This is a genomic window from Vibrio sp. ABH4_348, from assembly GCF_056159765.1.
The window spans coordinates 115343-155819 of sequence record NZ_JBSWVW010000003.1; the positions used below are offsets into that span (position 1 = coordinate 115343).

Sequence of the window (40477 nt, forward strand, 5' to 3'; positions counted from 1 at the left end):
GGCTCAAAGAGGCGTATTTGGCATTGTCGCCAACCCACTCCATCAAGCTTAGTGGCCGATTCCCTGCCGAACTGAAACAGGCAGAGTTAGTGGTTAAATTAGGTAGCCGCCCTAACCCACCGGATGGTGACCACTATGACACAGGCGAATACCCACGCCGTCACGAACCCGTTTTCATCGAAGACTTTTCAGGCAAGCGTGTCAAAAATCTTAATCTGCACGGCAAATCTGATTTTCTGGTTACCGTGGAACTCCCTGACACTCTAGGTACATTTGAAAGTTGTAAGCCCGGAAAGCGCGGCCTTAAGTGGGGCGATTACACCTTTGATGAAATGCAAGACACCTTGTATATCGAAATCAAGGACAAACAAAGTAAAGTAGTGCTTCGCTCCGTGTTGGGCGCGTTGTGCGAGTTAGCGAAATTAGAAGAGACTTTAGCGACGAGTAACAAAAACGGCATCATTGAGATAACTGAACTCGAGCGGCTAAACGTTGGATATGTCAGCACGGCTCACAGTATTCTCTTGTTCCGCAGCACATTAAACCCTGATTACGGCTCTTCTGCATTCGTCATTCCACTTACCTTTGAGCAAATTGGTGAACGGATAAAAGGCCATCCATATAAACAGGTTGAGCTATTAGCTGGTATTACGAGAATGCAACACATTGGCAAACTATTTGGGTTGGACTTCGACTTAATTGAAAGCCGTGACTTCTATGATGATTTAATGAAATTGGCCGGCATTGATTATTTTGCTCAATACAGAATGGTCGCTAAAAACAGCCAACTTCCAACGATCGAAGAGATACAACAAGCCATGTTGTACAGTGCCGGATTCAGCGCGGTATTGAACTATCGATTAGACTCCAACATTTCCCACGTTAGCCTAGAAGCCACAAAATTGCTGGCAGATTCTAACGTAGACAGCTACTACTTCAAAACACGCAGTCCTGGTAGCTGGGTAGCTGTCTATCCTGTATCCATTGTATCGCCAACCTGCAGTGCTGCAGGCATTCTAGAGGAAACACACATTGTCGGTGTAGGTCTTGCAGGCAAGGGTAAACAAGAGGGTAGACACTGGGTAAGCTTGAACTGGTTAGAGTCTCACAGGGGGGACAATTACCAAATCAAATGGCGAATCAGTGGAACAGACACATTCCAAACGGTCGATACTGATAAGCCACTGGGAACCATAACCGATCTAGAGTTCGATCAAGTATATGAAATCGTCATAGAAGGTGGGCAAGGTCATAAATCTGAACCTTGGTTCTATAGCCCAAGTCATATCCATGTAGCTGATACTCGGATCATGGCGGCCTACCTAAATGATGATGGAAATCGCGGCCGAGATACCGACCTAAGCTGTGATCCTCACAGTGGTCAGCCTAAAAACTCCAAAAAAGATGGCCTCCACGGAGCTCGCTACATCAAGCTTGATGACAAAGGGCAACCACTAAAACGACAAGATCTACATTATCGTCACGCACCCTTTCATTGTGTCATGGATAGTCACACCGGCCTGGTTTGGGAGATGAAACGACCAGAAGGAAAATCTCAGTTCACCATATTTGATAACAACAACTTTTATCACTACATGACACCTGAAGTTTCTCAAGACATGAGTGGCACTTGTGTCCGAGGTGATATCAATGCTCCAACATCAGACCCACTTCTGTGCAACGTAGAAAACCAAACTAAGTGGGTCAATGACGCCAAGTTGTGTGGACTAACAAACTGGCGTTTACCGAAAATGTCTGAATTTTACGGCATCGCCGATTTTGGCATGCAAGATCATGTTGGTATCGACATCGACTATTTCCCTAATACTTCATTGCCGTGGACCAACCGACATAAGCCAGATGAGATAGAACATGGGTTTTGGACATCAGACGAGAGTATTGGTGAGTTAAAGGCGCGGGTGTTTGTACCTAGTATGAATCTCACCGCCGGTTATCGACCTCAAAATCAACCCAATATGGTGTGGTTAGTCAGTGATGGTTTTTCAAGTTCAGAGAAATAGAAAACACAAACAATGAAAAAGCTATTTTTTATCGCTATGTTAAGTAGCTCAGTGGTTGCGGAACCAATATCCTTTTCGTGTAAAGCAGGTGCTTCTTCATCGGCACCGAATCGTTTTACCCATGAAGAGCTATCTGACTCTCAAGGCAACATCTTCCGAGTGGTTAATGATTCGGCGACCAGCCTACAGTGGAATTATTGTTTTTATGGTCAAACCTATAACGCAATCACGCAGGACTGTGATGGGGAGCCAGAGGTACCGTGGGAATCGGAACCAGGAAATCCGTATAAAAGGAATGATAGAGAACACCTAAACAAAGTCGTTCTAGAAGAACAAAAAAGGTTGTCGACGATTAATTCCGCGGATCTTGAACAAGCAAAGTCCGAAGATACCTTATGGCGTGCACCAAACCTTAAAGAGTTGCTGACCATTTATAACTGGGACTGCGTACCAGCTGTCTTTGAAGAGTTTTCTTACCAAACTCATAAAGACAAAGATCTAATGAAGGAGTGGGCTGAGATAACAATCCAATGGCAGGATAAAGTTAAGTATGAATGGAAAGATGGAAAATCAGTGAAAACCATTCTTATTCATAAAGATTCACCCGAAAAGATAATGGAAAAAGGCCAAAAAATCTTCACAGGTAAAGCCTTTAGCAAACTGCTCACCGCCACCGATAGCTTTCGATTCAGAACCAACAACAGCTATCATGCTATAGCATTTGATGGTATTGAAACCCCAATTCATGGATGGACAGAACGATTGGGCATGCTGCGTATGGTGAGAAAACAGCCTAACCAGACCGACTAAGCATTCCGCCTTTCTCTGCTCTAGAGAAAGGCTAGTGTACTGATATTACTTCTTGAACATGGCCTTGAGGTTGGCAATATGCGCTTGCCCTTTGGCCATGCGTTCTTCTTGAGATACCGGCTTTTTCGCCACTTCCCACTCCAGATCGTCTTGCGGCAGCTCTTCTAAAAATCGGCTTTGTGTAGGCTTAATCAGCTCACCAAATTGGCGACGCTCGCGGCACATGATAAATGACAATTCTCGCTGCGCGCGGGTAATGCCCACATACATCAAACGACGTTCTTCTTCGACGTTTTCTTCATCAATACTGGTTTGGTGCGGCAAGATGCCCTCTTCTGCCCCAATCAAGTAAACGTAAGGAAACTCCAAACCTTTGGACGCGTGCAGTGTCATTAACTGTACCGCATCACTGTCTTCGTCTTCTTCACCGCGCTCCATCATGTCGCGCAGCGTTAAACGTTGTACCACTTCTTTCAGCGTCTTTTCTTCTTGGTCGTAGTTGTCACCTTCCAAGTCCGCCACAATCCACGCGTATAAGTCGGAGACGTTTTTCATGCGCATTTCCGCCGCCTTAGGGCTGGCAGAGGTTTCGTACAACCAGTCTTCGTAATTGATATCGCGAACTAGCGAGCGAACAGCAGTCACAGTGTCGCCACGCTCAGCCTGATCAGCAATGGCCACCAGCCATTGGGTAAATCGGCGTAAGTTCTCCAATCCTCGTCCCGTTAAATGCTGCTCTAAGCCAATCTCAAAGCTGCACTCAAACAAGCTCTTACCACGCATATTGGCATACGAACCCAGCTTTTCTAGGGTAACCGGACCTATCTCACGGCGCGGTGTGTTCACAATGCGCAAAAACGCGTTGTCATCATCTGGGTTCACCAAAACACGCAAGTACGCCATGATGTCTTTGATTTCGGCGCGAGCAAAAAACGAGGTGCCGCCAGAGAGTTTGTAGGGAATTCGGTTTTGAGTCAGCGCCTTTTCAATGAGTCGAGACTGGTGATTACCGCGATACAAGATGGCGTAATCGCGATAATCGGTGCGGTTTAAAAACTTATGAGCAAGTATTTCCCCCGTCACACGCTCTGCTTCATGGTCTTCGTTTTTCGCCATGAGAACTTTTAGCGGCTCGCCATCGGGCAGCTCGGAAAACAAAGATTTTTCGTACACGTGAGGGTTATTGGCAATCAAGATATTGGCTGCGCGCAAAATGCGGCTAGTCGAGCGGTAGTTTTGCTCCAATTTGATTAGCTTCAGGTTGGGGTAGTCTTGCCCCAGAAGAACCAAATTTTGCGGTTTGGCACCACGCCATGAGTAGATAGACTGATCGTCATCTCCTACTACGGTCAACCTACCACGCTCGCCGACTAACAGTTTAACTAACTCATATTGACTGGTGTTGGTGTCTTGATACTCATCCACCAGCAAATAGCGAATGCGGTTGCGCCAACGTTGACGAACGTCTTCGTTGTTTGCCAGCAACATCACTGGCAGCCAAATCAGGTCATCGAAATCCAGCGCATTGTAGGCTTTCATCTGAACTTGGTACATGTCGTAACAATGGGCAAACAGCTGTTGCTGCTCTCCTTGTACTAAACCCTTAACTTGCTCGGGCGTTAACATGTCGTTTTTCCAGTTGGAAATCGCGCTCATTAAGCTACGCAGTAAATCTTTATCACCATCTAACTGTTTTTCGGTGAGTTCTTTCAGTAATGCTAGCTGATCTTGATCGTCAAATAATGAGAAGCCCGCTTTTAAGCCCAAGTGCTTAAACTCGCGTTTAATGATATTGAGGCCCAAAGTGTGAAAAGTAGAAACCATTAAGCCTTTCGACTCAGCTTTGCCAAGTGTCTGCCCTACTCGTTCTTTCATTTCGCGGGCGGCCTTATTGGTAAAGGTAACCGCTGCGATATTTCTCGCTTTGTAATCACACTGCTGAACAAGATAAGCAATTTTATTGGTAATCACGCGCGTCTTACCAGAGCCTGCTCCTGCAAGTACTAGGCAAGGTCCAGACACGTATTTGACTGCTTCATCTTGTCTTGGGTTGAGCTTCATTTTGCGCCTCATTATTTGCTAACGCGCTATGATAATCCGCTCGCCCTCATAAAGCCAAACCAATAAATCCGAACACGATTAACGAGTTCAGTCGCGAAAATTTTGTTGCTAACACTGCCCTAGGCTTGGTTGAGAGTGTAAGATGGGCACATTACAAATAGGAGTTGCCCATGTTTGATCCAAAAAAACTAGAACAAATTGCTAAGCAAATTCAAGACTCTATGCCTGCACCAGTAAAAGAGCTAGGTTCAGACGTGGAGCAAAAAGTTCGACAGGTTATTCAAGGCCAGTTAAATAAATTAGACGTTGTAAGCCGTGAAGAATTTGATGTACAAACTCAAGTGCTGCTGCGCACTCGTCAAAAACTGACTGAGATGGAGCAAAAGCTTGCTGAGCTTGAGAGCAAGTTATCTGGGAAAGACAACGATTAAGTGCATCTGATAGCCGTATCAAAGTTAGCTGAAAAAATAAAAGGCTTGCCAATCGGCAAGCCTTTTTCGTTATGTTGTGTTTTGTATTTATTTTACTCCAACCTGTCTTGGAGTTTGTGGGCATTTCGGGTCACGCCTTTTTAACGTGACCTCCATTTATAATTTTGCCCTGCGCGAAATTTCAAGTTGACTGAAATTAACCGCCTACTGCGATGTGCTTCATGTCTGTCATGTAACCACGTAGCTCTTCACCAATGTACTCAACTGGGTGATTGCGAATCGCATCGTTTACGTCGATTAGACGCTGGTTATCAACTTGATTAGATGTTTCACCCAAGCCTTTACCAATTACGTCTGTCGCAACTGAAGGCATGAACTTCTCACGTAGTAGTGGAGTCGCCACGTTAGCAAATAAGTAGTTACCGTATTCAGCAGTATCAGAGATAACCACGTTCATTTCGTATAGGCGCTTACGTGCAATAGTGTTAGCGATTAGCGGCAACTCGTGTAGAGACTCATAGTACGCTGACTCATCGATGATGCCAGACGCCGTCATCGCTTCAAACGCTAGTTCAACCCCAGCGCGAACCATAGCTACCATCAAGATACCGTTGTCAAAGTACTCTTGCTCAGAGATTTCAACATTGGTTGCTGGGTAGTTTTCGAATGCCGTTTGGCCAGTTTCTTCACGCCATCCTAGTAGGTTAGCGTCGTCGTTTGCCCAGTCAGCCATCATAGTGCCAGAGAATTCACCTTGAATGATGTCATCCATGTGCTTGTTGTAAAGAGGACGCATCAGCTCTTTTAGTTCTTCAGACAACTCAAACGCACGAACTTTTGCTGGGTTTGATAGGCGATCCATCATGTGAGTGATACCACCAAACTTCAGTGCTTCTGTAATGGTTTCCCAGCCGTACTGAAGGAGCTTGCCTGCGTAACCTGGGTCAATGCCGTCTGCAACCATCTTCTCGTAACACACGATAGAACCTGCTTGCAGCATACCACATAGAATAGTTTGCTCACCCATTAGGTCAGATTTTACTTCTGCTACGAATGAAGACTCTAGACAGCCAGCACGGTGACCACCCGTTGCCGCAGCCCACGCTTTAGCGATATCCCAACCTTCGCTCTTAGGGTCGTTCTCCGGGTGGACCGCGATTAGGGTCGGAACACCAAAGCCACGCTTGTATTCTTCACGAACTTCGGTACCTGGACACTTAGGTGCAACCATAACAACCGTTAGGTCTTTACGAATCTGCATGCCTTCTTCAACAATGTTGAAGCCATGGGAGTAACCTAGTGCAGCGCCTTCTTTCATTAACGGCATTACCGTTTCGACCACGTTTGTGTGTTGCTTGTCTGGCGTTAGGTTAACCACTAGATCTGCTTGAGGAATTAGAGTTTCGTAGCTACCAACTTCAAACCCATTTTCTTTTGCGTTTTTAAAAGATTGACGCTGTTCATCAATCGCAGCTTGGCGCAATGCGTATGACACGTCCAACCCTGAATCACGCATGTTTAGGCCTTGGTTAAGACCTTGAGCACCACAACCAACGATGACAACTTTCTTGCCTTTAAGAAAGTCTGCTTCAGTAGCAAACTCTTCGCGATCCATAAAGCGACAGCGGCCTAGTTGGTCTAGCTGCTCACGCAAGTTTAAAGTGTTGAAATAATTGGCCATGTGGGGCTCCTTGTTCATTCATCCGTACCGGTCAGCGTTATCGCTGAATGAATCCATACTAACACTAGGCGTTAAATTGCCTAAAGTGATATATTCGAGATAAGTAATTGCAAAAATCGCAACATCGAACTCTTATCTTTATTATGAACATTAAAAGTTTACAGTTATTCGTTCACCTGTGTGACAGCCAGAATTTCAGCAAAACAGCCAGTGCACTACATGTCAGTCCATCGGCTCTCAGTCGACAGATTCAAAAGCTCGAACAAGAAACGGGTCAAACCCTGTTTGTTCGAGACAATCGCAGTGTAGAACTCACCGCAGAAGGTAAAACCCTACTGCCTGTAGCGATGAATATCTTGAGTGATTGGCAAGGTTACACCGAACAAATATCTGGTAAACATGACCAGCTAATTGGCGAAATACGCGTTTTTTGCTCGGTTACTGCCAGTTACAGTCACCTACCCGATTTGATTTCAGAGCTTAGGGTCAAGCACCCACATATCGAGCTAAAGCTCTCAACAGGCGATCCGGCTCAAGCCATCGATAAAGTACTAAGTGATGATGTTGACCTCGCCATTTCTGCAGAACCAGACCAACTGCCCGCTAGAATTGAATTTGCGACTATCGGAAATATTCCGCTATCCGTAATTGCGCCATCAGGTGTGAGTACCTTTGCCGATCAACTGCAATCTTCGCCGATTGATTGGCGTTCTATTCCCTTTATTCTTCCAGAAGCTGGAACTGCCAGAGACAGAGCCAATGCATGGTTGAAAGCGATGAAAATCAAAACCCCGAACATCTATGCACAAGTTTCAGGTCACGAAGCTATTGCCAGTATGGTTGCATTAGGGTGTGGTGTAGGGATAGCACCGGATGTGGTCATCGATAACAGTCCGGTACGGGATAAGATTCAACGCCTGAACACGGCGTTTGATGTGGACTCTTTTAAGTTGGGATTGTGTTGTAAGCGCTCTCAGCTTTCGAATCCACTGGTGAAAGCCTTTTGGTCAGTTGCGGAAAATGCTCGCTAAACGCGAGCATTTTCATAAAAAACTTAGATGACGCGCGAAAACTGTTGCTGGCGTGCACGTTCACGTAAGTACTTGTCAAAGCACATACAGATGTTTCGAATTAGCAGACGACCGCGTTTGGATACAGTAATGATGCCGCTTTGGTAGCTCACTAGCTCGTCATCAATAAAGGTCTGAAGTAGCTTTAAGTCTTCTGCAAAGTAATCATTAAATGCAACCGAAAATTCCTGTTCGATCTGTGTTGTATCAAGACTGAAATTGCAAATCAGCTGTTTGATCACTTCTCTACGAAGTAAGTCATCACTATCAAGAACCACACCGCGCCAAATAGCATGACGCAGCTCATCCACTTGTTGATAGTATTGTTTCAACTCTTTCTGGTTTTGCGAGTAGACATCACCCACCATGGAAATAGCTGACACGCCAAACCCTACCAAGTCACAGTCCCCTTGTGTGGTGTACCCTTGGAAGTTGCGGTGCAAAATACCCTCTCGCTGGGCAATCGCCAACTCGTCGTCGGGTCTTGCAAAGTGGTCCATACCAATAAACTGGTAGCCAGATTCGGTTAGAGAAGAAATGGTATTTTGCAGCATCGCCATTTTTTCATCGGCTTTAGGTAAATCATCATCTTTGATTTTGCGCTGCGCAGCGAACAACTGCGGCATGTGAGCATAGTTAAAGACAGACAACCGTCCCGGCTCCATCTCTAAGACTTGAGCAATTGTCTTGGCAAACTTTTCCGCATTTTGTTTCGGCAAACCATAAATCAAGTCGAGATTAGTCGACCGAAAACCCAGCTCTTTGGCTCGAGCCACCATATCAATAATGAACTGCTCATCTTGTTCACGATTGACCAGCTGCTGCACTTCTTTGTCAAAGTCTTGCACACCGATACTCAGACGGTTGAAGCCCTCAGTATAAAGGTGGTCCAACATATCCATTTCGATTTCACGTGGGTCCACTTCAATACTGATTTCAGCACTGGACAAGAAGTTAAACTCATCGCGCAAAATGTCCATCACTCGGCTTATTTGTGCTTTAGATAGGAAAGTCGGTGTGCCGCCTCCAAAATGAAGCTGGCTGATTTTTCTTTCTTTTAGCAAGGCCGCGCGAGTGCGAATTTCTAACTCAAGTGCATCTAAGTACTGATCGGCCTTGTGAGAGTGTCGCGTGATCACTTTGTTACAGCCACAGTAGTAACAAAGCTTGTGGCAGAACGGGATATGGATGTAAAGCGAAACCGGACGTTCGGGGTATTGCGCACACGCCATGTCGTAGTCAGAGACCGTAAACATCTCATGGAACTCAACTGCAGTTGGGTATGACGTATATCTGGGTCCAGAATAATTGTACTTATCCAGCATGGCTTGATCCCACTCGATTTGCTCACCAAAGCTTGGTGATTGAGCGGTAACAGAATTGGCAATAACAGACTCTGACATATTTCGAACCATACTGAATAAAACGACATTAGCAGCGCAATATTTTGCCACACGCCAAAGACGTGCGTCTTAAAAGAGCGCATTTTGGTTCAAATTAATTAGTGATTTGTTAGCTTGATCACTTACAAAAGATAGGTGTTTAAATTGGCGTGGTTTTCAAGCAAAAGCGCCGAGCCACTTAAATGACTCGGCGCTTTACGAGACAGCTACCTAGTTAAGAAACCAACTGAATATCGATTTGGTTATTTAATGGCGCAACATTTTGTCTTAGTGCTTTCAGCTCTTCGACGATGGCATCGGTTAACTTTGCTTCCGCTTTTTGGCGAGCCAAGTTCTGACGCATACGTTCTTTCTTTTCAAGCTCCTGCCTGTCGTCACCACGTGCCATATCTTTTACCACGTGGTAGAGCTCAGAAATTGCTGGGTAAGTTTTGTCAAAATCGACGCGCTGCTCACCTTGGACATAATCCATAATGCAATAAACGCGAATGCTGATTTCTGACAAATCACATTGCCCTTGAATTCCCGCTAAACAAAGCGTTTGCACATTCTCAAAGATATTGGCATTACGCTTTTCAATCGCTAAACGTTTGTGGGTTTCTTGCAATTCCGTTTGCTTTTTAAGTTTCAGCAATAGGTGCGCTGCGTAAGCAGCTAACGCCACAATAATTAGCCCACCCAAAGTTGCTAGTAGAGTCACTGACATCCCAATTGCTCACTCGTTACTTATTTAAAATCGTTTAGATCTAAGTCTTCGAATTTACCCAGCAGATCTTCGTCTGTTGTAGGTTTGTTCTTGTTAGGTTTCGCTGCAACAGTAGTTTGTTGATCGGCATGAGATTTGTCGCTATCGTCTTGTTGCTCGAATAGACCCAGTTGGTCCATCAAGGCTTCAATACGATCGAGCTTTTCATCGACCATAGATTGTAAACCTGGACCTAGTTTCTCGCCGTTTTCGATGCGTTCCAACAACACCATCAATTGCGCATCATTTTCTAGTTGCGCCAATTCTTGCTCAGCTGACAGGCGCTTTTGCGCTTTTGTTGGCTTATCTACGGTTGGTGGAACCAAAGAGATCGGTTTTTTACTTCCCAATCTTGGATCGCGCTTTTCTTTTGCTGCTTTGATCTGCTTTTCTTCAGCGCTGGAGTGACGACTGCCTGTCTTCAGTCCTTTTTTCTTTTTGTCCTTTTTACGTAGACGCCCTTCGACATCTTTTTGTGTGCGGTTGCGAACCACAATGACGTCCATATTTCCGCCAGAACGCTTCTTCTTAACTCGACTCATGGCTGGGCTTCCTCAATAAAATTACATCATTACCTACAAATTCTAGCGTGAGCTGGTATTGCTGCGCTAGATACTCAAATGTCTGGCGACTAAAAAAGACAACGTGTGTTTGGTCATTTTTGTAATGCCAAGTTGCAAATGCCTCTTTGTCTATCACCATTTTTGTCATCAACCCTAGCCAAGCTCCTGGCTTGAGCATACTCATCCAAGTCTTCCAAACTTGGTTTGGGTGATACAAATGCTCTATGACTTCTGTTGACGTTACAAAATCATATTGCCTAGTTAATACATCTTCTTCAGGGTGGTAGTAGATATCATACAGGTCAACACGATGACCTTGTTCCTCAAGCATAACCGAAAGCGTTGGTCCCGGTCCGCAGCCAAAATCTAACCCATGTTGATTCGGCCCAATTCGCTCAAGTAGTGGATTCGCTAAGCGAGACAAAAAACGTCGATATCCTTGATCACTTGGATCGTTCTCATGAAGATCATAGTGCGCTTTCTCTTCTGTCGAGTCTAAACGCTGGGCTGGATCAACATAAACAAGCTCACATCTGTGACATTGCCAGTACAACCGACGTTTGTCCCGATGATACTCACTGCTTCGCTCACTTTCACAAAGCGGACATCTACTCATTTCACACCCCTATTTTTGGAGATGCGCAACATACCAGAAACTGGCCCAAGAGTGGAGCGTAATTGTACAACTGGCGAGGAGTGATTTAACTCAATCCGTTTTCTAGCGAAACAAAAAGGCCCAAGCAAATGCTTGGGCCTTCATTCAATTAGTGGCTTGCCAGAGCTTTAATGCAGGCCAGCCATGTACTTGGACAAGATCTCAATATCTTCGTCTGTCAGTTTTTTGGCAATATCACGCATCATTTCGTTCATGTCGTTAGCGCGAGAACCGTCGCGGAATTTTAACAACTGACCTTTGATGTATTCTGGATATTGGCCTGAAATTTTTGGAAAGCCAGAAAGCTCCGTACCGTTACCTCTCGGGCCGTGACAGGCAATACAAGCCGTCAAACCACGCTCTGAATCACCAGCAGTGTATAGGACCTTACCTTTTTCAATGACATTATCAGGAGTCGCTTCTTCAGAAATAGGAAGTGAGGCGTAATAAGCCGCCAAATCGGCGATGTCTTGATCAGTCAGGGCCATCACTTGCGTCGCCATAATCGGATCGACACGGCCTTGTTTACCTTCACTAGTTACCGCAAGTTTAAAATCGTGTAACTGCTTATCTAAATACTTGGCATGTTGTCCTGCTAGCTTAGGTTGGTTAGGGACTAAGCTATTACCGTTGCCATCCACACCATGACACGCTGCACACACAAGAGATTTGTCTTTACCAGCTTCCGCGCTCCCTTGAACTTGAGCCCACGCAGAGCAGCTGGCTAATAGACCGATTATTAGCACTAATTTCTTCATGACATTCCATTATAATTATCAAGCTTCCAGTACCACTCTTATCGCTTTTAGCATGGTACAATTATAAGCAAAGGCGACCTTACGCCGAGCATGGTTATTTTACACATTTTTATACAAAAGTAAGCAACAGACTACACAAAGTCGAGATGGAGTTAACAAGTGAGCGTTAAAATCAACTATCAAAACACGCATTTCATTACCAGTGCACCGGACATACGTCACTTGCCTGAAGACGCTGGTATTGAAATCGCTTTTGCAGGACGCTCCAACGCAGGAAAGTCCAGCTCGCTCAATGCGTTAACAAATCAACGTAGTTTAGCCAAAACAAGTAAAACCCCTGGACGCACGCAGCTTATTAACCTTTTTAAAGTAGCCGATGATTGCCATATCGTCGACTTACCGGGCTATGGCTTTGCTCAAGTTCCGCTAGAACTCAAGAAGAAATGGCAGAAAGCTTTGGGCGAGTACTTGCAAAAGCGTGAGTGCCTAAAAGGATTGGTAGTGTTGATGGATATTCGCCATCCAATGAAAGACCTCGACCAACAACTTATCTACTGGGCGGTTGACAGTAATATCCCTGTACAGGTTTTATTAACCAAAGCCGACAAACTAAAAAGTGGGGCCCGCAAAGCGCAACTACTTAAAATTCGTGAAGCTTCAATGGCTTTTTGCGGCGAAGTGTATGTCGATACCTTTTCGTCGCTGAAAGGAATTGGTGTAGATGTATTGCGCCGCCGTTTAGACGAATGGTTCACACCAGCAATATTGGCAGAGCTAGAGAATGAAATAGACGAAGATTTTGAAGAGGGAATCGAGCAGCAAAACCAGTCAGACTCTGATCAGTGATCTTTTCTATACTCAGCTAACTAGAAACAACGCAACATACAAACTCCCAGATACAAAATGCCCCACCTTCCTGGCGGGGCTATGGGAGAGAATCTAAGAAAGTTATTGTTGTTGTCACTTAAGGTTGGTTCAAACTCTCACGTAGCGCAAATCTACCGCTTATTACCTACCGCACCGCCTCGCTATTTACAATACCCTGAATTTATTAGCCTTTAGCTCAAACGAACAAGTTTCGTTATATAAAAACAGCTTAATTCTAGGAGTAAAATAACTAAAAATGTGACTTAAACTGGGTTGGCATCTCGGGATTTGGCGAAAAGATAGCGGAATGTTGGATTTTTATTTGGCGCAATAAAAAACGCCCCAGTCAAAAACTGACTGGGGCGGCTGAATCAGCCTAATCCAATAACGTGAAACAAAAGGTCTGAAAGATAGAACATCTTACCTCTGTACCCTACGTCGATTAATGTACAACAAATGCGCATAAATGGAAACCATTTTGTAGTTTTTTTTCATGATAGTTTTATTAACCTACAGTTTTTAGCGCATGTAGAAGACTTTTTTTAATGTAAAAAAAAGCCAGCAATTGTGCGCTGGCTCTTGGTTTGCTGGCAATTTACTTTGATTTTTGTCTAGTGAGCCTGATCCCAGTTATCACCATGACCAAAATCAGCGACAAGAGGCACATCAAGCTCTGCCGCTGATTCCATCAAATTCTGTATTTTAGTTTCAATTTCAGCAAGACAGCTTTCTTCTACTTCAAATACCAGTTCATCGTGTACCTGCATTAGCAAACGCACTTTTCCTTGTCCATGTTGCTCAATCCAAGCATCCACCAGCAACATGGCTTTTTTGATGATATCTGCCGCTGTGCCCTGCATAGGGGCGTTGATCGCTGCTCGTTCTGCAGCCTTACGACGCATGCCATTTCTCGACGTAATTTCAGGCAAGTACAAACGGCGTCCAAATATCGTTTCCACATAGCCCTTATCTGAAGCAAAGGCTCTGGTATCTTCCATATATTGAAGTACACCTGGGTAACGCTCAAAATACGTATCCATATACTTTTGCGCTTCTCCACGCGGAATACCCAGCTGCTTAGCCAAGCCAAACGCACTCATTCCGTATATCAAACCAAAGTTAACCGCTTTGGCACGACGGCGTTGCTCGCTGGTCACATCTTCGATATCAACACCGATAATCTCTGCAGCCGTTGCCGCGTGAATATCTTTACCGCTGCGGAAGGCTTCAAGTAAGGTTTCATCCCCAGATAAATGTGCCATGATTCGAAGTTCGATCTGAGAGTAGTCCACAGCCAGAATCTTATGACCATGAGGTGCAACAAACGCCTGACGTATACGACGCCCTTCTTCGTTTCGAATTGGAATATTTTGCAGGTTAGGATCGGTAGATGAGAAACGCCCCGTCGCAGTACCTGCTTGGTGATAAGACGTGTGAACACGACCCGTCTGGCCATTGATCATCTTAGGCAGCTTGTCAGTGTAGGTTGATTTGAGTTTCGCCAAGCCGCGGTATTCCAAAATGCGCTTCGGCAATGGGTAATCAAGTGCCAGCTCCTGTAACACTTCTTCATTAGTGGATGGCGTACCTGAAGGAGTTTTCTTGATAACGGGAAGCCCCATTTTCTCAAACAACACCACTTGTAGCTGCTTTGGTGAGCTAAGATTGAACTCTTCTCCCGCTATCTCGAAGACTTCTTTTTCCAACTCATCCAAGCGTTTAGCGATCTCTTGTGATTGAGCGGCCAGCTTCATCTCATCAATAAACACACCGGTTCTTTCCATACGCGATAGTACCGGAATCAAAGGCACTTCAACGTCATGGTAAATACGCTTAAGTGATTCGTCTTTTTCAATCTGCTGATAGATTTGCTGATGAAGCTGAAGTGTTACATCTGCATCTTCTGCTGCGTAAGGAGCAGCCTGTTCCAGCTCGATTTGATTAAAGGTTAATTGCTTTTTACCCTTACCCGCAATTTGCTCAAAAGAAATGCAGCTGTGTTGCAAGAAACGTAACGCCAAGCTGTCCATGTCATGTTTGCCGCCCACGCTGTTAAACACGTAAGAAGCCAGCATAGTATCGTGTGCGATTCCTCGTAACGTAATATCATAACGAGCCAATACGTTGGCATCATATTTCATATTCTGCCCGACTTTAGCGATATTCTGATCTTCAAGAAGTGGCTTTAACTTGCTCAATACAAAGTCTCTATCGAGCTGTTCTGGCGCATCGAGATAATCATGGGCAACCGGCACATAGGCGGCACTGCCGGCCTCTGTAGCAAAAGATACTCCGACTAGATTTGCCTCCATGTAATTTAGGCTATCCGTCTCTGTATCAAATGCGATTAACTCTGCTCTATTTAACTTCGCTAACCACGTTTCAAAATCCGCTTCCGTTAACACAGTTTGGTATTGGCTGCGGTCAATCTTAGCTGCAGTGCTTTCTGCCACACCTGAACTTACAGAGGTCCCAGCGACCGAACTGGATGATGCCTCACCTTCTGATTGAACCAGTGGACTGCCGCCTTCCAATAGTTCATTCAACCAAGATTTAAACGCCATCTTACTGTACAGCTGAACTAGCTGATCAATATCAGGGTCTTGCTTGCTCAATGACTCAGGAGTGCAATCGAGTTCGACATCCAGCTTAATCGTGGCCAGTTGGTAAGATAAGTAAGCATTATCTTTGTTATCGGTGAGCTTTTTGGCCATGGTCTTCGAGCCACGGAAACCCAGCGCTGCAATATCATCTAACTTCTCGTAAAGCGTTTCTAATCCGCCAATGCCTTGCAGTAGCGCTGTCGCCGTTTTATCGCCAACGCCAGGAACACCAGGGATGTTGTCCACTTTGTCACCCATTAAGGCCAAGTAGTCGATGATCAGCTCTGGTGGAATACCAAACTTATCCACAACACCTTGTGGATCCATTACCACGTTGGTCATGGTATTGATCAGTGTGACTTGCTCATTGACCAACTGCGCCATGTCTTTATCACCGGTACTGATCAAAACAGGCATACCTTGCTGGGATGCTTGATGAGCCAAGGTACCGATCACATCATCGGCTTCAACACCTTCAACACAAATCAACGGCAGCCCCATCGCTTTTATGATTTGGTGCAATGGCTCAATTTGACACCGCAGGTCATCAGGCATTGGTGGGCGATTGGCTTTGTATTCCGGATACATTTCATCGCGAAAGGTTTTACCTTTGGCATCAAAGATCACCGCAAATCGATCAGATTTAAACTGACGAACCATACTTCTGATCATGTTGACTACGCCATAGATAGCATTGGTCGGGATCTCTCCATTGCTCATCGTGCCGGGATAGGCGTGAAATGCTCGATATAAATAAGAAGATCCATCTATCAGGATAAGTGGGTTGTCAGGTATCTGCGCCATGTGACTGGGTTCCGAGAGTAGAAATTTGGTCTTAGGATGCCATGACTCGACTCTGGATTCTATGATGTCTCAAAAGCTTCGCGATCTTGGCAGATTAGATCGAATCAGGCAGACGCTGATTTCTGTGGATAAGTCTGTTATTAGTTTTTCCCACTCAAAGCAACAATCTCAATAAAAAGCAGTTAAAAAGCCACTAAGTTACTAATAAAAAAGAATTTACCTACTGATCTTGCATTTGCAGCACGATCATTTGGTGATCCTCAGTTGTGGAAAAGCTTATCGGTGACCTTTTAGTCAGGCCTAAAAAGAAAAAAGCGACATCATAAGATGTCGCCTAGCATAAGGGGTCAAAGTCAAGTAGTTATATAACTACTCACTTTGCCATAAAGCTATAAATTACACTGGAAGCAATGTGAGCAATGTCGTGTCAAAAAGAATTCGTGCAAGCTCATGAGAAGAGTAACTGGTATCACTCAGTCCTTGTGAACTACTCTCATTCCCTAAGACGAGATTAATAATAATCATTCTCATTTGATGCGTCAACACTTAATGAGAAAAAATCTCATTTAATTTTTGTTTCACACATTCCTTCGCTACTAATTTGATTTTTACTTATTTAAAACAAACACTTAAAACCACTACCTCAAATACTTCGCGCGCTGTGCATTATCTTCTGCTAACCACTCAGCAACGTCTTTAGCAAAATACGTTAAAATCCCATCGGCCCCTGCTCGCTTGAAACAAACCAGAGATTCCAATACCGTTTCACGTTCTTGCAGCCAACCATTGGCAAAGGCCGCCTTGTGCATCGCAAATTCACCAGAGACTTGATAGGCAAACGTCGGCACTTTCAACTCGTGTTTAACTCGTCTGACTATGTCTAGGTAAGGCATGCCCGGCTTCACCATTACCATGTCTGCGCCTTCGTTAACATCTAACGCCACCTCGTGAATCGCTTCATCGGAGTTTGCAGGGTTCATTTGATAGTTCTTTTTATTGCCACCCTTTAAATTAGAAGCTGATCCAACCGCATCTCTGAAGGGCCCGTAGTAGCATGACGCATATTTTGCTGAGTAGGCCATGATCTGAGTGTTTACATGCCCAGCTTGCTCCAATGCTTCGCGTATCGCACCAATCCGACCATCCATCATATCTGATGGAGCAACAATATCGGCACCCGCTTCAGCGTGTGATAGCGCTTGCTTAACCAAGACTTCGGTTGTGACATCATTCAGAACATAGCCATCTTCATCAATGATTCCGTCTTGACCATGGGTAGTAAACGGGTCTAGCGCTACATCTGTAATAACACCGAGATCCGGAACCTGTTCTTTTAATTGACGTACGGCAGTTTGAACCAAACCTTGAGGGTTAAATGCCTCTTCCGCACCCAAACTTTTCACATCTTGAGGCGTCACCGGAAACAGCGCGATTGCTGGAACGCCGAGTTGCGCAAGATATTTGGCCTCTTCAAGCATCAGATCAACCGATAAACGCTCAATGCCCGGCATAGAGGCAACGGTTTCACGCTGTTGCTCGCCAGTAAGAATAAACATGGGGTAAATCAAATCATCTACCGTCAACTGGTTTTCCGTCACCAAACGTCTCGAAAAATCGTGCTTTCTGACTCTGCGCATACGACGTGCCGGGAACTGGCCTTGAATCGAGTTAGTCACCTTTAACTCCTTTTGAATATTAGGGCTACTATTGCACGCATCTTATCACTGACGTTTTGCCATGCGACAAAAGTCCTTAGAAATTGAGAAATATAATTGGTCAAAAGTTGGCACTGGCTCAATGATTTGCTTACACTGCGAGCAAATCACTGCTTCCTAAGTTTAGAACCCGCCATCATGATTGACACTCACGCACACATTTATGCCAGCGAATTTGACCAAGACCGTTTAGAAACTGTCGAACGCGCTCGTCAACAAGGTATTGAGAAGATTCTTCTGCCCAATATCGACCTAGACTCTATCGGCCCTATGTTGGCAACAGAAAAGCAGTTTCCCGGTACCTGTCATTCTATGATGGGACTGCACCCCTGTTACGTAGATGACAACGTTGAGCAAACGTTAGCGGAGATTTATGCCTGGTTTGACAAACATTCCTTTATCGCAGTCGGTGAAATTGGTATCGATTTGTACTGGGACAAAACCTATCAATCTCAACAAGAAAAAGCATTTGTCACGCAACTCAACTGGGCTAAAGATCTTAATTTGCCCGTTGTGATACACACGCGTGATTCGATTGAGCAAACATTGGCTCTGCTTGAAAAGGAACAAGACGGCTCGCTATCTGGTGTTTTCCATTGCTTTGGCGGCTCACTGGAAGAAGCAAAGGCCATTAATGATCAAGGCTTTCACCTTGGCTTAGGTGGGGTGTCTACCTTTAAAAATGGCGGTATGGACAAAGTCATACCCGATTTAGACATGAGTTGGGTGGTATTGGAAACCGATTGTCCTTACCTTGCGCCAGTCCCGCACCGTGGTAAGCGCAATGAACCAGCCTACACTCGGCTCGTTGCCCAACGCGTGGCGGAGCTGCGTAATCAATCTATCACTGAGATAGAAGCCGTGACCACACACAATGCAAAGGCATTGTTCAACCTTTAGTATCCGCAGAAAATAATGTCTCCAGCCGAGCATATTAAAAAAGGTAGACTCTAAGTCTACCTTCTCGTTTCACCGTTTGCGTTATTGCGTCGTCTCACCTGACGTATCCGATGTGGGCTTCTTCACATAGAAACTCGCGATCAATACCCCTAACTCAAACAACAAACACATAGGTATTGCCAGCAGCGTTTGTGAAATCATATCTGGTGGGGTGAGCAGCATACCGACAACAAACGCCGCCACAATAATATAAGGGCGCTTCTTACGCAGTTTTGCAGGCGTCGTTGCACCTGTCCAACACAATAAAATGATAGCAACTGGAACTTCAAATGCCACACCAAAGGCTAAAAACAACGCCAGAACAAAGTCTAGATAGCTGGCAATATCGGTAGCAAATTCCACCCCGCCCAAAGAAATGGCAGTGAAGAAGCCAAATACCAAAGGGAACACCACGAAATACGCAAATGCGACGCCACAATAAAACAGCAATGAACTGGAAACCAGTAAGGGCGCAATTAGTCGCTTTTCATGTTTATAAAGACCCGGCGCAACAAACGCCCAGATCTGATAGAGAATAACGGGAACAGCGACAAACACCGCGACCATTAAAGTCAGCTTGAGCGGCGTAAAGAAAGGCGAAGCAACGTCAGTTGCTATCATGGTTGCCCCATCTGGCAACTTATCTACCAGTGGCTTAGAGACAAACTCGTAAATATCGCCAGCAAAATACACCATCGCCAAGAACACCACGACAACCGCGACAATGGCTCTCAATAATCGATTTCTTAGCTCAAGAAGATGGGCAATCAGGGGTTGAGGTGAATCGGCTTCTGACATAATAAACTGCTGTTAACTAGCGTGTGTTATCTTGGTTGGCATGTTCCGAGACAGAATCAGCACGCTTTTCTACGGAAGACAGGGAGGAGTTAGCGTCACTCTCTTTTGCGTAAGGCCGCTGGACAAACTCAGCCGCTTCTTTTAACTGGTCAACCGACTGCTTAACATCGTCGGCTAAATCTTTCATCTCGGCTTGTTCCGCGCGCTTCAAGTTCTCATGCATTTCTTGAATTTGTAGCTCGTGGCTGATCTCTGCTTTTACGTTATTCGCCATGGTTTTGGCGGTACGAACAAACTTCATCACGCCACGAATGGCGGTGGGCAACCTCTCAGGCCCTAGCACGACTAATCCTACAATGGCGATCAGCACCAGCTCCCAAAATCCAATATCAAACACGCGTTACGCCTGCTCTTTATCTTTTTGTACGTCCGCAGATTCTTGTGTTTTTTTCTGCTCAATTGGTTTGTTATCGAAGTCCGCGTCTTTTTTTTCAGACTCGTCCTCTTTAATGGCCTTTTTGAAACCCTTAATAGCGGCACCTAAATCACCACCAGCACCACGCAGTTTCTTTGTTCCAAACAGCAATAATACGATTACCGCCACGATTAACAGCTGCTGCCAACCTATACCCATTGTTGTTTCCTCACTCTAGACCAATCGTTATTGACGATAACTTCGCCAACTCAGTAACCAAAATATCAAACCCAATGCAGCACTACCACCAGCAAGTTGCATACTGTGTTCCAACACGACTGCACCACTGACGATAAACGTCGCGCCGGCACCAAACCAAAATCGACCATAGGCTTGCTGGCGCTTGCTTTCACGATAGCCTTGATAAAACTGCTCTATTCGCTGATTAAGCTGTTTACCTTGCTTGAGGTTGTTGTACAACAACTCGGGTAACTCAGGCAGTTTTTCAGCCCATAGCGGTGCTTTTTCGCGCACGGCTCTCACCACGGCTTGTGGTCCAACTTGATTCATCATCCATCGCTCTAAAAATGGTTTGGCGGTTTCCCATAAATCGAGTTGTGGGTAAAGTTGCCTGCCTAACCCTTCGACATACAACAAAGTCTTTTGCAGCAACACCAATTGCGGCTGAACTTCCATATTGAATCGACGCGCGGTGTTGAACAAGTTCAACAGCACATGGCCAAATGAAATTTCACACAAAGGTTTGGCAAAAATGGGTTCGCAAACCATGCGTATCGCAAATTCAAATTCGTTGACATTGGTATCTTGCGGCACCCAACCCGACTCCAAATGCAACTCCGCCACTCGGCGGTAATCACGATTGAAGAACGCCAAGAAGTTTTCTGCTAGATAGCGTTTATCTTCACTGTTAAGGGTACCAACAATGCCGCAATCCAAACCAATCCACTGCGGATTGTCCGGGTGCTGTGGATTAACGAATACATTTCCAGGATGCATATCTGCATGGAAGAAGCTATCGCGAAACACTTGCGTAAAAAATACACTGACACCACGTTCAGCCAACAACTTCATATTGGTGCCGTTCGCTTTTAAGCTATCAATGTCCGATACTTGGATGCCATATATTCGCTCAGAAACCATGACAGTTTCATTACTAAGATCGGTAAAAACTTCGGGAACATACAGTTCTTCGCTGCCCTCGAAATTGCGTCTTAGTTGTAATGCATTTGCTGCTTCTCGCCTTAAGTCCAGCTCATCAATTAAGGTTTTTTCGTATTCTTTAACCACTTCGACGGGTTTTAAACGCCTTGCTTCTGGTAGAGCTTTCGCCACAATTTTCGCCATGCGGTGCATTAAGCCAAGGTCAGCTTGAATCACAGGACGAATGTCGGGACGGATAACTTTCAACACCACTTCCCTGCCAGAGGACTTAAGCGTGGCAGTGTGAACTTGTGCAATAGATGCTGAAGCCAATGGTTTGGTATCAAAATCACTGAACCACGTTTCTAAGGTATCACCGAGTGCCAATTCCATCTGCTGCTTAGCCAGGTCACCATCAAACGGTGCCACATTGTCTTGCAACAGGGCGAGTTGGTCAGCAATGTGTGGTGGAAACAGATCGCGTCGCGTCGACATCATCTGACCAAATTTAATCCACACGGGTCCGAGTTCTTGTAGCGCGAGACGTAAGCGCTCACCTACTGGTTTATCGTTATGTTTACTGCGAATCCAGAAAAGTGTTTTACGGGCAATGCGTGGTGCTTTGGAAAGATGATGCTCAGGTAACAGTTCATCCAGTCCATATTCCAGATGAACTTTAATGATGCGGTAGAGGCGTTTGGATTCAGAAAAAGTCATGCTTGGGCTAATAATTGGTTAAGTTTGGCTTCAATGCGTGAAGCTTGGCTTTTTACATCATCAACTTGGTCACAAAAATACGCCACTTCAAGAGGCCCTGGGGCGAGTCGCCATTCTTCGGTCACCACTTGCGCTAGGTGTTGTTGATGTTTATTCAAACGCTGGCTAAAGTGAGTTTTTAGGGATTTAGTGTGTTGGACCATAGTGTGAGCCGGCACATCACCAACAAAGCGCGACAACCACTCTTCAATATCTGGTTTGCTATCAGTCAAAAGTTGAGAGAACTTTTGAGCCAATTGAATATCGCCTTCTAGCTCTAACTTGTCTTGTTTGATCAAGCGGGTGATGTTGGACTGTTCACGCAATTCAGGCAACGTCGAAATGTTTAATGATAGGTAACAATCTGGTTGCCCTTCGTATTTAGCCAACACATCAATTTGCTGGCTAAAGACAAACGTAAGAGTACGGTCGAGTTCTTTAAGGTGCACCTGAATGACTTGACCACGCAAACGTGATAACCGCTTTTGGGTATCCTGATCGTCTAAGACTAAGGTATTTAACGTGGTTTCTATCGCGCCCGTAATCAAAGCATCGAGTGGCATGTTAAGCTCCTAAAACTTAAATCCGCGGTGCAAAGCGACAATGCCACCTGTCAGGTTGTAATATTTGGTTTGTTCGAAACCCGCCTCAACCATCATGCCTTCCAATGTATCTTGATCAGGGTGCATACGAATTGACTCCGCCAAATAACGATAGCTATCAGCGTCCTTTAACACTAACTCACCCATTTTCGGCAAGATATGAAATGAATAGCTGTCGTAAACTTTCGATAGTGGTTCAAAGACAGGTTTTGAAAACTCAAGAATCAACAAACGGCCACCGGGCTTGAGAACGCGGTACATAGAGCGAATAGCCTTGTCTTTGTCGGTCACGTTCCTCAAACAGAAGCTGATGGTGATGATATCGAAAAAGTCATCCGGAAATGGCAGCTCTTCCGCGTTGGCTTGCACGTATTCGACATTGCCAACGATACCTTTGTCACGCAGTTTTTCGCGGCCCACTTTCAACATGGAATCGTTGATGTCCGCCAATACCACTTGGCCTTTTTCACCCACAATGCGAGAGAACTTGGCCGCAAGGTCGCCAGTACCGCCACCTAAATCCAACACTTTTTGACCTGGTCTTGCACCACTGCAATCTATGGTAAAACGCTTCCACAAACGGTGAATACCACCGGACATAATGTCATTCATCAGATCGTACTTGGCCGCGACAGAGTGAAAAACTTCCGCAACCTTTTGCGCTTTTTCTTCTGTTGCTACAGTGTGATAGCCAAAGTGAGTCGTGTCGCCTACCGGTTGCTGTTGATTGGGCAAGGATGAATCAGACATGCTTTCTCCTGTGTGCCTCTCGGCTGATTGTGGTTACATGATGTCGAACAAATGAAGCCCTAGTTTACTTTATCTACATCAGGTTGTCTTTGTTGCAAATTCTTTTCTATCGCTTGAATTTCATCTTGCGCTTCAATGCCTTGAAGCGCTAATTCGCGCACCTCGTTATCAATGGGCTTTTTTATCTCAACACCCAACTGTTGAAAGGCCTCAGCTTGACGAATTGCGTTGCCTTTCCCGGTCGCCAATTTGTTGAACGCACCTTGGTAGCTCTGGTTAGCTTTGTCCAAAGCGTGTCCCAGTCCTTGCATGTCATCAACAAACAAGCGCAGTTTGTCATACAACTTACTGGCCTTTTCAGCGATGCGCTGAGCGTTTTGATTCTGTCGATCATTGCGCCACAGATTATCTATGGTACGAAGCGCCACCAATAAAGTTGTTGGACTGACCAAAATAATATTGTGCTCCATCGCCTGCTTGACCAACTGAGGATCACTTTTTATCGCTAATTGGAACGCCGGCTCAACCGGGATAAACATGAGGACGTAGTCAAGGCTAGTTATGCCTTTTAGCTGGTGATAGTCCTTTTGGCTCAATCCTTTGATGTGATTGCGAATCGATAATAGGTGGGCAGACAAGGCTTCTTGTCTGTCGGAATCTGACTCGGCATGAAAGTAGCGCTCATACGCATTGAGGGACATTTTGGCATCAACCACCACCTGCTTTTGTTGGGGTAGCTCAACCACAACATCCGGTTGATAACGCTTACCCGCTTGGTTTTGCAAGTTCACTTGAGTGTGATACTCGTGTCCTTCTCGCAAACCTGATTCAGATAGGACCCGAGCTAATACCACTTCCCCCCAATTGCCCTGCTGCTTGTTATCACCCTTCAGTGCTTGGGTTAGGTTCAACGCCTCTTTCGCCATGTTTTCATTAAGGCGCTGCAAGTTTTTCAACTCGTGGACCAAGGTATGCCGTTCTTTGGCTTCTTGGTTATACACGTCGTGAACTTGTTTTTTAAACCCATCGAGCTGGGTTTGCAGCGGGTTAATCAATTGGCTTAATGTAGCCTTATTTTGCTGCTCTACTTTCTCAGCCTGTGTATCCAAAATTTGCTGTGACAACACAGCAAACTCTTGTTTAAGACGATTCTCAGTTTGCTCTAGTAACGACAGTTTTTCTTGCTGAGCCTGCATCGCTTCGTGATGACTTGCCTTCGCTGCAAGAAACTCAGCATTTAATTCTGAGTACTTTTCTCGCCACTGGTGCGCTTCTTGTTGCAGCTTGTGTTTCTCTTGTTGAATGGCGTCAAAGTGGCGCAGTTTCTCCATTGCAGCCATTAAGCGACCGTGGCTCTGCTTAAGTTCGTGGGCATTTTTATCTCGCTCATCATCAAGGCTATTGAGCTCTTTTTCAGCTACCGTAAGTTGCTGGCGAGCCTCAGTCAGTGATTGTTCGACAAGTGCAAGCTCTCCCTGCCACTGTGCTTCAAGCAACGCTTTTGCTTGACGAAACCGCGAGGCTTGATAGAAAAACATGCCACCAGCACCCGCAAAAACACCAAGAGTTGCAAGTACCCACTTACTTTCTAACAACCACGCTTCAACCATTTCACTATCCAAATAACAGGTGATATAAAAAATACTATTTTGATACTGGATAAATGTCCAGTTTGCGCAGAAAAATCTGAGCTTCTAGACTGAGCGCCAACCTTATGATTATTTTGATCAAAACTATGAACGAAAAGCGCGCGCTACTATTTGGCTTAAGTGCAGTATTGTTGTGGTCTACAGTGGCGACCGCTTTCAAAATTACGCTACAACAATTTACCCCGATTCAAATGGTTGCTATCGCCAGTTTGGTCTCCACCCTATCGCTTTTCCTCGTTTGCACTGTTCAAAAAAAACAAGGTCAGATCCTATCTAGCTTTTTGGCGAATCCGAGATACTACCTAATGCTTGGGTTGATCAATCCACTCGCCTACTACTTAGTTTTGTTTCAAGCCTATGATTTGCTTCCCGCTTCCCAAGCTCAATCTATCAATTACAGCTGGGCGATAACGCTAACCTTAATGGCATCCGTTTTTTTAAGGCAGACCATTCGCAAACAAGATTGGCTCGCGTGCGTCATGTGTTACTTAGGGGTAGTGGTCATTGCTACTCAAGGAAACCTGTTGTCTCTCAAATTAGAAAGCCCCACCGGTTTTGCTTTGGCTTTGTTTTCAACGGTGCTTTGGGCTGGCTACTGGATATTGAACACAAAGAACAAAGCCGACCCTACTGTCGCAATGTTATTAGGATTTGCCTGCGCGTCCCCACTCGCGTTGTTACTAATGTGGTATGAAGGTCATGGGTTAGGTGATGTAACACTGACAGGTTGGTTGGCAGTGAGCTACGTGGGCTTATTTGAAATGGGATTGACGTTTGCCCTGTGGGTGAGCGCGATGAAGTTAACTCAAAATACTGCCAGGATTGGCAACCTGATTTTTATCTCGCCCTTTATTTCCTTGGTATTGCTCGCCAATGTGCTTGGGGAAGCGATTCATCCATCAACTTTGGTGGGGTTAATTTTGATTGTTATTGGCTTAATTGTTCAACAATACGCAGACCAATGTTTGTCTCGCCTCAAACAAAGGAAAATGTAGTTCCGATTAGAACAATTGATAAGCCAGTTCACTGCCCTGTCCTCGGACTTCATCAATATTCATCGCGAGGTCTTGCTGAGTTTTGAGTGCCTTGGCAGCTGGGTGACGCGCAAGATAATTGCGCTTCTCGTCTTCATTAAACATTGAGTCCCAGTTTGCGTGAACATCTCTGGCAAGATAAATAACACAAGCGAGCTTTTTGGCTTCATTGGCGCGTCCGGGATAGTTCGCATGGGCGATCGCATCCACCATATCCGCTGGAAATTTCCAAGTTTCCGCCAACTCGGCTCCCAAGCGCTGCGCATCAGTCCCAAGCACCGCCATCTGCGCTTTGACCATGTCTTCCCCTGACTCAACGCGTTTTGCAATATCAAGTGCTTGCTCTGGCACCAGGGTGTGAATCATCAGTTCACCAATGTTATGCAACACACCTGTGGTAAATACTTCATTGCTGTCCATACGGATATTTTTAGCAATCGTGCTGGCAATAGTGGCAATTTCAAAGGTATTCGCCCAATAGTCTTTTAGGTTTAACGTTTCTAGTTTGGGAAATGTACTGGCCAAGACTGAAGAGGATATCAATGAGCGAACGGCTCCAGCTCCCACTCGCACAATGGCGTCATTAATGTTGGAGATACCTTTCACACCACCAAACTGAGCCGAATTTGCCATTCTCAATACTCGTGCGCTGAGTATCTGATCCATCGCCATTTTCTTCGACAGTTCACCAAAATCGATGTTCTCGCGATTGACCATATCCAATAATTCTTGGAGAACACTTTCAATTCTAGGTAGTTCGTTAATTCGAGAAATCAACGCTTCGTGGCTCATGCCCATCTCCTAACCCAATTTACTAATAAAAATATAGGTCAGAATTTCTATGATTGAGACACCGTACGTCATTCAAAATGTGTAAATCGACAAGAGGTTAGGATTATTCGAGATATAAGTCGAATAATCAGAAGCTTAGAAAAACCATTCAGCAGACAAATAACTCAGCATGCTAGGATTTATTGAGTTTCACTTAGCTGCTTTTTTATGATTTTGAAAAGAAAACAAGCGTCACTTGGTGTATCACAGATCGATTTCCTTGTGGTCTCGTTGATACTGATTCTATTCGTCTTTGTGCTAAGCGGCCCAATTAAAACTGCCTATCAAGCTGTGCAACTAAAAGCGCTGAAAAATAGCCAATCTGCGATTGAACGTGCCATTCAGCAACAAGCAATCAGTAACCAAAGATCGCCAACGCTCGAGCGTGAAGACTGGCGCTTTGGTTACCCCAAAGCCATCTTGCATAACCACACGAACCACAAAGCCGGACTCGCACTTTGGTTTGAATTATCAGAGCAGTTGGTTGTAATAGACCAACAATCTGTTGTTGAAGGGGAACCTGGATGGATAACCCTCTCCGTAGATCGCAAATCACCATGGTGTTTGCGGTATGTGGAGGCGAGTAGTTATTCAGAACCCGCTAGTATAGCCCTCACCACAAACTGCCATTCTCTTGATTAAGCGTGCTGACCGGCAACGTAGCCTGAACTCCACGCCCATTGGAAGTTGTAGCCGCCTAACCACCCAGTAACATCCATGACTTCACCAATGAAATACAACCCTTCGACCGTTTTACATTCCATAGTTTTGGAAGAAAGGTGATCGGTATTGACACCACCGAGTGTCACTTCTGCGGTTCGGTAGCCCTCCGTTCCATTTGGCGACAACTGCCACTTATGAAGACTGGCTTCGATCAGTGCAAGCTCTTGATGTGACAACTGCTTTATGGGTTTTTCGATAAGCTCAGCGTTAAACAACGCCTCAACCAAACGTTTGGGAAGTAGTTTGGCCAAAGTATTTTTCAGGCTTTGATTGGCGTGTTTTTCGCGCTGCGTTGCTAAAAACTCAGAAACCTCTGAGTTGGGAAGTAAATCGACAGTCACAGGTTCACCGTGATGCCAATAGGAAGAAATCTGCAACACCGAAGGCCCTGAGACCCCTCGATGAGTAAACAGTAACGCTTCTCGGAAGCTGGTATTGTCTTTGGCCGTAATTTCTGTCGGCACAGCGACGCCAGAAAGTTCAGCAAAAGTTTGTTTATCGTGGTCATGTAAGGTGAATGGAACCAGCCCAGCTCGAGTTGGCTCAACCTTCAAACCAAACTGTTCTGCAACCTTGTAGCCGAAAGGTGTCGCTCCTAGCTTTGGCATAGAAAGCCCACCAGTTGCAATGACTAGAGATTCACATTCTATTGGCCGGCCATTACTCTTGAGTCGAAAACCGGAATCTGTTTTCTCAATATCGGTCACGTCCTGCAGAAAACGTTGCTCAACGTTAGCTTTTTCACATTCTTTGACTAGTACATTCACAATATCTTTGGCTGAATCGACGCAAAATAGCTGGCCGTGGTCCCTTTCCTCAAACTCCACACCGTATTCACTGACGAGACCAATAAAATCCCAGTTGGTGTATTGAGAAAGCGCCGACTTTACAAAGTGAGGGTTATTGCACAAGAAGTTTTGCGAGGTCACATCATAGTTGGTGAAGTTGCAGCGTCCTCCACCAGAGATAAGAATTTTTCTACCGGGCTTTTTCGCGTGATCCAATACAAGTACGCGGCGTTGACGCTTTCCAATTTGAGCCGCGCACATCAAACCCGCAGCGCCAGCACCAATAACAATTGCATCAACTTTTTCTATCACACTCACTTCTTTCAATCCCGTAGCGACCAAAAACAAAAAGGATGTGCCGACGCACATCCCTTATTTACATTGTCGCTATTTTATCCACTTAGCCGGGAAAAAACCAAAACAAATTTAACTCATCCGGATCCGTACCTTACAGCAGGAAGGCCGCAAGGATGGTCACACCAACAAGATACGTGGTTAATATAAATAACTCTCTGACACGATCGCACTTACCGGTAAATACGGTGTCGTGATGGTGATGGTATTCTTTGCTTTTTAAATAGTGGAACAGGCGTACCTGCTTGGAGACATTACCGTGGGTAGTAAAAAAACCATTGCCATCAACTTGTTGATAGAGCAAAGGGTGCGCTTCTCGCATGATATAAATGAGAGAGCGTAGCGCGCTTAGACACCGAGCCAAATTGACCATGGTGATGAGCAACAAGGTAAACTGAATAACGTCGGCATTGATCATCTATTCCTCCCTACATCTTCACAGAAATGCCAGAAATAAACGATCAGCCGACCGATTAGTAGCCGATATTACTCAGCTGGGGCATCCATGATAGAAGATGAACCTTCTTTTGCCATTTGAGCTAGGTCTTTGTCGATAAAGAACAGTGCCTTACCATCTTCACCCACCAGCTCCAACTTGTCTAAAATCCCTTTAAACAACTTCTCTTCTTCGTGCTGTTCAGCGACGTACCACTGCAGGAAGTTAAAGGTTGAGTAGTCTTGAGTGGTGAAAGCAACATGGGCAAGTTTGTTAATTTTTGCCGTAATCATTTGCTCGTGTTCAAACGTTTCGCGGAATACGTCACCTAGGCTATTAAACTCATGGTTTGGCGCCTCAATCGCGCCAAGAATTGGCATTGCCCCAGTCTCGCTCACGTATGTAAACAAACGCTGCATGTGCTCCATTTCTTCTTGGGCATGACCGCGCAGAAACTCTGCAGCGCCTTCAAACCCTTTGTCTTCACACCAAGCACTCATTTGTAAGTATAGATTGGATGAAAAGAATTCCAGATTAATTTGCTCGTTTAACTGATCGATCATTGCTTGAGCCAGCATTTAGGACTCCTAATTAATTGATGTATCACTGATTAACTATAACACGATGGCTGTGTGATTTTTCAATACTAAACCAGACATCTGACAAAACTCGCAGTCGAGTTAGACACTGTAGACCCAGCTAGAAACTCCACCACTGCGTTTGTTGGCAAGCGCTAGTGGGCGTTCCTAGTCTGTGAAGCACACCTGAAATCCAGTGCAAAGTCTTTGTCGTTGTTTACGAACTAATCGGATTTGAGATCACGAATAAACAAATTGAGGAAACTTGGTGCTAGGCTTAAATTAGACAGTTAATTGGAGATATCTTGATGAGTTATCAACACATTTTGGTCGCCGTCGATTTGTCTGACGACAGTGTTATTTTGATTGAACGCGCCGCCTCTTTGGCCAAGGCACTCGATGCACGTGTCTCTTTCATTCACATAGACGTCAACTACGCTGAACTGTACACCGGCCTTGTCGAAATCAACCTTGCCGAAACCCAGCATCACGCTATCGAAGCTTCAAAAGCCAAGCTGAAAGATTTGGCAGATAACGCTGACTATCCGATCTCGCATACCTTGGTTAGTAGCGGTGATTTAGGCAGCGAGCTGTGCGACAACATTCGAGAGTTTAACTTTGATTTGGTGGTATGTGGCCATCACCAGGACTTTTGGAGCAAGCTACTGTCTTCAACTAAACAGCTAATTAATTGCACCCCGGTTGATTTATTGGTCGTGCCATTGAAAGAATAAATCAACCCGATTGTTCTCTAATGCAGCTCGTGTGAGGCGGTTTGAGACTGGTGGGTCTCCATCAATTTCAGATATTTCTTTTCGAGCTTTTGCTGCTTTTTTGACAACTTGGCTTGTCGCTTGAGCTGTTTTTTCAGTTGTTTGATTTGCTTGTGCTTAGCCTTGAGTGCTTTCTTGGCGCGTTTGTAGCTTTTTTTGTCGAGCACTGACGAGAAATTAATCCCATCGCTTTCCAATGACAGTTCGTCTGTCAAACTCGGCTTCGCACTGGCTTCCGCAACCACCTCTACGACACCCAAACTTGCTTCAGCGTTAAACTGCTCATCATTCGGCGTATTTTCAACCAGCGGTTCTACAGCTGAGTCTTTCAATATAAGTTCAGAAGGAATTTGCTTCTCGTCAAAAAGCTCACTAACTTGCTGCAAGTTCGCCGCATTGTTAAAAGCTTTAGGTTTGCACAAATTCTTTTTGTCGGAAGACGATCGAGCGCAGCCCTGACAGATAAATTGAGGCGCCTGTACCAAAGACTGAATAGTGTTAAATTCAGCGGTGATATCACGACGATTTAATTTACAAAAACGCTTCACAGGACTTCCATTACGACAAATGCCGACACAAATAATAATAATTCGTATTCTGTATATCGAAACTTAATCCGGTTGGCAAGCACTAAATCTGCCGCTATTTTCCATTTACAGATAGATTAATCACTAAGTCATTGATGCTAAAACATAGACATCAAATCGATTTTTTTTCGTCTCAATTGCCATCGTTGGCTGCTGGTCCGCAAGACATGATGCATAGTCCGGGCGTTTTACCACGACTCTTTTACTGGCCAACGCCAAAGCTGGCTCAAGTAACGCGTCCGCGTCTAGATCTTGCCCTACCAGATGTTGAAACACTCGCATTTCTTTTTTGATTAACGCGGTTTTCTTTTTGCCTTCAGGGTGGGGATACATGGGGTCAAGGTAAACCACATCTGGCTGAGAATCTTGCGCGGTCTCCAACACATCCGTCATTAATGCTTGATGGCTGTTTTGATGAGTCAAGTGCATTCTCTCAGACACCCAACTACCAATCTCTTGATCTTGTTTGGCGCGAGCTAACCCATCAGTCAAAAGCGCAGCCACTACGGGATGCCGCTCAACCATAGTGACGCGACACCCAAGAGAGGCCAACACAAAAGCGTCGCGACCTAACCCAGCCGTGCCATCGAGTACATGAGGTGTAACCCCTTTGTTAAGTCCCACAGCTTTAGCGATAGCTTGCCCTTTACCTCCGCCAAACTTTCGACGATGAGCTGATGCTCCCGCAGCAAAGTCAACGTATATCGCACCCAGCTTTGGTTCATCTAATTTTCTTAACTCGATACGCGTTTCGGTTTGCACTAACGCCAACGAAGCTTGTTCGTCATGAACGAGCTGCAGTGAATCGACCAGTTCATCAAAGCTCTGCTTGTTGGCATTTGATTCGCAGATTAGTTGGATACTCAACGCTATTCTCAATTACGTTTGATAATGGCCGAAAGTCTACTGCAGTCTTAGTGAACTGCAACTGAAAGAAGGCTCACCATTCAAAATGATTGACGACCTCATCTATTGGTGCAGGGGCAGCAATGTGATAACCCTGAGCGCTATTCACTCCGAGCTGTTGCAGCTTGTCTTGAATTGATTGATTTTCAACAAACTCAGCGACCGTTTTTTTACCCATTTGCTTGGCCAGCTGGTGAATCGATTTGACGATCACGAAGTCGGTCTCGTTGTTGTGCATTTCCTTAACAAACATGCCGTCAATTTTAATTACATCGACCGGCAGGTTTTTCAAATAGCCAAACGACGACATGCCCGAGCCAAAATCATCCAGTGCAATTTGGCAGCCCAATGACCTGAGTTGTTCAAAAAACGTAATGGCGACGGACAAATGACTCAGAGTAGCGGTCTCTGTGATTTCCCAACACAGTTTGTTGCTGGCGATTGGTGAGGTTTTTACTCGTTCAATAAGATAGTTTCTAAACGTTTTGTCTCCGATTGAATGTCCCGATAAGTTAATCGCACAGGTACTTAAACGGGAAACAATATCGGAATGCTGCTCCAAATAGCTTAGAGTCTTTTCTACGATCGCTTGATCTAAGAACTGAGCGAGATTGTATCTTTCGGAAGCAGGGACAAACACGCCAGGTGATACGTACGCACCTTTTGAATCTCGGATTCGCACTAAAACTTCAAAGTGAATCGGTTGCTGATTTTCCCCAGAGTTTTCGACCATAGAAATAATAGGCTGAGCAAAAAGCTCAAGACCATCAGTATCTAACGCGCGATGAACAATGCTGACACACTCCATCTCTCTTTGTCTGGTTTGCAATAGCTCATCCGATTCGCAGTATAAACTGTATCGATTTCTTCCCTCTTCTTTTGCCGCGTGACAGGCACTGTCAGCTTGCGCATGCACCATCTGTGGAGATATGGCGGTGTGATCGATGAGTCGGATACCGATTGAGCAGGTTAATACGATACGGACTTCATCCCAAACAAAAGGCTGAGACGACAACGCGTCTAAAACCTGTGAGGCAAGCACGACCGCGTCGCGCTCAGTGCAATCCTTTAAAAGTATGGCAAATTCATCTCCCCCCATTCGCGCTAACTGCGCATTGTAAGGCAGAAGCTCTTCCAACATACTGGCGCAAAATTGAATGGCTAAATCGCCAGCTTGATGGCCTGCCGTATCATTCAGTACTTTGAGTTGATCCATGTCCAAATAGAACATGGCATGAGTACGCCGGCCTGTTTCAGTTTCTTCCAACGCTTGTTCTAGTATCAGCTCAAAGTAATTTCGGTTGTACGTTTCGGTAAGTAAGTCGTGGTGAGCATTGTATTCAAGTTGCCGCGTTATTTGCTTGAGTTCGGTGATGTCCGTACCCACCAGCAACACCTGTCCGTTATTGGCAAGCGGTCTTAAGTTCTCTCGAATCCACAATTTACGGCCATCGGCGTGATAATAACCCACCTCGCGTCGCCAAATACTTTGGTTTTCTGGTTTAGGTAACAACATGACTTGCTTGACGGAAATAGTCTCAGAATCCACATAAAAATCACTTAACGAATGACCCAGAATCGAGTCCTGTTGGTAACCAAGCAAGTCTTCGGCAAATTTATTGAGTTGTTGTATTCGACCATTCTCATCTAGTGTTAGCATCATAATTGGCTGCTGGTCGTAGTAATGACTGAGCGTCGCCTCCCGCTCGTACAATTTGTCCTCACTGACTTTACGCCGCGTGATGTCTCTTGCTTCAAATAAATATTGCTTACCGTGTAATGGCGTCTCTGGAAGCGGTTGGATATCAATTTCTAGAATCACACTACCTTTCACTTCATGCCAAATTTCAGCTTCGTAGTTATTGTTATCGGTAAGCAAGTGGCTCTCAAACTGCCCTTTAATTTCGCTACTAAAGGTTTTGTCCCAATAAGGATTTAACCAAATGGGGACATCGGGCATTAAGTTGGGATGATAGAGTAAGTCCTGGAGGTTGGCGTTGGCGGTAATCACGGTTCCATGGCTATCGAGAATGCCGATGTAGTGATAGCTTTGGTCAAAGACTCGTTCCAACAGCTGTTGGTTTTCTCTTGCTTGCCATTCACGTTTTTTTACTTCGCTCAGATAAAGCAGCAACAGAGTTATGGTGAACACGGTCGAAAACAAAAAGCCGATTACAATCTTTAAGTCTTGAGTAAAGCGTTCTAACCATGTCGTAGGCCGGTTCAATAACGCGCTGGTGGCAACGTTATCAACACCCAAATTCCATTTGGTTGCTGCTTGGTAATTGATTTTCAGTTGTGGCGTCGCTCGCACCACTTCAGGCATAGGTAAGTTTGGGTTGTCTAGTACTTGAACCAATAAGTCTGCAACCATTACGCCATGTATTCGACCAGACTGAATCAACCCGCCCACCGCACCGTATTCCATATCCCAGTCGTGAACCATAAAAATCGGTGCCGTCGCTTGTTCACTTAGCATTCGCCATTGCTCATCTTGCATCGTTTGACCATCGACATCACGGTAGAACACGTAGAACAAAATGCTGTCGTTAGGGCTTAGTTGTTTTGAAAAATCGATTAACTGCTGAAAGGTTCCCGGCATTAAATGATGAATTGAATCTTTAAGCTCTGGATGCTCTTCTAAGAACGTCGTAACTTGAGCCCGAACCGCTTCTCCAGTTATGGAATGGTCACTGACTATCCAAATGTTTTCGTTTTGAGGTTGTAGCCTGCCAATAAGGCGTAAGCTCGCCATCAAGTCGACATCTTCGGTGACGCCAGTTTCTCTGACCGCTGGATTCGAAGATGGCCTGTAATTGTTTACCCCACCAAAAATGACGGGTGTATCTGTTAACGTGTCTGATAATGAACGGACGATATCCAACGCAATGTTATCGCTGACCACGATGGCTTTAAAACGCTCTTGTTCTAACTTGGTTTTGAGTAACTGTCGAAGTTGGTTGAGATAACTGGTGGTTTGCAACCTTTTGGCATCTAGATAAATATCTCTATGCTTTAACCCCTTAGCGTTTAAACTGCGAGTTAAACCGATATCAAACGCGTCAGTCCAGAAGTAGCCCTGATGGTAGGAATGAATGACTAGCACGTCGTCTATTTGATCGTTAGCGACAAGTGTTGAGCTACATAAAAATAGAATTAGCCCCAAACAATAACGCATTGATTTGTTGCCCAATTGGAGTCGTTATTGGTTAGTATAGTACCCAGTATTTGGGTTGCGCCTTCTACTCAACGTCGCGCAACTTGTCACTAGTAAAGGAACCGTCTGTGCATACCTCTCAAGTAAAACTCGATGATTTAGACCGTGCCATTTTAAAAACTCTAATGGATGATGCCAGACGGCCTTACGCTGAGATGGCTAAGGACTTTAATGTAAGCCCTGCGACCATTCACGTCCGTATCGAGAAAATGAAAGCCGCGGATGTAATACAGAGAACAGAAGTCATCGTGGATAGTAAAAAGCTTGGATACGATGTGTGTTGTTTTATTGGCATTAACTTGAATGCAGCTCGTGACTATCACTCCGCGCTGGAAAAACTCAACGCGCTAGAAGAAGTGGTTGAGGCATACTACACCACAGGCGCTTACAATATTTTTGTAAAATTAATGTGTCGTTCGATTGAAGAATTGCAGTACGTGTTAATTGATAAGCTGCAGGCAATTGATGAAGTTCAATCTACAGAGACGTTAATCTCGCTGCAGAACCCCATCAACCGAAACGTTAATCCTTAGCAGTAGGTGCAATACGAGCAATCAGTTGGTCTATATCAATACCGGACTCGAGCACCTGACTCGCGATTTGATTGACTCGTTCCCCTTTTCTTTCGTCTATGACCAGTTGGAATTGGTAGACGATGTCTCTCAACGTCGCTAGCGGAACCTTACGCGCCGCGCTTCGAACACGTTCTTCACTAAGATTACCCAGTTGGGTAATAACTTTTCCGTATTGAACTTTGTCTGGTTCTGAATCAAGTAATTCGTTAATGCGACTTTGCTGAAGAGGTGTCATTCAATCTAATTAGTTAATGTGACTTTTGCCGCAAATATACGCGTTTTTTCCTGACTGTAAATATGCTTCGGTGTTTTGGATAGTGGAATCATTCGTCACGTAGTGCCAAGCCTTTGCTCTTTGTGTATGCAAAACCAGTAGAGCAGGTAACGGCAAAAGCATAAGCAAAATAAGTAAACTAATCGGATCCGCAATAAATCGCTGAATTATCGCGATGAATAAGCCACTTCCCGTCATTTGTAACAAACCCAACAAGGCTGCGGCCGTACCAGCTTGTTGACCAAACGGGGCCAAGGCTCTGCCAGACGCAGCACCGAGTATCAGTGCAAAACCGACCGAACTAACAAAAATCGGTAACATAAAGGCAAATGGTGCTTGTTCAGCTTTGATTGCCCACATTAGAAAACCTGAACAAGAAATAGCGAGTATCCCGATCGCAAGGGTCTTTAATGTACCAATCCGATTCATTAACCATGGTCCAATAAAGCAAGCTGCAATATTTATTATGCCGTTTACGCTAAACCAGAACGTAAATTCGCTCATTGTCAGTCCCATTTGGCTGATGAGAATCTCAGGTGCCGCGGTGACATAGGCCAAAATTACACTCATCGCCAACAAACACAGCAATGAGTGATACAGAAAAGTTGGTTCCTTGAGCACACCAAAATACTGGTCAACGCTTATAGATACTTTGGCTGTTTTTTTCGGACGAGTTTCGTATTGAAATTTCCATAACCAGCAACCTGCAACAACAGAATACACCGCCATAAACCAGAAGCAAAAACGCCAGTCAAACCATTCTGTTAGGTAGGCACCTAATATTGGAGCTAAAGCAGGAACACAGCAGATCACGCCATTTAGATAACTTATGTAGTGACCGCTTTTGTTCGCACCATATTGGTCTCTTACACTGGCAAATGCTGAAACAGAAGTTGCGCTCGCACCAACGCCTTGAATCACGCGTGCGACAAGTAGCAGCTCTATACTTGTCGCCATTGCACCAATCAAAGACCCGAACAAGTATAGGACTATTCCTAATAGACCTACCGTTTTTCTGCCAGTTCGGTCTGCCAACGGCCCCATGATCAGCTGCCCAATGCCCATCGACATCATAAACCAAGTGATTGTATCTTTTGCCCAAGCCTGTTCCACGTGAAACTCCGCTGAAATAATGTTCAGTGCCGGCAGATAGATATCTATGGCAAGCGGACTAAAGATCACTAATAACATCAAAGTGTAAAAAGGCGTTTTCATAGGTCAGGACTAGCAATGATTTTTGCGCAGTCTATTCTTTGAGTAAGATGAATAGAAGTGATATATCATCATGTAAGTTATTCCATAAAGGAAATTCTTAATCGATGAAGGTGGAACAGTTATTCCGGGTAGACCTCAGTCTACTGATTTGTCTTAAAGTCTTACTTGAAGAGCAAAACGTTTCAAGAACTGCCTCTCGGCTTAACTTGAGTCAGTCTGCGATCAGTAAGAACTTGGCAAAACTCAGAAACCAGTTAGGAGATCCGCTTTTTACTCGTTCAGCCTATGGTTTAGTTCCGACGGCAAAAGCACTAGAGCTGGGCCCTTTAATTCAGACCTGGTTAGATCAAGCGCAAAAGATTCTAACTAGTGACCAATTCCAGCCAGCATTAAGCGATAGGGAATTTCGAATTGCGACAGTCGAGAGCGCTTACCCTTTGGTTTTTTCAAAGTGGTTGCCACAAGTGTATTCCGAAGCACCAGACGTACGTGTTAATACACACCTTTGGACCGAAAATGCGTTTCGAGAACTTCGAGCTGGAAATCTTGACTTAGGAATCACAGGAAAAGACATCCGATACGAAGACGCAAAAATCACCATGCCCTGTCCTGAAGATATTCGTCAACACGTGTTGTACTTCGATACTCAATGCTGCGCAGTAAACAAAACACTGCCTCTCGCGGCTGGAGAACTCACTTTCGAAAAGTACATATCTTCAAGGCATATTCAAGCGCGTTGCAACAATAAAGACCGTTGGCTTCTCGATCACCTACTCGCTCAGAAAGGATACCAACGCGACATAGCGATGGTGGTACCCGACTTTACTAGTGCTGTAGACATTTTACTTGCTACCAACTTTATATTTACCGGCCCATATTACTATCTGTCTCTACTGGCAGAGAACTATTCGATCGAATTGCATCCATTGCCTTTTGATTGCCCACCTTATGCTTCAACGCTGTTTTGGCACAAATCTAAGGAAGAAGATCCTGCAAATAGGTGGCTACGCAGTCGTATAGTTAGTAGCACTGACAAGTTTAGAAAACAATCTGTCGATAGATTGAATCCAGAGCAAAAACCGAGTAGCTTTGACGAAAATTTCTGATTAAGTCATACAGTAAGGGACATACAATGCACAACCCTATTGACGAACGCGTCGCAAGTTTACGCGCTACTTTCGATAACCTCGGTATAGATGCCATCGTTATCCCCCGTGAAGATGAATATCTCGGCGAATACGTACCCTCTCACAATGAAAGATTGCGCTGGATTTCAGGCTTTACCGGGTCAGCAGGCTTAGTAGTAATCACTCGTGACAGCGCAGCCATTTTTGTTGATGGTCGATACACTGAGCAAGTCCAAAGCCAGGCTCCTGCTAATATGTTTGAGTATCGCCACTTAATCGAGGAACCAGTTAGTGAGTGGTTACTTAGCCAACTTGAAGGAAAAAGGCTCGGTTTAGTAAGTGCAGTTCACAGTACTACATGGTATGAATCTCTTGCGAATACAATCTCAGAAAAGATTGAACTTGTAGCGCTTAGTGTAAATCCCATTGATACAATCTGGCGGGACCGTCCAGATTACTGCCCTTCTGAAATATCGCAATTTCCACTTCAATCTAGTGGCCAATCGTCACATGACAAGCGTGCCGCTATTGGTGAGTTACTAACAAAACTCGGTGCTGATGTACAAGTGGTATCAGCACTCGACAGTTTGTGCTGGCTTACTAACCTGCGTGCCTCTGATGTTTCTCACCTGCCAGTATTCTTAGGTATCGGCCTACTCTACAAAGATGGCTCTTTACAGCTGTTTGTTGATTCAGAGCGAATTCAAGGTGACTACGAAACGCACCTTGGTAACCAAGTATCCATTTTGGCGCCTGGCAGCATTGAAGCCGAGCTTAAAAGTCTGGCAGGTAAAAATGTTCTGATTGATCCTAACTCCACAAACGCTTGGTATACGCACACGTTGCAAACGGTTGGTGCCAATGTAATAAAAGCTCAAGATCCTATCGCACTACCTAAAGCTCAAAAAAATGAAATCGAATTGTCAGGCATGAAGGATTGTCATATCCGGGATGGTGTAGCCATAAGTGAGTTTTTGTATTGGATAGAATGCGAAGTAAAACAAGGTAATTACCATGATGAAGCTACGTTAGCAGACAAGCTACATGAACTACGTAAACGCGATCCTAAATTACGTAATTTAAGCTTTGGCACCATTTCGGCAGCTGGTCCAAATGCCGCAATGGCACATTATTCTCATACCAATAGCGATGTTCCCGCTAAGCTTACAAATAACTCTCTATATTTAGTTGATTCTGGCGGCCAATACCTTGACGGCACCACTGACATAACGCGCACAGTCGCAATTGGTGTACCAACAGACGCGATGCGCCAACAATTTACCTTGGTATTAAAAGGACACATTTCGATCGCCACTGCTAAGTTCCCGATTGGAACTTGTGGCTATCAGATTGATTCCTTTGCTCGCATGCACCTGTGGCAGCACGGATACGATTTTGACCATGGTACTGGGCATGGTGTAGGTCATTATTTGAGTGTTCATGAAGGCCCGCAAAGTATCTCAAAAAGACAAATTAACGTACCTCTACTCGCTGGTATGGTGCTATCAAATGAACCTGCTTACTATCGAGCAGGTGAGTTTGGAATTCGAATTGAAAACTTGGAAGTTGTCGTTGAGAAAGAGACAAATGGCGATTTACCGATATTAGGATTTGAAAGTCTAACACGTTGTCCACTCGACAAGACTCTCATCGATGTGTCTTTGTTGACGGACGATGAACTCACCTGGGTCAATGATTATCATGCGTTAGTGTGGTCAGATCTAAAAGACCTAGTTAACGGCGAGTTTTCCACTTGGCTGAAGCAAGCTACGCTGCCAATTACTCGTTAGTTACTTTGGCTA

At 44.9% G+C, this 40477-nt stretch carries 38 protein-coding genes (1 of these 38 only partly in view); 12 read left to right on the forward strand and 26 right to left on the reverse strand.

Translation table 11 applies throughout. The annotated features are described in order from the left end of the window. Positions 1-2021: the 3' portion of an Lcl domain-containing protein gene (locus ACXAFJ_RS20090; RefSeq protein WP_475325936.1), read on the forward strand. It extends 1558 nt beyond the left edge of the window; only the last 2021 of its 3579 coding nucleotides appear in the window; the start codon falls outside the window, past its left edge; it ends in the stop codon at positions 2019-2021. Positions 2022-2033: 12 nt separating this feature from the next. Then, positions 2034-2831 carry a hypothetical protein gene (locus tag ACXAFJ_RS20095; RefSeq protein ID WP_475325938.1) on the forward strand — a complete coding sequence of 266 codons (798 nt, stop codon included), beginning with the start codon at positions 2034-2036 and terminating at the stop codon, positions 2829-2831. A 45-nt stretch (positions 2832-2876) separates the two neighbouring features. Here the strand turns inward: ACXAFJ_RS20095 and rep are convergent, their stop codons facing one another. Beyond that, on the reverse strand, positions 2877-4892 hold the full coding sequence (rep, locus tag ACXAFJ_RS20100; RefSeq protein WP_475325940.1) for a DNA helicase Rep: 2016 nt from the start codon (positions 4890-4892) through the stop codon (positions 2877-2879). A gap of 170 nt (positions 4893-5062) precedes the next feature. Between rep and ubiK the strand changes: the two genes are divergently transcribed. After that, entirely contained in the window at positions 5063-5323 is a 261-nt protein-coding gene (gene ubiK / locus ACXAFJ_RS20105; protein WP_475325941.1) for a ubiquinone biosynthesis accessory factor UbiK, read from the forward strand. A 196-nt stretch (positions 5324-5519) separates the two neighbouring features. On the opposite strand, the gene ilvC is transcribed toward ubiK, so the two are convergent. After that, the gene (gene ilvC, locus ACXAFJ_RS20110; RefSeq protein WP_475325942.1) at positions 5520-7004 is read right to left on the reverse strand and encodes a ketol-acid reductoisomerase; all 1485 of its coding nucleotides are present in this window, start codon (positions 7002-7004) and stop codon (positions 5520-5522) included. A 143-nt stretch (positions 7005-7147) separates the two neighbouring features. Between ilvC and ilvY the strand changes: the two genes are divergently transcribed. Then, positions 7148-8035, forward strand: coding sequence for an HTH-type transcriptional activator IlvY (gene ilvY, locus ACXAFJ_RS20115; RefSeq protein WP_475325944.1), 888 nt, complete (start codon positions 7148-7150; stop codon positions 8033-8035). Positions 8036-8058: 23 nt separating this feature from the next. Here the strand turns inward: ilvY and hemN are convergent, their stop codons facing one another. The 5 genes from hemN to ACXAFJ_RS20140 all read right to left on the reverse strand — a co-directional run bounded on the left by hemN (position 8059) and on the right by ACXAFJ_RS20140 (position 12198). Next, complete coding sequence (hemN, locus tag ACXAFJ_RS20120; RefSeq protein WP_475325945.1) at positions 8059-9477, reverse strand: oxygen-independent coproporphyrinogen III oxidase; 1419 nt, start codon at positions 9475-9477, stop codon at positions 8059-8061. Between the two features lie 214 nt (positions 9478-9691). Next, a complete protein-coding gene (locus tag ACXAFJ_RS20125; protein ID WP_475325946.1) occupies positions 9692-10183 on the reverse strand; it encodes a DUF2489 domain-containing protein in 492 nt (163 codons plus the stop codon). A 20-nt stretch (positions 10184-10203) separates the two neighbouring features. After that, on the reverse strand, positions 10204-10764 hold the full coding sequence (gene yihI / locus ACXAFJ_RS20130) for a Der GTPase-activating protein YihI (protein WP_475325947.1): 561 nt from the start codon (positions 10762-10764) through the stop codon (positions 10204-10206). Continuing rightward, entirely contained in the window at positions 10751-11401 is a 651-nt protein-coding gene (locus ACXAFJ_RS20135; protein WP_475325949.1) for a class I SAM-dependent methyltransferase, read from the reverse strand. The genes yihI and ACXAFJ_RS20135 overlap by 14 nt, the downstream gene beginning before the upstream one ends. A 167-nt stretch (positions 11402-11568) precedes the next feature. Beyond that, positions 11569-12198: a c-type cytochrome gene (locus ACXAFJ_RS20140; protein WP_475325951.1), complete on the reverse strand. Its 630-nt coding sequence runs from the start codon at positions 12196-12198 to the stop codon at positions 11569-11571. 159 nt (positions 12199-12357) lie between these two features. Here ACXAFJ_RS20140 and yihA point away from each other — a divergent pair, with 159 nt between their 5' ends. Next, positions 12358-13044, forward strand: a complete 687-nt coding sequence (yihA, locus tag ACXAFJ_RS20145) for a ribosome biogenesis GTP-binding protein YihA/YsxC (protein WP_475325952.1) — start codon at positions 12358-12360, stop codon at positions 13042-13044. Between the two features lie 392 nt (positions 13045-13436). On the opposite strand, the gene spfP is transcribed toward yihA, so the two are convergent. From spfP to hemB, 3 genes are all read right to left on the reverse strand, one after another. Continuing rightward, the gene (gene spfP, locus ACXAFJ_RS20150) at positions 13437-13484 is read right to left on the reverse strand and encodes a small protein SpfP (RefSeq protein WP_438356636.1); all 48 of its coding nucleotides are present in this window, start codon (positions 13482-13484) and stop codon (positions 13437-13439) included. A 192-nt stretch (positions 13485-13676) separates the two neighbouring features. Continuing rightward, positions 13677-16472: a DNA polymerase I gene (gene polA / locus ACXAFJ_RS20155; protein WP_475325954.1), complete on the reverse strand. Its 2796-nt coding sequence runs from the start codon at positions 16470-16472 to the stop codon at positions 13677-13679. A gap of 638 nt (positions 16473-17110) precedes the next feature. Beyond that, a complete protein-coding gene (gene hemB / locus ACXAFJ_RS20160) occupies positions 17111-18148 on the reverse strand; it encodes a porphobilinogen synthase (protein WP_475325956.1) in 1038 nt (345 codons plus the stop codon). Positions 18149-18325: 177 nt separating this feature from the next. On the opposite strand from hemB, the gene ACXAFJ_RS20165 reads away from it, so the two are divergent. Further along, the gene (locus ACXAFJ_RS20165) at positions 18326-19087 is read left to right on the forward strand and encodes a TatD family hydrolase (protein WP_475325957.1); all 762 of its coding nucleotides are present in this window, start codon (positions 18326-18328) and stop codon (positions 19085-19087) included. An 81-nt stretch (positions 19088-19168) separates the two neighbouring features. Here ACXAFJ_RS20165 and tatC read toward each other — a convergent pair whose 3' ends face one another. Genes tatC through rmuC form a run of 7 tightly spaced genes read right to left on the reverse strand, consistent with a single transcriptional unit; the run spans position 19169 to position 25218 of the window. Further along, positions 19169-19924: a twin-arginine translocase subunit TatC gene (gene tatC, locus ACXAFJ_RS20170; protein WP_475325959.1), complete on the reverse strand. Its 756-nt coding sequence runs from the start codon at positions 19922-19924 to the stop codon at positions 19169-19171. 16 nt (positions 19925-19940) lie between these two features. Then, positions 19941-20321 carry a Sec-independent protein translocase protein TatB gene (tatB, locus tag ACXAFJ_RS20175; protein WP_475325961.1) on the reverse strand — a complete coding sequence of 127 codons (381 nt, stop codon included), beginning with the start codon at positions 20319-20321 and terminating at the stop codon, positions 19941-19943. A 3-nt stretch (positions 20322-20324) separates the two neighbouring features. After that, entirely contained in the window at positions 20325-20558 is a 234-nt protein-coding gene (gene tatA / locus ACXAFJ_RS20180; RefSeq protein WP_475325963.1) for a twin-arginine translocase TatA/TatE family subunit, read from the reverse strand. A 27-nt stretch (positions 20559-20585) separates the two neighbouring features. Continuing rightward, positions 20586-22217: a ubiquinone biosynthesis regulatory protein kinase UbiB gene (gene ubiB, locus ACXAFJ_RS20185; RefSeq protein WP_475325965.1), complete on the reverse strand. Its 1632-nt coding sequence runs from the start codon at positions 22215-22217 to the stop codon at positions 20586-20588. Beyond that, positions 22214-22819 carry a ubiquinone biosynthesis accessory factor UbiJ gene (locus ACXAFJ_RS20190; protein ID WP_475325966.1) on the reverse strand — a complete coding sequence of 202 codons (606 nt, stop codon included), beginning with the start codon at positions 22817-22819 and terminating at the stop codon, positions 22214-22216. The genes ubiB and ACXAFJ_RS20190 overlap by 4 nt, the downstream gene beginning before the upstream one ends. Before the next feature lie 9 nt (positions 22820-22828). Then, positions 22829-23608: a bifunctional demethylmenaquinone methyltransferase/2-methoxy-6-polyprenyl-1,4-benzoquinol methylase UbiE gene (ubiE, locus tag ACXAFJ_RS20195; RefSeq protein ID WP_475325968.1), complete on the reverse strand. Its 780-nt coding sequence runs from the start codon at positions 23606-23608 to the stop codon at positions 22829-22831. 59 nt (positions 23609-23667) lie between these two features. Next, on the reverse strand, positions 23668-25218 hold the full coding sequence (rmuC, locus tag ACXAFJ_RS20200) for a DNA recombination protein RmuC (protein ID WP_475325970.1): 1551 nt from the start codon (positions 25216-25218) through the stop codon (positions 23668-23670). Between the two features lie 125 nt (positions 25219-25343). On the opposite strand from rmuC, the gene ACXAFJ_RS20205 reads away from it, so the two are divergent. After that, on the forward strand, positions 25344-26252 hold the full coding sequence (locus ACXAFJ_RS20205; protein WP_475325971.1) for a DMT family transporter: 909 nt from the start codon (positions 25344-25346) through the stop codon (positions 26250-26252). Positions 26253-26258: 6 nt separating this feature from the next. Here ACXAFJ_RS20205 and ACXAFJ_RS20210 read toward each other — a convergent pair whose 3' ends face one another. Next, entirely contained in the window at positions 26259-27083 is an 825-nt protein-coding gene (locus tag ACXAFJ_RS20210) for an HDOD domain-containing protein (RefSeq protein ID WP_475325972.1), read from the reverse strand. A gap of 207 nt (positions 27084-27290) precedes the next feature. On the opposite strand from ACXAFJ_RS20210, the gene ACXAFJ_RS20215 reads away from it, so the two are divergent. Next, positions 27291-27764: a hypothetical protein gene (locus tag ACXAFJ_RS20215; RefSeq protein WP_475325974.1), complete on the forward strand. Its 474-nt coding sequence runs from the start codon at positions 27291-27293 to the stop codon at positions 27762-27764. Here ACXAFJ_RS20215 and ACXAFJ_RS20220 read toward each other — a convergent pair. The 3 genes from ACXAFJ_RS20220 to ftnA form a co-directional block, all read right to left on the reverse strand. Continuing rightward, positions 27761-28945 carry a BaiN/RdsA family NAD(P)/FAD-dependent oxidoreductase gene (locus ACXAFJ_RS20220; RefSeq protein ID WP_475325976.1) on the reverse strand — a complete coding sequence of 395 codons (1185 nt, stop codon included), beginning with the start codon at positions 28943-28945 and terminating at the stop codon, positions 27761-27763. The two genes, ACXAFJ_RS20215 and ACXAFJ_RS20220, sit on opposite strands and share 4 nt — an antisense overlap. 136 nt (positions 28946-29081) lie before the next feature. After that, a complete protein-coding gene (gene uspB / locus ACXAFJ_RS20225) occupies positions 29082-29405 on the reverse strand; it encodes a universal stress protein UspB (protein ID WP_475325978.1) in 324 nt (107 codons plus the stop codon). Positions 29406-29473: 68 nt separating this feature from the next. Beyond that, a complete protein-coding gene (ftnA, locus tag ACXAFJ_RS20230; RefSeq protein WP_475325980.1) occupies positions 29474-30001 on the reverse strand; it encodes a non-heme ferritin in 528 nt (175 codons plus the stop codon). Positions 30002-30309: 308 nt separating this feature from the next. Here ftnA and ACXAFJ_RS20235 point away from each other — a divergent pair, with 308 nt between their 5' ends. Beyond that, positions 30310-30735: a universal stress protein gene (locus tag ACXAFJ_RS20235; RefSeq protein WP_475325982.1), complete on the forward strand. Its 426-nt coding sequence runs from the start codon at positions 30310-30312 to the stop codon at positions 30733-30735. Between the two features lie 17 nt (positions 30736-30752). Here ACXAFJ_RS20235 and ACXAFJ_RS20240 read toward each other — a convergent pair whose 3' ends face one another. From ACXAFJ_RS20240 to ACXAFJ_RS20250, 3 genes are all read right to left on the reverse strand, one after another. Beyond that, positions 30753-31322, reverse strand: coding sequence for a hypothetical protein (locus ACXAFJ_RS20240; protein ID WP_475325983.1), 570 nt, complete (start codon positions 31320-31322; stop codon positions 30753-30755). A gap of 123 nt (positions 31323-31445) precedes the next feature. Next, positions 31446-32174, reverse strand: coding sequence for a class I SAM-dependent methyltransferase (locus ACXAFJ_RS20245; RefSeq protein ID WP_475326002.1), 729 nt, complete (start codon positions 32172-32174; stop codon positions 31446-31448). 127 nt (positions 32175-32301) lie between these two features. Next, entirely contained in the window at positions 32302-35445 is a 3144-nt protein-coding gene (locus tag ACXAFJ_RS20250; RefSeq protein WP_475325985.1) for an EAL domain-containing protein, read from the reverse strand. Between the two features lie 107 nt (positions 35446-35552). On the opposite strand from ACXAFJ_RS20250, the gene asnC reads away from it, so the two are divergent. After that, positions 35553-36017, forward strand: a complete 465-nt coding sequence (gene asnC, locus ACXAFJ_RS20255) for a transcriptional regulator AsnC (protein WP_475325987.1) — start codon at positions 35553-35555, stop codon at positions 36015-36017. Here the strand turns inward: asnC and tsrA are convergent. Then, positions 36007-36294, reverse strand: coding sequence for an H-NS-like global regulator TsrA (gene tsrA, locus ACXAFJ_RS20260; protein ID WP_475325988.1), 288 nt, complete (start codon positions 36292-36294; stop codon positions 36007-36009). The genes asnC and tsrA overlap by 11 nt on opposite strands. A gap of 9 nt (positions 36295-36303) precedes the next feature. After that, on the reverse strand, positions 36304-37548 hold the full coding sequence (locus ACXAFJ_RS20265) for a multidrug effflux MFS transporter (RefSeq protein ID WP_475325990.1): 1245 nt from the start codon (positions 37546-37548) through the stop codon (positions 36304-36306). 104 nt (positions 37549-37652) lie between these two features. Between ACXAFJ_RS20265 and ACXAFJ_RS20270 the strand changes: the two genes are divergently transcribed. Both ACXAFJ_RS20270 and ACXAFJ_RS20275 read left to right on the forward strand, forming a co-directional pair. Next, entirely contained in the window at positions 37653-38654 is a 1002-nt protein-coding gene (locus tag ACXAFJ_RS20270; RefSeq protein WP_475325991.1) for a LysR family transcriptional regulator, read from the forward strand. A gap of 26 nt (positions 38655-38680) precedes the next feature. Then, the gene (locus ACXAFJ_RS20275) at positions 38681-40465 is read left to right on the forward strand and encodes an aminopeptidase P family protein (protein WP_475325993.1); all 1785 of its coding nucleotides are present in this window, start codon (positions 38681-38683) and stop codon (positions 40463-40465) included. Positions 40466-40477 lie beyond the last annotated feature (12 nt).

Bases quoted from the DNA above. Each gene is read 5' to 3' on its own strand.
- ftnA (WP_475325980.1), bottom strand. From the start codon at position 30,001: ATGCTGGCTCAAGCAATGATCGATCAGTTAAACGAGCAAATTAATCTG.
- hemN (WP_475325945.1), bottom strand. From the start codon at position 9,477: ATGTCAGAGTCTGTTATTGCCAATTCTGTTACCGCTCAATCACCAAGC.
- ACXAFJ_RS20135 (WP_475325949.1), bottom strand. From the start codon at position 11,401: ATGAGTAGATGTCCGCTTTGTGAAAGTGAGCGAAGCAGTGAGTATCAT.
- ACXAFJ_RS20190 (WP_475325966.1), bottom strand. From the start codon at position 22,819: ATGCCACTCGATGCTTTGATTACGGGCGCGATAGAAACCACGTTAAAT.
- polA (WP_475325954.1), bottom strand. From the start codon at position 16,472: ATGGCGCAGATACCTGACAACCCACTTATCCTGATAGATGGATCTTCT.
- ACXAFJ_RS20250 (WP_475325985.1), bottom strand. From the start codon at position 35,445: ATGCGTTATTGTTTGGGGCTAATTCTATTTTTATGTAGCTCAACACTT.
- tatC (WP_475325959.1), bottom strand. From the start codon at position 19,924: ATGTCAGAAGCCGATTCACCTCAACCCCTGATTGCCCATCTTCTTGAG.
- ACXAFJ_RS20210 (WP_475325972.1), bottom strand. From the start codon at position 27,083: ATGAGCCACGAAGCGTTGATTTCTCGAATTAACGAACTACCTAGAATT.
- ACXAFJ_RS20215 (WP_475325974.1), top strand. From the start codon at position 27,291: ATGATTTTGAAAAGAAAACAAGCGTCACTTGGTGTATCACAGATCGAT.
- ACXAFJ_RS20205 (WP_475325971.1), top strand. From the start codon at position 25,344: ATGAACGAAAAGCGCGCGCTACTATTTGGCTTAAGTGCAGTATTGTTG.
- ACXAFJ_RS20235 (WP_475325982.1), top strand. From the start codon at position 30,310: ATGAGTTATCAACACATTTTGGTCGCCGTCGATTTGTCTGACGACAGT.
- ACXAFJ_RS20125 (WP_475325946.1), bottom strand. From the start codon at position 10,183: ATGTCAGTGACTCTACTAGCAACTTTGGGTGGGCTAATTATTGTGGCG.
- ilvY (WP_475325944.1), top strand. From the start codon at position 7,148: ATGAACATTAAAAGTTTACAGTTATTCGTTCACCTGTGTGACAGCCAG.
- tatA (WP_475325963.1), bottom strand. From the start codon at position 20,558: ATGGGTATAGGTTGGCAGCAGCTGTTAATCGTGGCGGTAATCGTATTA.
- ACXAFJ_RS20140 (WP_475325951.1), bottom strand. From the start codon at position 12,198: ATGAAGAAATTAGTGCTAATAATCGGTCTATTAGCCAGCTGCTCTGCG.
- uspB (WP_475325978.1), bottom strand. From the start codon at position 29,405: ATGATCAATGCCGACGTTATTCAGTTTACCTTGTTGCTCATCACCATG.
- ubiE (WP_475325968.1), bottom strand. From the start codon at position 23,608: ATGTCTGATTCATCCTTGCCCAATCAACAGCAACCGGTAGGCGACACG.
- ilvC (WP_475325942.1), bottom strand. From the start codon at position 7,004: ATGGCCAATTATTTCAACACTTTAAACTTGCGTGAGCAGCTAGACCAA.
- ACXAFJ_RS20270 (WP_475325991.1), top strand. From the start codon at position 37,653: ATGAAGGTGGAACAGTTATTCCGGGTAGACCTCAGTCTACTGATTTGT.
- rmuC (WP_475325970.1), bottom strand. From the start codon at position 25,218: ATGGTTGAAGCGTGGTTGTTAGAAAGTAAGTGGGTACTTGCAACTCTT.
- ACXAFJ_RS20165 (WP_475325957.1), top strand. From the start codon at position 18,326: ATGATTGACACTCACGCACACATTTATGCCAGCGAATTTGACCAAGAC.
- ACXAFJ_RS20265 (WP_475325990.1), bottom strand. From the start codon at position 37,548: ATGAAAACGCCTTTTTACACTTTGATGTTATTAGTGATCTTTAGTCCG.
- ACXAFJ_RS20275 (WP_475325993.1), top strand. From the start codon at position 38,681: ATGCACAACCCTATTGACGAACGCGTCGCAAGTTTACGCGCTACTTTC.
- tsrA (WP_475325988.1), bottom strand. From the start codon at position 36,294: ATGACACCTCTTCAGCAAAGTCGCATTAACGAATTACTTGATTCAGAA.
- yihI (WP_475325947.1), bottom strand. From the start codon at position 10,764: ATGAGTCGAGTTAAGAAGAAGCGTTCTGGCGGAAATATGGACGTCATT.
- rep (WP_475325940.1), bottom strand. From the start codon at position 4,892: ATGAAGCTCAACCCAAGACAAGATGAAGCAGTCAAATACGTGTCTGGA.
- ubiB (WP_475325965.1), bottom strand. From the start codon at position 22,217: ATGACTTTTTCTGAATCCAAACGCCTCTACCGCATCATTAAAGTTCAT.
- ACXAFJ_RS20095 (WP_475325938.1), top strand. From the start codon at position 2,034: ATGAAAAAGCTATTTTTTATCGCTATGTTAAGTAGCTCAGTGGTTGCG.
- ubiK (WP_475325941.1), top strand. From the start codon at position 5,063: ATGTTTGATCCAAAAAAACTAGAACAAATTGCTAAGCAAATTCAAGAC.